At 53.1% G+C, this 57671-nt stretch carries 51 protein-coding genes (1 of these 51 only partly in view); 42 read left to right on the top strand and 9 right to left on the bottom strand.

Features of this window, described 5'->3' with window-relative positions; translation table 11 throughout:
• The 4 genes from araD1 to QEN58_RS16595 form a co-directional block, all read right to left on the bottom strand.
• Positions 1-707: the 5' portion of an AraD1 family protein gene (araD1, locus tag QEN58_RS16610; protein ID WP_280104703.1), read on the bottom strand. The gene continues 280 nt to the left of window position 1, outside the view; only the first 707 of its 987 coding nucleotides appear in the window; it begins with the start codon at positions 705-707; its stop codon lies beyond the left edge, outside the window.
• Positions 708-740: 33 nt separating this feature from the next.
• Positions 741-2042, bottom strand: coding sequence for a TRAP transporter large permease (locus QEN58_RS16605; protein WP_133733254.1), 1302 nt, complete (start codon positions 2040-2042; stop codon positions 741-743).
• Positions 2042-2647, bottom strand: coding sequence for a TRAP transporter small permease subunit (locus QEN58_RS16600; protein ID WP_273193891.1), 606 nt, complete (start codon positions 2645-2647; stop codon positions 2042-2044). The genes QEN58_RS16605 and QEN58_RS16600 overlap by 1 nt, the downstream gene beginning before the upstream one ends.
• Positions 2648-2730: 83 nt before the next feature.
• Positions 2731-3750: a TRAP transporter substrate-binding protein gene (locus QEN58_RS16595; protein ID WP_280104702.1), complete on the bottom strand. Its 1020-nt coding sequence runs from the start codon at positions 3748-3750 to the stop codon at positions 2731-2733.
• Positions 3751-3987: 237 nt separating this feature from the next.
• Between QEN58_RS16595 and QEN58_RS16590 the strand changes: the two genes are divergently transcribed.
• Positions 3988-5733 carry an IlvD/Edd family dehydratase gene (locus QEN58_RS16590; protein WP_280104701.1) on the top strand — a complete coding sequence of 582 codons (1746 nt, stop codon included), beginning with the start codon at positions 3988-3990 and terminating at the stop codon, positions 5731-5733.
• Between the two features lie 29 nt (positions 5734-5762).
• Here QEN58_RS16590 and QEN58_RS16585 read toward each other — a convergent pair whose 3' ends face one another.
• Positions 5763-6704, bottom strand: coding sequence for a LysR substrate-binding domain-containing protein (locus tag QEN58_RS16585; protein ID WP_280104700.1), 942 nt, complete (start codon positions 6702-6704; stop codon positions 5763-5765).
• 145 nt (positions 6705-6849) lie between these two features.
• Here QEN58_RS16585 and QEN58_RS16580 point away from each other — a divergent pair, with 145 nt between their 5' ends.
• From QEN58_RS16580 to QEN58_RS16555, 6 genes are all read left to right on the top strand, one after another.
• The gene (locus tag QEN58_RS16580; RefSeq protein WP_280104699.1) at positions 6850-8091 is read left to right on the top strand and encodes an aldose epimerase family protein; all 1242 of its coding nucleotides are present in this window, start codon (positions 6850-6852) and stop codon (positions 8089-8091) included.
• Between the two features lie 106 nt (positions 8092-8197).
• A complete protein-coding gene (locus QEN58_RS16575) occupies positions 8198-9193 on the top strand; it encodes an arabinose ABC transporter substrate-binding protein (protein WP_280104698.1) in 996 nt (331 codons plus the stop codon).
• 45 nt (positions 9194-9238) lie between these two features.
• On the top strand, positions 9239-10732 hold the full coding sequence (gene araG, locus QEN58_RS16570; RefSeq protein ID WP_280104697.1) for an L-arabinose ABC transporter ATP-binding protein AraG: 1494 nt from the start codon (positions 9239-9241) through the stop codon (positions 10730-10732).
• Positions 10733-10787: 55 nt separating this feature from the next.
• On the top strand, positions 10788-11804 hold the full coding sequence (gene araH / locus QEN58_RS16565; protein ID WP_133733729.1) for an L-arabinose ABC transporter permease AraH: 1017 nt from the start codon (positions 10788-10790) through the stop codon (positions 11802-11804).
• Positions 11805-11866: 62 nt separating this feature from the next.
• Positions 11867-13612 (top strand): IlvD/Edd family dehydratase, encoded by a 1746-nt coding sequence (locus QEN58_RS16560; RefSeq protein WP_280104696.1) that lies wholly within the window; start codon positions 11867-11869, stop codon positions 13610-13612.
• Between the two features lie 40 nt (positions 13613-13652).
• Entirely contained in the window at positions 13653-14429 is a 777-nt protein-coding gene (locus QEN58_RS16555; protein ID WP_280104695.1) for an SDR family oxidoreductase, read from the top strand.
• Between the two features lie 6 nt (positions 14430-14435).
• On the opposite strand, the gene QEN58_RS16550 is transcribed toward QEN58_RS16555, so the two are convergent.
• On the bottom strand, positions 14436-15647 hold the full coding sequence (locus tag QEN58_RS16550) for an ROK family protein (protein ID WP_280104694.1): 1212 nt from the start codon (positions 15645-15647) through the stop codon (positions 14436-14438).
• Positions 15648-15777: 130 nt separating this feature from the next.
• Here QEN58_RS16550 and QEN58_RS16545 point away from each other — a divergent pair, with 130 nt between their 5' ends.
• The 16 genes from QEN58_RS16545 (at position 15778) to QEN58_RS16470 (ending at position 30424) form a co-directional block, all read left to right on the top strand.
• Entirely contained in the window at positions 15778-17289 is a 1512-nt protein-coding gene (locus tag QEN58_RS16545; protein ID WP_280104693.1) for a sugar ABC transporter ATP-binding protein, read from the top strand.
• On the top strand, positions 17270-18307 hold the full coding sequence (locus QEN58_RS16540; protein WP_280104692.1) for an ABC transporter permease: 1038 nt from the start codon (positions 17270-17272) through the stop codon (positions 18305-18307). Before QEN58_RS16545 ends, QEN58_RS16540 begins: the two co-directional genes overlap by 20 nt.
• 56 nt (positions 18308-18363) lie before the next feature.
• On the top strand, positions 18364-19329 hold the full coding sequence (locus tag QEN58_RS16535; protein ID WP_280104691.1) for an ABC transporter substrate-binding protein: 966 nt from the start codon (positions 18364-18366) through the stop codon (positions 19327-19329).
• A 74-nt stretch (positions 19330-19403) separates the two neighbouring features.
• Positions 19404-20459, top strand: coding sequence for a sugar phosphate isomerase/epimerase family protein (locus QEN58_RS16530; protein WP_280104690.1), 1056 nt, complete (start codon positions 19404-19406; stop codon positions 20457-20459).
• A 27-nt stretch (positions 20460-20486) separates the two neighbouring features.
• Entirely contained in the window at positions 20487-21650 is a 1164-nt protein-coding gene (locus tag QEN58_RS16525; RefSeq protein WP_280104689.1) for a Gfo/Idh/MocA family protein, read from the top strand.
• Between the two features lie 42 nt (positions 21651-21692).
• The gene (locus QEN58_RS16520) at positions 21693-22463 is read left to right on the top strand and encodes an SDR family NAD(P)-dependent oxidoreductase (RefSeq protein ID WP_280104688.1); all 771 of its coding nucleotides are present in this window, start codon (positions 21693-21695) and stop codon (positions 22461-22463) included.
• Positions 22464-22683: 220 nt separating this feature from the next.
• Positions 22684-23058: a hypothetical protein gene (locus tag QEN58_RS16515; protein ID WP_280104687.1), complete on the top strand. Its 375-nt coding sequence runs from the start codon at positions 22684-22686 to the stop codon at positions 23056-23058.
• Positions 23059-23311: 253 nt separating this feature from the next.
• On the top strand, positions 23312-24436 hold the full coding sequence (locus QEN58_RS16510; protein ID WP_280104686.1) for a heparan-alpha-glucosaminide N-acetyltransferase domain-containing protein: 1125 nt from the start codon (positions 23312-23314) through the stop codon (positions 24434-24436).
• Positions 24437-24492: 56 nt separating this feature from the next.
• The gene (locus QEN58_RS16505) at positions 24493-25596 is read left to right on the top strand and encodes a serine hydrolase (RefSeq protein WP_280106955.1); all 1104 of its coding nucleotides are present in this window, start codon (positions 24493-24495) and stop codon (positions 25594-25596) included.
• Positions 25597-25645: 49 nt separating this feature from the next.
• Positions 25646-25924: a peptidylprolyl isomerase gene (locus tag QEN58_RS16500; RefSeq protein WP_280104685.1), complete on the top strand. Its 279-nt coding sequence runs from the start codon at positions 25646-25648 to the stop codon at positions 25922-25924.
• Between the two features lie 83 nt (positions 25925-26007).
• Complete coding sequence (locus QEN58_RS16495) at positions 26008-26943, top strand: ABC transporter ATP-binding protein (protein WP_280104684.1); 936 nt, start codon at positions 26008-26010, stop codon at positions 26941-26943.
• Complete coding sequence (locus tag QEN58_RS16490; protein WP_280104683.1) at positions 26940-27701, top strand: ABC transporter permease; 762 nt, start codon at positions 26940-26942, stop codon at positions 27699-27701. Before QEN58_RS16495 ends, QEN58_RS16490 begins: the two co-directional genes overlap by 4 nt.
• Before the next feature lie 34 nt (positions 27702-27735).
• Positions 27736-28749: a nucleoid-associated protein gene (locus QEN58_RS16485; RefSeq protein WP_280104682.1), complete on the top strand. Its 1014-nt coding sequence runs from the start codon at positions 27736-27738 to the stop codon at positions 28747-28749.
• Between the two features lie 36 nt (positions 28750-28785).
• Entirely contained in the window at positions 28786-29250 is a 465-nt protein-coding gene (locus tag QEN58_RS16480) for a tellurite resistance TerB family protein (protein ID WP_280104681.1), read from the top strand.
• Positions 29243-29836 (top strand): exopolysaccharide biosynthesis protein, encoded by a 594-nt coding sequence (locus tag QEN58_RS16475; protein WP_280104680.1) that lies wholly within the window; start codon positions 29243-29245, stop codon positions 29834-29836. Before QEN58_RS16480 ends, QEN58_RS16475 begins: the two co-directional genes overlap by 8 nt.
• Before the next feature lie 30 nt (positions 29837-29866).
• Complete coding sequence (locus QEN58_RS16470; RefSeq protein WP_280104679.1) at positions 29867-30424, top strand: YqhA family protein; 558 nt, start codon at positions 29867-29869, stop codon at positions 30422-30424.
• Between the two features lie 22 nt (positions 30425-30446).
• Here QEN58_RS16470 and QEN58_RS16465 read toward each other — a convergent pair whose 3' ends face one another.
• Both QEN58_RS16465 and QEN58_RS16460 read right to left on the bottom strand, forming a co-directional pair.
• Entirely contained in the window at positions 30447-31469 is a 1023-nt protein-coding gene (locus tag QEN58_RS16465; RefSeq protein WP_280104678.1) for a serine hydrolase domain-containing protein, read from the bottom strand.
• 434 nt (positions 31470-31903) lie between these two features.
• On the bottom strand, positions 31904-32245 hold the full coding sequence (locus QEN58_RS16460; RefSeq protein ID WP_280104677.1) for a hypothetical protein: 342 nt from the start codon (positions 32243-32245) through the stop codon (positions 31904-31906).
• A 172-nt stretch (positions 32246-32417) separates the two neighbouring features.
• Here QEN58_RS16460 and QEN58_RS16455 point away from each other — a divergent pair, with 172 nt between their 5' ends.
• The 17 genes from QEN58_RS16455 to cysQ all read left to right on the top strand — a co-directional run bounded on the left by QEN58_RS16455 (position 32418) and on the right by cysQ (position 53265).
• Positions 32418-33743, top strand: coding sequence for a UDP-glucose dehydrogenase family protein (locus tag QEN58_RS16455; protein WP_280104676.1), 1326 nt, complete (start codon positions 32418-32420; stop codon positions 33741-33743).
• Positions 33744-33973: 230 nt separating this feature from the next.
• On the top strand, positions 33974-35329 hold the full coding sequence (gene fliD, locus QEN58_RS16450; RefSeq protein WP_280104675.1) for a flagellar filament capping protein FliD: 1356 nt from the start codon (positions 33974-33976) through the stop codon (positions 35327-35329).
• A 159-nt stretch (positions 35330-35488) separates the two neighbouring features.
• On the top strand, positions 35489-36841 hold the full coding sequence (gene fliD / locus QEN58_RS16445; RefSeq protein ID WP_280104674.1) for a flagellar filament capping protein FliD: 1353 nt from the start codon (positions 35489-35491) through the stop codon (positions 36839-36841).
• A 137-nt stretch (positions 36842-36978) separates the two neighbouring features.
• Positions 36979-37821, top strand: a complete 843-nt coding sequence (locus tag QEN58_RS16440; protein ID WP_280104673.1) for a flagellin N-terminal helical domain-containing protein — start codon at positions 36979-36981, stop codon at positions 37819-37821.
• Positions 37822-38054: 233 nt separating this feature from the next.
• The gene (locus tag QEN58_RS16435) at positions 38055-42332 is read left to right on the top strand and encodes a glycosyltransferase (RefSeq protein WP_280104672.1); all 4278 of its coding nucleotides are present in this window, start codon (positions 38055-38057) and stop codon (positions 42330-42332) included.
• A complete protein-coding gene (rfbF, locus tag QEN58_RS16430) occupies positions 42329-43102 on the top strand; it encodes a glucose-1-phosphate cytidylyltransferase (protein WP_280104671.1) in 774 nt (257 codons plus the stop codon). The genes QEN58_RS16435 and rfbF overlap by 4 nt, the downstream gene beginning before the upstream one ends.
• Complete coding sequence (rfbG, locus tag QEN58_RS16425) at positions 43099-44175, top strand: CDP-glucose 4,6-dehydratase (RefSeq protein WP_280104670.1); 1077 nt, start codon at positions 43099-43101, stop codon at positions 44173-44175. The genes rfbF and rfbG overlap by 4 nt, the downstream gene beginning before the upstream one ends.
• Positions 44175-44726: a dTDP-4-dehydrorhamnose 3,5-epimerase gene (rfbC, locus tag QEN58_RS16420; RefSeq protein ID WP_280104669.1), complete on the top strand. Its 552-nt coding sequence runs from the start codon at positions 44175-44177 to the stop codon at positions 44724-44726. Before rfbG ends, rfbC begins: the two co-directional genes overlap by 1 nt.
• Positions 44723-45964, top strand: coding sequence for a methyltransferase domain-containing protein (locus QEN58_RS16415; protein ID WP_280104668.1), 1242 nt, complete (start codon positions 44723-44725; stop codon positions 45962-45964). The genes rfbC and QEN58_RS16415 overlap by 4 nt, the downstream gene beginning before the upstream one ends.
• The gene (locus tag QEN58_RS16410) at positions 45954-47102 is read left to right on the top strand and encodes a DegT/DnrJ/EryC1/StrS family aminotransferase (RefSeq protein WP_280104667.1); all 1149 of its coding nucleotides are present in this window, start codon (positions 45954-45956) and stop codon (positions 47100-47102) included. Before QEN58_RS16415 ends, QEN58_RS16410 begins: the two co-directional genes overlap by 11 nt.
• A gap of 2 nt (positions 47103-47104) precedes the next feature.
• A complete protein-coding gene (locus QEN58_RS16405) occupies positions 47105-47752 on the top strand; it encodes a GNAT family N-acetyltransferase (RefSeq protein WP_280104666.1) in 648 nt (215 codons plus the stop codon).
• Between the two features lie 128 nt (positions 47753-47880).
• A complete protein-coding gene (locus QEN58_RS16400; RefSeq protein WP_280104665.1) occupies positions 47881-48675 on the top strand; it encodes a cephalosporin hydroxylase family protein in 795 nt (264 codons plus the stop codon).
• Positions 48676-49327: 652 nt separating this feature from the next.
• Positions 49328-50008, top strand: a complete 681-nt coding sequence (locus QEN58_RS16395; protein ID WP_280104664.1) for a cell division protein ZipA C-terminal FtsZ-binding domain-containing protein — start codon at positions 49328-49330, stop codon at positions 50006-50008.
• Positions 50009-50172: 164 nt separating this feature from the next.
• Positions 50173-50943, top strand: a complete 771-nt coding sequence (locus QEN58_RS16390; RefSeq protein ID WP_280104663.1) for an amino acid ABC transporter substrate-binding protein — start codon at positions 50173-50175, stop codon at positions 50941-50943.
• A gap of 83 nt (positions 50944-51026) precedes the next feature.
• Complete coding sequence (locus tag QEN58_RS16385; protein ID WP_280104662.1) at positions 51027-51695, top strand: amino acid ABC transporter permease; 669 nt, start codon at positions 51027-51029, stop codon at positions 51693-51695.
• On the top strand, positions 51692-52447 hold the full coding sequence (locus QEN58_RS16380; protein WP_280104661.1) for an amino acid ABC transporter ATP-binding protein: 756 nt from the start codon (positions 51692-51694) through the stop codon (positions 52445-52447). Before QEN58_RS16385 ends, QEN58_RS16380 begins: the two co-directional genes overlap by 4 nt.
• Positions 52448-52476: 29 nt before the next feature.
• Entirely contained in the window at positions 52477-53265 is a 789-nt protein-coding gene (cysQ, locus tag QEN58_RS16375) for a 3'(2'),5'-bisphosphate nucleotidase CysQ (RefSeq protein WP_280104660.1), read from the top strand.
• Here cysQ and QEN58_RS16370 read toward each other — a convergent pair.
• Positions 53252-55126, bottom strand: coding sequence for a sensor domain-containing diguanylate cyclase (locus tag QEN58_RS16370; protein ID WP_280104659.1), 1875 nt, complete (start codon positions 55124-55126; stop codon positions 53252-53254). The genes cysQ and QEN58_RS16370 overlap by 14 nt on opposite strands.
• Positions 55127-55692: 566 nt before the next feature.
• Between QEN58_RS16370 and rpsT the strand changes: the two genes are divergently transcribed.
• Positions 55693-55959 carry a 30S ribosomal protein S20 gene (rpsT, locus tag QEN58_RS16365; protein WP_008959243.1) on the top strand — a complete coding sequence of 89 codons (267 nt, stop codon included), beginning with the start codon at positions 55693-55695 and terminating at the stop codon, positions 55957-55959.
• A gap of 122 nt (positions 55960-56081) precedes the next feature.
• Entirely contained in the window at positions 56082-57665 is a 1584-nt protein-coding gene (gene murJ, locus QEN58_RS16360) for a murein biosynthesis integral membrane protein MurJ (protein ID WP_280104658.1), read from the top strand.
• The last annotated feature ends 6 nt before the right edge of the window (positions 57666-57671 follow it).

Genomic DNA, 57671 nt, shown 5'->3' with positions numbered 1-57671 from the left:
CTGCGCTGGATACGGCTTGTGCCCTCTAAGTGCGCGGGCAGCTCGCCAATCAATAGCTCGGGCCCAAAGCTGCAGGCGCGCAGCTTGGAGTGGGCCAGCCATAGGTAGTTAAAGCGCTCGGTCACGTGGTCAGAAAACTCATTACCTAGAGCGTAGCCGACTCGCCAGGGTTGGCCATCATCGCCAATCACGTAGAGCCCGGCCAGCTCCGGCTCCTCGCCTGCATCCTCGGCAAAGGCAGGTGAGGGGATATCGGCTTCAGGCGCCACCACGCACTGGCCGTCACCCTTATAGAACCACTCCGGCTGCGCACCTAACTGGCCTGCGTCGGGTTTGCCGCCCTCCACGCCGAGCTTGAACATGCGCATGGAGTCGGTCATGTCTTCTTCAGCAGCTTGGGCTTTCGCGTGCATCGCCGAGCGCGTGTCGGCACTGCCCAGGTGGGTAAGGCCGGTGCCGGTGACCAGGCAGTGGGCCGGGTCAGTATGCGTTAATGGAGGCAACAGCTGCTTGGCATCGACCAGCGCTTGATAATCCAGGCGCGTGTCGGTCAGCGCTTCCGTCAGCATGTCGCTAAGCGGCTTACCGGCGCTAATGGCCCGGTTGGCCAGGGTGTAGGTATCGCAGTCGAGCAGTCTGACCTGCTCTTCACTCTCGACCAGAGCGGCGCGAACCTGGCCCTGGTGGTCACACTGAATCAGTCGCATGGTGGTCTCCTAATGAAGCCAGTTTTGTCGTTATCAGAGCGGCCAAATGGCCAGTTGCGGCCACATCAATAGCGCCGCGAGTATGCACAGCTGAATGGCCATAAAGGGCAGTACGGACAGGTAGATATCCTTCAGGCTGATATCCGGCGGTGCCACGCTTTTAAGGTAGAAGGCGGCGGGCCCGAAGGGCGGCGACAGGAACGATACCTGCATATTCACGGCGAAGAGAATGCCGAACCAGATCGGGTCGAAACCGAGCTGAATAACGATAGGCAGAAAGATGGGCAAGGCCAACATGGCGATCCCGATCCAGTCGAGGAACAGCCCGAGCACCAGCATGATCGCCATCATTACCAGTATGATCACAATCGGCGCGACGTCGAGCCCGAGAATCAGGCTCGAAACAAAGCGATTGCCGCCCATCAAGTTATAGACGCCCACCAGGGCGGCGGCACCGATGCCGATCCAGATGATCATGCCGCAGGTGTTCATTGTCTGCCCCAGGCTGTGGTGCAGCATGCCGGGAGAAAACTCGCCGCGCACAATGGTCGCCAGCAGTACGCCGAAGACACCCATGGCAGCTGCTTCGGTGACCGAGGCGATACCACCGTAGATAGTGCCCAGTACTAAAAAGGCAATCAGGCCGGGCAGCAGAATGGCTTTCACTGCCTCCAACTTACTGGCGAAAGGGTTATCCTCTGTGTCTTTATCCAACGGAGGGCCTAGCGCGGGATTCCTCAGGCAGCGCACCAGTACATAGGCAATGTAGGAGCCCATTAGAATGACTGCTGGGGTTACGGCCGCAGCAAACAGGTCTGCAATCGATACGCTGGCGATCAGGCCGTAGATAATCAGCACGATGGAGGGCGGCATCATGGTGCCCAAGGCGCCACCGGCACACACCACCCCGATGGATAGATGCTTGTCATATCCCAGGCGCAGCATTTGCGGCAGCGCCAGAATCCCCAGCAGCACGATTTCACCACCGATGATGCCCGAAAGGGCGGCCAGGAAGAACGCCACGACGATGGTCTGCACCGCCACGCCACCTGGCAGGCGACCGGCGAAGACGCGCATGGCGTTGAACAGGTCTTTGGCGATGCCGGAGCGATCCAGCAGTGATGCCATCAATACGAACATGGGCACCGCCACCAGCGAATACTCGGTGATAAACCCATAGACCCGGCTGGTGACCAGCGGCAGTGCCGCCTCGCCGAACCAGCCGAAGGTGAAGGCCATGGCCACCAAACCGGTGATAAACGCCAGCGGCAGACCGGTGACCAGCAGCGCGAAAATCGCCCCAACCATGAGGATCGTAGCGGTTGAAATATCCATCAGCGCGCCTCCTCGGTGCGGGGTTTCGCCTTCAGCGATTGCCAAAGATGCAGTGTGGCCTGCAGGGCCATCAACGTCAGGGCAAACAGAATCATGCCCTTGACCATGGCCGGAAAAGGGGGGTTCCAGGAGGTGCCGGAGCGCTCCAGCGACCATTCGCCAAGCGGATTATGCGACGCTCCCCAAAACATATGAAAAGCGGCGTAAGTCATTGTCAGGCAAAAAATAAGGGTGAGCAGATCGTTGAAACGATCCATCCAGCATTTCAAGCGGGGGCCAGCGCTGTCGTACAGCACCTTGACGCGAATATGGCTATTGCGCGCCATGGCCGCAGGGCCACCCAGTACAAAGATAACGGCGATCAGAAATACCACGGTTTCGTGAACCCAGGAGGTGGGGTTATTGAACCCGTAACGCATGAATACCTCGACGACGCTGATGCCCATCGCTACCAGCACCAACCAGGAAACAGCGCGGCCGCCCCGTGCCACCAGGCGGTCTAACGCATTACGTTCAGGTGCGATCTCCTCCACCGTTTCGAGGATCTCGGGAAGATCATGGGTGGGTGGGGAACGGTATTGATTGTCAGGTGTTTTTTGAGACATGGCGCGACTCTACGCGCATCGCTCGGGATACTTCCCGAGCGATGCGTTGGTTAGGTTAATGAAGCAGCGTTGAGAGCGGAGCGTTAAAGCAGATTGCGTGAGCGCAAAAAGGCGGTCGCGGAATCATAAACCTTCTGGGTCATTTCATTTTCACCCGCCCACTCTTGCCACTCCTGCTCAGCCGCGGTGCGGAATTTCTGACGCTCTTCTTCAGGTAAGTTGAAGGGGTGAACGTCTGGGTCATCCTGAAGCCGTTGCAGGGTCTCAATATCCTGCTCCTTGAGCCGGGCGATCAGGTCGTAGGCCATGCCATCAAAAGCGGTATTTAGGGTCGTCTGCAGTTCCTCGGGCAAGCCATCCCAGATGTCTTTGTTGATCGACACAGCGATCATGGGCATGGAGTGGAAGCCAGGATAGAGCGGGTAGGGGGCGAAAGCGTGCAGACCCATGGCGTCGTTATTCGAGAGCACCGTGGAGTCCGCGGCGTCAATCACGCCTTTTTCCAGGCCGGTGTACACCTCAGAACCCGGCAGGTTGACGGGCGTGGCGCCAATGCGCTCGAAGATGTTGTACACCATGCCTTGAGGGGCACGGATTTTTAGCCCTTCAAAGTCAGCGATGGATTCGATGGGCACCGTGGAGGGTACCGACTCCAACGGAAAGGTCGCTGCGCTGATCAAATGCGCGCCATAGGGTTCGACCAGTTCGTTGTAAAGCTCTTCACCGCCGCCGTATTTCATGTACTCCAGGAAATCGTAGGGGTTCTGCCAGGCACCGACAAGGTTGCCGAGCATGCCAAAAGCGGGGTCCTGGCCGGAGAAGTAGCTGGGATCCGTCATGTGGCCTTGAAGGATGCCGGCACTAACGGCGGTCAGCGTTTCGGTGGGGCCCACCACTGAATTAATCGGCATTACCTCGATCTCGACACGACCATCGGTCATTGCCGTGATTTTCTCAGCCCACTCCTGCTTGATCTTAAAGCTGGGTTCGCCCGAGGTTTCTGACGCCTGAAATTTCCATTCGTACTCGGCCGCCTGAGCCGTTGAAAGGCCTAACAGCAAGGCAGAGCCAGTGAGTAGAAGGCTGTATTTCGATTTGAGCATGGCACTATTCCTCAAGTTTTTGTTGTGAAGAGCGTGGTGGTTAAGGGGGTGATACAACGGGTCAATGACCCGTACGGGAGGTTAATGTTGAACATTAAGCGCAATTGTTCAACATATACTTTTGTATGGTCGACTAGATTTGCGAGGTAGTTTAGTGTCTTGCGCATTCGACACATGCTCTCGATGCCAACGCTCAGGTCGTCAGCCGTCACCGAACTAAAACAAGGAGTTAACCCCATGGACCAACGTCAACGCCCGCTGCGCAGTGCTGAATGGTTCGGCACCGCCGATAAGAACGGTTTTATGTACCGAAGTTGGATGAAAAACCAGGGGATTCCCGACCATGAGTTCCAGGGCAAGCCGATCATCGGTATCTGCAACACCTGGTCGGAGCTGACGCCCTGCAACGCCCACTTCCGCAAATTGGCGGAACACGTGAAGCAGGGCATCCTGGAGGCGGGCGGCTATCCGGTGGAGTTTCCGGTGTTTTCCAACGGCGAATCCAACCTGCGTCCCACGGCCATGTTCACCCGTAACCTGGCCAGCATGGACGTGGAAGAAGCCATTCGCGGCAACCCCATGGATGGCGTGGTACTGCTGGTGGGCTGCGACAAAACCACCCCGGCGCTGCTGATGGGCGCGGCAAGTTGCGATATCCCCACCATCGTGGTCACCGGTGGGCCGATGCTCAACGGTAAGCACAAAGGTAAGGATATTGGTTCTGGCACCGTGGTGTGGAAGCTCTCCGAGCAGGTCAAGGCCGGCGAGATTTCACTCCATGACTTTATGGCCGCCGAGGCGGGCATGTCCCGTTCTGCGGGCACCTGCAACACCATGGGCACCGCCTCAACTATGGCCTGCATGGCGGAATCCCTGGGCACCTCGCTGCCCCATAACGCCGCCATCCCTGCGGTGGACTCCCGCCGCTACGTGCTTGCCCATTTGTCGGGTAACCGCATTGTCGAGATGGTCAACGAAGATCTGCGGCTCTCCAAAATCCTCACCAAGGAAGCCTTCGACAACGCCATCCGTACCAACGCGGCGATTGGCGGCTCCACCAACGCGGTGATTCACCTCAAAGCGATTGCCGGGCGCATCGGCGTGGATCTGACGCTGGACGACTGGAGCCGGGTGGGGCGCGGCACGCCCACGGTGGTCGACCTGCAGCCCTCGGGGCGCTTTTTGATGGAGGAGTTCTACTACGCCGGTGGCCTGCCCGCGGTGCTCAAGCGCCTCGGCGAGGCCGACCGGCTCCCCTTCAAAGACGCGTTAACCGTCAACGGCAAAACCCTGTGGGAGAACGTGAAAGACGCGCCGCTCTACAACGACGACGTTATTCGCCCGCTGGACAACCCCCTCACCGCAGACGGTGGTATCTGCGTCGTGCGCGGCAACCTAGCCCCCAATGGCGCAGTGCTCAAGCCCTCGGCAGCCACGGCTGAGCTGATGCAGCACCGCGGTCGCGCGGTGGTATTTGAAGACTTCGACGACTACAAGGCTCGCATCAACGACCCAGACTTGGACGTGGAAGCCAACGACATTCTGGTCATGAAACACTGCGGCCCCCGCGGCTATCACGGCATGGCGGAGGTAGGCAATATGGGCCTGCCGCCCAAGATACTCGCCCAGGGGATTACCGATATGGTACGTATTTCGGATGCCCGTATGAGCGGCACGGCGTATGGCACCGTGGTACTGCACGTAGCGCCCGAAGCCGCCGCTGGCGGCCCGCTGGCGGCGGTACGCAACGGCGACTGGATCGAACTCGACTGCGCCAGCGGCCGACTGCACCTGGACATCAGCGATGAAGAACTGGCATCACGTTTAGCCGACAGTGACCCCACCGCCGCCTCAACGCTCATCGCCAGCCAGGGAGGCTACCGCCAGCTGTACATCGAGCGGGTGCTCCAGGCGGACGAAGGCTGCGACTTCGACTTTTTGGTCGGCTGTCGGGGTTCTGATGTGCCGCGTCACTCGCATTAATACGCTGAACTGAAGGCGCGCGACGTTAGCTAAGCCCCCTGGGCAATAATCTCGCGCAGGGTGCTCATTAGGGCGGCTGCACCGGGGGAGAGGCGTTGGTGGCGCAAACTCACCAGCCCATAGGGCTGAACGCTCAGCGTCTCGCTAAAGGGCAGCAGGTGAAAGCGCTGAGGCGGACAGAGCAAGTCGGCGGCTTCCCGCGTAGTTACCGTGATGGTGTTGGATTTGTCGACCAGCGCTAGCGACAGCAGCAAGTCTGCGGTATCGACAATCTGTCGGGGCGGCGCGACTTGGTGGTGCAGAAATAGGCTATCCACCCGCTGGCGCATCAACGCGCCGGTAGGCTGCAGCGACCAAGGGAAGCCCGCCATATCAGCAAGGCTCAGTGTTTGTTTATCGGCTAATGGATGCCCTTGGCGACACACAAAGCAGAGTTCTTCCTCGCCAATTTCTTCAAATACGAAGCGCTCGGCATCGATGCCTGCGGGAATGCGGGTAATCGCGAAATCCAGCTCGCCTTCGAGCAGACGCGGTACCAGCACCTTACTAACATCCACATCCACGCTGATCTTTAGCCCTGGCCGGTCGCGTTGTACCTGCTCAATGGCGCTGGTAAGCAGAGTGACCGCCGGGGCCATCACCGTACCGACCGCTACCGTGCCCGCATTCCCTTTGCCGAGTGCGTTCAACTCCTCACCGGTATGATGTAACGCTGAAAGCATGCTGTGGGCGTGACGAATCATAATCTCGCCGTACCAGTTAGGCGTTAGCCCGCGGGGGTGGCGATCAAACAGGCGAATACCCAGGTTGGCTTCCAGGTCGCTGAGTAGTTTTGAGGCAGCGGGTTGGCTCATATTGAGCTGAGTAGCCGCACGATGCAGGTTGCGCTGCTCATCCAGGGCTAAAAAAAGCTGAAAATGGCGCAACTTTAGTCGCACGTCTAAAAACCAGTTCTCGCCGAGAACGCCCATGGAATAAGCCCCGAGTTGTTACTGATACTTAGAAGTATATCGATAATAAGGTGTTTGTATATTGGTTGGTTATGCAAGACGTGGCTACTGTAATGACTGAATAGGCGTTCCAATAACAACAACGATCTCCATTAGGAGGAAAATCATGCCACTCATGAATACTCAGGTAGGCGCTCTGAGGCATAGCGCTGGATCAATGCTGCTGCTAAGCACCGGTATCGCCCTGCTGATGGTTAGCGCGGCTCAAGCACAAAGCGAAACGCAGACGACAATAGGAAATGGCGCCGAAAACGGCGTTGAGAAATCGGTGTTTGGTCACTTGCCTGATGGCCGTCAGGTCGATGTCTATCAATTTACCAACGCCAATGGTATCGAGCTGCGGGTGACCAACTATGGCGGCATTATCCTGTCGCTGAAAACCCCCAATGTTGCGGGCGAGTTTGACGACATAGCGTTGGGCTTCGACGCGCTGGATGTGTATCTCTCCGACGCGTACCGTCAGGCTAACCCCTACTTCGGGGCGATCATTGGGCGCTACGGCAACCGTATCGCGGGCGGCCAGTTCTCTCTTGATGGGAAAAGCTATTCACTGGCCACCAATGATGGCAGCAATCATCTTCACGGCGGCGATCAAGGGTTCGATAAAGTGCTGTGGCAAGCCGAACCATTTGAAAACGAAGCAGGCTCTGGTTTGGTATTGCGCTATACCAGCGAGGATGGCGAAGAGGGTTATCCCGGTAGGTTAGAGACCGAGGTGACCTATACGTTGACCGATAACGACGAGCTTATGGTCGATTACCAAGCCGTGACCGATAAGGCCACACCCATCAACCTCACCCAACATAGCTATTTCAATCTAAAGGGCGAAGGTAGTGACACCATTCTCGATCATCAGCTAATGATTAACGCCCCTGCCTTTACCCCAGTTAACGACACGCTGATCCCTACCGGCGAGATTCGTGCAGTAGATGGCACACCGTTCGACTTTACCCAGCCGACGCCTATCGGTGAACGAATTGAGCAGGACAATGAGCAGCTCTCTTTTGGCGGCGGTTATGACCACAACTTTGTGCTGGCCCGTGATAACGCAGCATCGGATGAACTGGTCTTGGCTGCCAAGGTGTGGGAGCCGCAGAGCGGACGCATGGTGGAAATCACTACCACCGAACCCGCGATCCAATTTTACTCGGGCAACTTTCTTAACGGCGACCTGACCGGTAAACAGGGTAAGGCCTACGGCCACCGCTCTGGCTTTGCGCTGGAAACCCAGCACTACCCTGATTCGCCCAATCAGGATGCGTTTCCCAGCACGATCCTAGAGCCCGATGATACTTACCTTTCTCGTACGGTATACCGTTTTTCCGCCCAGGAATCTTTTGATGAGTAACGCGCAGCGTTCGTTACTAGCAACCGGAGCAAGCAGCAATCCCCACAATTAAAAACAGCTCATTCACAGCGACGCAAAAATAATCAATAAAAGTAGGAGTAAGACCATGCAACTAACCAAAACATTTACTCGTTTAGCGCTCGGCAGCGCCATCATGCTGGCCTCGCTGGGGTCAGTACAGGCACAGGAAGACGAGGTGAAGATAGGCTTTATCGTTAAAAAACCAGAGCAGGCATGGTTTATTAACGAACAACAGGCCGCGACGGCAGTCGGCGAAGAGCTTGGTTTCGACGTGGTACGCCTAAGCGGCGAAGATGGCCAGGAAGTGCTCACCGCCATTGATAACCTCTATGCCCAGGGTGCTGAAGGCTTTGTAATCTGTCCGCCGGACGTGCGTCTGGGGCCCGCCATCATGAACCGTGCTAACCAGTACGATATGAAAGTAGTCACCGTAGATGATCAGTTCGTTAACTCGAGCGGTGAACCGATGGAAGGCGTACCGCACCTGGGCATGTCCGGTTATAAGATTGGTCAGCAGGTAGGCGATGCGATTGCCGCCGAAATAGAAGCGCGCGGCTGGAATCCTGAAGAGGTGGCCGCGCTACGCATCACCAATAACGAGCTACCCACCGCCGTTGAGCGTACTGATGGTGCCACCGCTGCGCTCCTTGACGCTGGCTTCCCTGAAGGCAATATCTTTGATGCGCCCCAGCAGAACAGCGATACCGCCAGCGCCTTTTCGGCCGCATCTCCGGTGCTCTCGCAGCGTGGCGATTATGAGCATTGGGTGATCTATGCCCTTAACGAGGAAAGTGTGCTGGGTGGCGTCCGGGCTACCGAGCAATACGGCCTGGCCCCAGAAGATGTGATCGGCGTCGGTATTAACGGCTCCGGTGCTGCCTTTGCGGAATTCTCACGTGATAACCCCACAGGCTTTCACGGTACCGTGGCTGTCAGCTCTACTATGCACGGAAGTCAGACCGCTGAAGATCTCTACCGCTGGATTAGCGAAGACAAACAACCGCCGACCAATACCGAAACCTCAGGTGTCTTGATGACACGTGAGAACTGGCAGGAAGTGCGCGAAGACCTGGGTCTATAAGAAAACGGCGTCTGTAACGATAAGTGACCGCGGGAGTATTGAAGCATGTCTGATGCTTATCTACGTTTCGACGCGATTAGCGTCGTCTTCCCTGGCGTGCGGGCGCTGGATGGTGTGAGCTTCGCGGCTCACACCGGCCAAGTGCATGCGCTAATGGGCGAGAACGGCGCGGGTAAATCCACTCTGCTCAAGGTGCTAAGTGGTGTTAATCGCGTGGCGGAAGGGGCGTTGTGGATCAACGGCCAGCGCCACGTGTTCAGTAACGCCCGTGAAGCGCTGCGAGAAGGGATCGCCATTATCTACCAGGAGTTAACGCTCTCGCCCAATATGTCGGTGGCCGAGAACCTGCTGCTGGGCCAACTGCCTACGCGGCGGGGCTTTGTTAACCGTCGCCAGTTGCGCGAAAAAGCGCTGGCGATTCTGGCCGACCTTGGTGAGGGGAATATCCACCCCTCGACCAAGGTCCGCGATCTCTCCATCGGCCAACAGCAAATGATTGAGATTGGCCGTGCGCTGCTGCGCGACGCCAAGATTATCGCCTTTGATGAACCTACCAGCAGCCTTTCCATTCAAGAGACCCGCCAGCTAAAGCGCATCGTCAAACGGCTGCGTGACGAGGGGCGGGTGGTGCTCTACGTGACGCACCGTATGGAAGAGGTGTTTGATATGTGCGATGCGGTGACGATCTTCCGCGATGGTCAGCATATTCGCACCCACGAGGATATGTCGGCTCTGAATCACGACCTCTTAGTGAGTGAGATGGTGGGCCGGGATATCAACGATGTTTACGGCTATCGCCCTCGCGAGCATGGCGACGTGATATTGAACGTCGAGGGCATTCAGGGGCGTGGCCTTAAGGCACCGGTAAGTTTCTCCGTTAAGCGCGGTGAAGTATTTGGGTTGTTTGGTCTAGTCGGCGCCGGACGCAGCGAGTTGCTGCGGCTGGTCTGCGGGGTCGAGTCTCCCAAAGCAGGTAGCGTGCAATTCAATGGCGAGGTGCGACGGTTTAAAAGCCCTCAAGATGCCATTCGTGCGGGGATTGCCATGTGCCCGGAGGATCGTAAATCCCAGGGTATTTTCCCGGTGGCCAGCGTCGCCGACAACCTCAATATCAGCTGTCGACGCTTTTTTAAACGCTGGGGAATGTTTCGCCACCCTGGTCGTGAGCGGCGTAATGCCGAGTCGTATATTCAGCAACTCAGCGTTAAAACGCCGAGCCCGCGAACGCCCATTGGTAAGCTCTCGGGCGGTAATCAGCAGAAGGTGATTCTGGCCCGTTGGCTGGCTGAAGAGATTGATCTGTTCGTGATGGACGAGCCGACCCGAGGCATCGACGTGGGCGCTCGGCGAGACATTTACTCGCTGCTCTACGACCTGGCCGAACAGGGCAAAAGCGTCGTGGTGATTTCCAGTGACCTCGCGGAAGTTAGCTCTATTTGCGACCGGATCGCGGTGATGCGCGACGGGGAATTAGTAGACGTGGTGCCGCGCGAGTCGGCCACCCCCGAACGCCTGTTGGGGCTGGCATTGCCCGCCTAAGTCGGCTTTTTTTCAGCACGCTCGCTCTTAAAAGAACACGCTCAGGACGATAATCATGACAACGAACGATGTAACCCAAAGCGATGGCCATAAAGCGCCCGCTCGCCCGGCGGGGCGCCAAGGGCTTATCAAGCCGCTACGTACACTGCTCGATACCTCGGGCATGATTGCGATTTTTTTGCTGTTGTTTATCGCGCTAGCGGTGCTCATCCCTGACTTCCTAACCGGCCGCAATATGGTCGGGTTGCTGCTGTCGGTGACCTTAATCGGCAGTTTAGCCGCCACCATGATGTTGGTATTGGCGCTGGGTGAGGTGGATCTTTCGGTGGCCTCCACGGTGGCCTTTGCAGGGGTGGTCGCCGCAACGGTGACCACCAGCACCGGTAGCGTGTTTATTGGCGTGATAGGGGGCATTGTGGCTGGGGGCGCGGTAGGTGCCTTTAACGGCCTGGTCATTGCCAAGTTCGGCATTAACTCGCTGATCGCAACGCTGGCAGCAATGGAGTTTGTGCGCGGGTTGGCTTACATCACCTCGGGTGGTGACGCCGTGATGATTACCGTGCCGGGCTTCTTCGATCTGGGCAGCGCCTCCTTTCTCGGTCTAACCCTGCCGGTATGGACGATGCTGGCCTGCTTTGTGATCTTTGGCGTAATACTCAATATGACTGCCTTCGGGCGCAATGTGCTGGCGACTGGCGGTAACTCCGAGGCCGCTGCGCTGGCGGGGGTCAACGTCCGCCGCCTCAAGATTATTGTCTTCGGTCTTCAGGGTGTGGTGGCTGGCATCGTAGGGGTGCTGCTGGCCTCGCGCATGGGTCTGGGGGATCCAAATACCTCCATGGGTCTGGAGTTGGCAGTAATCTCCGCCTGTGTACTGGGCGGGGTTGCGCTGTCGGGCGGTGTGGCGACGATCACCGGCGTGGTGGTCGGGGTGCTGATCATGGGCTGTGTGCAGAATGCCATGGGCCTGCTCAACGTGCCGACGTTTTACCAGTACCTAGTACGCGGTGGAATTCTACTGCTGGCCGTGATGTTTGACCGCTGGAAACACACTCGTCGTCAGCGGGCCTAACACCACATATCGATGCCTTTTTCCCATGAACTTTTTCACCGATTTTTTCCGGAGAGATCCCCATGTCTGATCGCAAGCCGCCCCTACGCTCCGCCCAATGGTTTGGCACCGCCGATAAAAACGGTTTTATGTACCGTAGTTGGATGAAAAACCAGGGCATCCCCGACCATGAGTTCCAGGGCAAGCCGATCATCGGTATCTGCAACACCTGGTCGGAGCTGACGCCCTGCAACGCCCACTTCCGCAAATTGGCGGAACACGTGAAGCAGGGCATCCTGGAGGCGGGCGGCTATCCGGTGGAGTTTCCGGTGTTTTCCAACGGCGAATCCAACCTGCGTCCCACGGCCATGTTCACCCGTAACCTGGCCAGCATGGACGTGGAAGAAGCCATTCGCGGCAACCCCATGGATGGTGTGGTACTGCTGGTGGGCTGCGATAAAACCACCCCGGCACTGCTGATGGGGGCGGCGAGCTGCGATATCCCCACCATCGTGGTGACTGGCGGGCCGATGCTCAACGGCAAGCACAAGGGCAAGGATATCGGCTCCGGTACCGTGGTGTGGAAGCTCTCCGAGCAGGTCAAGGCGGGTGAGATTTCACTGCACGACTTTATGGCCGCCGAGGCGGGCATGTCCCGTTCTGCGGGTACCTGCAACACCATGGGCACCGCCTCCACCATGGCCTGTATGGCCGAATCCCTGGGTACCTCGCTGCCCCACAATGCGGCGATTCCCGCGGTGGACTCCCGCCGCTACGTGCTGGCCCATTTATCGGGTAACCGGATTGTCGAGATGGTCAACGAAGACCTGCGGCTGTCCAAAATCCTCACGAAAGAAGCCTTCGACAACGCCATCCGCACCAACGCCGCCATCGGCGGCTCCACCAACGCGGTGATTCACCTCAAAGCGATTGCCGGGCGCATCGGCGTGGATCTGACGCTTGACGACTGGAGCCGGGTAGGGCGCGGCACCCCCACGGTGGTGGATCTTCAGCCCTCGGGGCGCTTTTTGATGGAAGAGTTTTACTATGCGGGCGGTCTACCGGCGGTGCTCAGGCGCCTGGGTGAAGCCGACCGGCTGCCCTTCAAGGACGCACTCACCGTCAACGGCAAAACACTTTGGGAGAACGTTCAGGACGCCCCACTGTACAACGATGAAGTCATTCGCCCGCTGGACAACCCCCTCACCGCAGACGGTGGTATATGCGTGGTGCGCGGCAATCTGGCCCCCAACGGTGCGGTGCTCAAGCCCTCGGCGGCAACCGCCGAGCTGATGCAGCACCGCGGTCGCGCGGTAGTGTTTGAAGACTTCGACGACTACAAAGCACGCATTAACGACCCGGACCTGGACGTGGAAGCCAACGACATCCTGGTCATGAAACACTGCGGCCCCCGCGGTTATCATGGCATGGCCGAGGTAGGCAACATGGGCCTGCCGCCCAAGATCCTCGCCCAGGGGATTACCGATATGGTGCGTATTTCCGATGCACGCATGAGCGGCACCGCCTACGGCACCGTGGTACTGCACGTCGCCCCCGAAGCCGCTGCTGGCGGCCCGCTAGCGGCGGTACGCAACGGCGACTGGATCGAACTCGACTGCGCCAGCGGCGGCCTGCATCTGGAAATCAGCGATGAAGAGCTTGCCTCGCGCCTGGCCGAAAGCGACCCCAACGCCGCCTCGACGCTGATCGCCAGCCAAGGTGGGTATCGCCAGCTGTATATTGAGCGTGTACTCCAGGCGGACGAAGGCTGCGACTTCGACTTCCTGGTCGGCTGCCGCGGGTCTGATGTGCCGCGGCACTCGCATTGATGTTTGACTGGCGAACTGAACGTACGCAAGAGGAAACACCATGACCGCCAGGCTGGCAGCCAAGCACATCCTAGTCACCGGGGCAGCTACGGGCATCGGACGTGCCATTGCCGAGGCCTGCGTACGAGAGGGTGCCACGGTCGCCTTGCTGGATCGGGAGGGTGATAGTGTCGAGAGGCTGGCGACGGAGCTGCGTAGTGAAGGGCATAACGTCCAGGCGCTGATTGCGGATATTGCTGACCGCGCAATGGTGGACGCCGCCGTAGCAAAAGCGCGGGAAAGGAACGGCCCCTTGACCACCTTGATCAATAACGCCGGGATGAATGTTTTCTACGAGCCACTCGCTATGCCGGACGAGGCCTGGCAGCAGTGCCTCGCGGTCGATCTTGAAGGCGCCTGGCACTGCAGTCGGGCAGTCCTGCCGGATCTTATTGAGCAGGGGGGCGGTGCCATTATCAACATTGCCTCCACCCACAGCTTCTCGATTATTCCCGGCTGTTTTCCCTATCCGGTGGCCAAGCACGGTTTGATTGGTTTAACCCGAGCACTCGGCATTGAATACGCTCCGCGCGGTGTGCGGGTCAATGCGATTGCGCCGGGCTATATCGCCACTCCGGCGGTGGAGGCGCATTGGCAGACGTTCGATGACCCCGCTGCGGCTAAAGCCCGCATCGAAGCGTTGCTGCCGCCAGGGCGGTTGGGGCAGCCCGAGGAAGTGGCCATGACGGCCGTCTTTCTGGCCTCGGATGAGGCGCCCTTTATTAACGCAAGCTGCTTGACCATTGATGGTGGGCGAAGTGTGGTTTATCACGACTGACACCCATTAATCGCTATCCAGCAGCGTTTGAGTATCGGTGGCGTGTAGCGCCAGGGCGATACCGCCCATGCAAGTCATGTCGCGCTCCCAGGCGCAGCTTTCGATGCGGGTGGTGCCCATCAGTTCGGCCACCAGGGCATCATTAATGGCGCTGTGCATGGCGGTCTGCATAACGTCAAAACCGCGTACGCCGGAACCGGTAATCAGGACTAGATCGGGGTTGAACAGCGCCAGCACATTGGCAATGCCGAAACCCAATGCCCGGCCAGCCTCGGCATAAATGCGCTGTACAGTCGGTTCGCCGTTTAATGCCAATTGGGTGAGCGCCTGCATCTGCTGCTCTGAAGGGTGGGCACTGTCGCCAGAGGGAAGTTCTAAATGGCTGGCGGCGGCGCGATAGAGCGCGTAGTCGCTGGCATAGGCTTCAATGCAGCCCCGTCGACCGCAGGCGCAAAGTGCGCCATCTGGGTGGTATTTGCTATGCCCAAACTCGGCCGCCGACCCATTGGCGCCGAGATAAGGCACGCCGTTAATCAACACCGACATGCCAATGCCGTAGCCCAGCATAATGACCACTAAATTGGGGCAGTCTGCATAGGCGGACTGTGCCGCTAAAACGCTGGCGATACAGTTGGCATCATTCTCCAGCAGCACGCTGCAGTGAAAACGCTCCGCTAATCGCGCCGAGACCGGTGCGTTACGGAAGCTTAACGCGGGTGACCAGATAACCGTACCGCTCTGCGAAGACACCACGCCCTGCACCGCCAAACAGATCCCCGCCAAGCGTTGAAAACCTTTCAGCTGTTGAGTGCAAACAGTGCTGATCTTGTCTTCCAGCAGTGCTGCCAGGTCGTCGGCGCTCATCGTCAAGGTGGGCACCACGTGGAGCTCGCTATGGCGAACCTGGCCCGCAAAATCCCCGACCACCAGTTGGATCTCATTGATCGATAGCTTGATGCACACCACACAGGCGGCATTAGGCTTGAGTTCAATCAAGGTTTTCGGTCGACCACGCCCGTTTGAACGGGGTGTTTCGGGCGGGCGCTCACTGATCAGCCCCTGCTGGAGCAGCTCGGAGCTAATCGAGGTGACGGTAGCGGAGCTAATGCCATTGAGTTTGCCTAGATCGGTGCGTGCCACCGGCCCTTGATCTCGCAGGGTGCGGATCACCGCCAGGGTGTTGCCGATGCGGCTAGTATCAGTCGATGAAAGAGCCATAGGGTCGTGCGACCTAAGTTGCATATGCAAGTATTTATTTTAGCACCTAAAGTAAATCAAGCATCAACCTAAAGCAATCGATGTGGATAAGCCTCCAACACAATAACAACAGACATTATCAGGTGGCCCCATGCTGTTATCAGCGCGCAAACTCTGCCGCTCGTTTGGTGAAAACCAAGTGTTATTCGACATTGATCTCGACCTGCAGGCGGGCAAAGTGCACGCCCTGCTGGGTGAGAACGGTGCCGGTAAATCGACCCTGGTAAAAATTCTGGCCGGATACCTTCGCCCCACCTCAGGCGAGGTTTTGGTGGGCGGCAGCCAACGGCACTATAGATCCAGCGGTGAGGCGGAATCCGACGGCGTGGTGATGATTCACCAGGAGCTGGCGTTGGCGGAACAGCTCAGCGTAGAGGAGAACATCTTCCTGGGCCGCGAGCTGCGCCGGGGGGTGTTTCTGGATCGGCGGGCCATGCGGGAACAAAGCCGGGCGGCGCTGGAGGAGCTTGAAACCCACGTCGATCCACGCGCCCGAGTGAAAGACTTAAGCACTTCTGATCAGCAGATGGTGGAAATCGCCAAGGCGATCACCCGCGACGTGCGCGTGCTGATTATGGACGAACCCACCGCGACCTTGACGGAAAATGAAGTAAAAGTGCTGTTCGCACTCATCGACCGCCTGCGCCAGCGTGGCGTGGCTATTCTGTATATCTCCCACAAACTGCGTGAAATTGAGCAGATCGCCGACCGCGTGACGGTGCTGCGTGACGGCCATTTGGTGGATAGCGGCCCCATGGCCGGGCGCAGCAAAGAGGAGTTGGCACGACTGATGGTGGGGCGCGAGATCACTGAAATGTACCCACCGCGTACGCATCTCCCCTCTGATGCGCCGGTGGTACTGGAAGCGCGGGATATGGTGGTGCCCGGCGCCGTTAAACAGGCCAGTTTTACTCTGCGCCAAGGGGAAGTGTTGGGATTTGGCGGCATCGTGGGCGCTGGCCGAACCGCGCTGATTGAAGCCGTGCTGGGGCTGCGCGGTAAAAGCGCCGGTCAGGTGCTGCGCAATGGCCAGCCGGTGGTATTGCGCCACCTGCGCGATGCCGTGCACCAGCGAATTGCTTATCTCACCGAGGATCGCAAGGGTAAAGGCTTGGTGCTCAATATGGATCTGCGCTCCAACGTTACGCTGCTCAATTTGCGCGCTCACTGCCATCCATTAATCGACCGCCGCCGTGAAGAGCAGGCCTTTCAACAGGCCATTGAGCGCTTTGATATCCGTCTGCGCACGGCAGTGCGCAACGCTGCCGAACTCTCCGGCGGTAATCAGCAAAAGCTGCTACTCGCCAAGGTGATGTCCATTGACCCTGAAATCGTGATTATCAACGAACCGACCCGGGGCATCGATGTAGGTACCAAGCACCAGATCTATCACTTTATCCATGAATTAACCGAGGCAGGCTGCTCGGTGATATTGATCTCCTCAGAAATGGGCGAGCTGATCGGCCTTTCTCACCGGGTAGCGGTCATGTGCGCCGGGGTGCTCACCGGGGTGCTGGAAGGCGAGCACATTAACGAACACGAAATCATGCAGTACGCATCCGGTATTAAGGGAGTAGAGGTCGATGAGCAGCGTCATGGCTAACAACAAAACGACTGACAAAGCAGCTAACAAAATGATTAAGCAGAAAGGCTTCGCCATAGACCTGAAAACCTGGGGGCCCTTTGTCGCACTGGCGGTGCTTGCGCTACTGGGCGTGCTGATTAATCCGGCTTTTTTGGGCCTGGATAACCTTTCTAACATGCTCACCCGCAGTGCCTTTATCGGCATTATTGCCATCGGCGCCACCTTCGTGATTACCGCCGGCGGGTTGGACCTTTCGGTCGGGGCGATGGCGGCCTTTATTGCCGGGGTGATGATTATTCTAATGAACAGCCTCGTCGAGCAGTTTGGCGCGGGGCTGACCACTGTGCTGTTCGGCGTGGGCGCCTCGCTGCTACTGGGGCTGTGCGCTGGCTTTATCAACGGCATGGTGACCACCAAAGGCAAAATTGAGGCGTTTATCGTCACCTTGGGCACCATGGGGATTTACCGTTCATTGGTAACGTACCTCGCCGATGGCGGCACCCTCACCCTGGACTGGGCAGTGCGCGATATCTACCGCCCGGTGTATTACGGCAGCTTTCTGGGTATCACTATCCCGGTCTGGGTGTTTCTGGCGGTCGCGATTATTGGCTACATCCTGCTCAACTTTACGCGCTTCGGGCGCTACTGCTTTGCCATCGGCTCCAATGAAAAAGTCGCCGAATACAGCGCTATCCACGTCGACCGCATCAAAACCATGACCTACATGCTACAGGGCGTGTGCGTGGCCTTGGCGACGATTATCTATGTGCCCCGGCTGGGCTCTGCATCGGGTGCTACCGGTGTTCTCTGGGAGTTAGAGGCGATTGCCGCGGTGATCATCGGCGGCACCATGTTGAAGGGTGGGCATGGGCGCATCTGGGGCACGGTAGTGGGCGCCATCATGCTTACCATGATTGGCAATATTCTCAACTTGACCGATGCCATTTCCAATTATCTCAACGGGACGGTGCAGGGGATCATCATCATTGTGGCGGTCTATCTGCAGCGTGCATCTTGGAGGAAGACAGGGCCATAAACTCACCAGCTATCAGCGCGCGACATAACAAGTACAAACACGAAAGGAGCATCACTATGCGAACTATCAAAACAGCAGTGAAGACCTGCGTCACTACTGCCGCACTCACTTCAGCAATAGCGCTCTCCGGCGCCGCCGTTGCCCAGGAGTACACCATCGGTGTCTCCATTCCTGCCGCCACCCATGGTTGGACGGGGGGCGTTAACTACCATGCCGAAGAGGCCAAAAAACGCCTTGAGGCGCTCTATCCCGATATCGAGATCACCATCTCTACCGCGGGCACGGCGGGAGAGCAGGCCAATGATCTCGAAGATTTGGTATCGCTGCGCAACATCGACGCGCTGGTGGTGCTGCCGTTTGAGTCTGGGCCGCTGACCGATCCGGTGCGCCGGGTTAAAGCGTCCGGGGTGTTCGTCACCGTGGTGGATCGAGGCCTGACGGAAGAGGGTATCCAGGATCTCTATGTGGCGGGTAATAACCATGAGTTAGGCCGTGTTTCCGGCGAGTACATCCGCGAGCGACTTGATGATCAGGGCGACATTGTGGTGCTGCGCGGTATTCCCACGGTGATCGACGATGAGCGGGTTCAAGGCTTCCAAGAGGCGATCGAGGGCTCCGAGGTCAATATCCTCGATATGCAGCACGCCAACTGGAACCGCGACGATGGGTTTGAAGTGATGCAGGACTACCTATCGCGCTTCGACAATATCGACGCTGTCTGGGCTCAGGATGACGATATCGCGCTAGGGGTCATTGAAGCAGTGCGCCAGGCGGATCGTGAAGACGAGCTGTTTATCGTCGGTGGTGCGGGCATGAAGGACATCATCAAGCGGGTCATGGACGGCGACGAACTGGTGCCGGTGGACGTGCTCTATCCGCCTGCCATGATTGCCACCGCCATGGATCTGACCGTACAGCACTTTGTCTCCAATGGTCCGGTTTTGGGCGAGTACATTTTGGGCTCACCGCTGATCACCCAGGAGAACGCCGAGCAGTACTACTTCCCTGACTCGCCGTTCTGATCTGATCAAAAGGCGCGGGTGAAGTCGCCCGCGCTCCTCTACTCACGACATTTAGATTTCACTGAGAGAGTCCTATGAAAACCATCAAAGGGCCAGCGCTCTTTCTCGCCCAGTTCGCCGGTGACGAAGCCCCCTTTAATAATCTCGACAGCATTGCCGCCTGGGCAGCGGGGCTGGGTTATCAGGGCGTACAGATTCCCAGTTGGGATGCGCGCCTGTTCGATCTCAAACGTGCTGCCGAGAGTCGCACCTACTGCGACGAGATCAAAGGCACCCTGGCCGAACACGGTCTGGCGCTGACAGAGCTCTCCACTCATCTTCAGGGCCAACTGGTCGCAGTACATCCCGCTTACGATGAGATGTTCGACGGCTTCGCGGTACCCGAAGTGCGCGGTAATCCCAAGGCGCGCCAGGAGTGGGCTGTCGAACAGCTAAAATTGGCCGCTCAGGCATCGCAAAACCTTGGTTTAACCGACCACGGCACCTTTTCCGGGTCCTTGGCGTGGCCGTTTATCTATCCCTGGCCCCAGCGTCCGGCGGGATTGGTCGAGACGGCGTTCGACGAGCTGGCGAATCGCTGGCGGCCGATTCTGGACGCCTTTGACGAGGCGGGTGTGAACCTCTGCTACGAGATTCATCCCGGTGAAGACCTCCACGACGGCATCACCTTTGAGATGTTCCTCGAACGGGTCGGCAACCACCCGCGCTGCCACATCCTTTACGACCCTAGCCACCTGATCCTGCAGCAGCTCGACTACCGCGGCTTTCTGGACGTGTATCGCGACCACATTCAGATGTTTCACGTTAAGGACGCCGAGTTTAACCCCAGCCCCAAGCAGGGCGTTTACTCCGGCTATCAGTCGTGGACGGAGCGCGCGGGCCGTTTCCGCTCCTTGGGTGATGGCCAAATCGACTTCAAGTCGATCTTCTCCTGGATGGCGGCCAACGACTACCAAGGCTGGGCGGTGCTGGAGTGGGAGTGCTGCTTGAAGCACCCGGAAGTCGGCGCTCGTGAAGGCGCAACATTTATTCGCGACCACATTATTGAGGTCACCGAGCGGGCGTTTGACGACTTTGCCAGCGGCGGGTCTGACGACGCTGCCAATCGGCGCATTTTAGGCCTTCATTAATGTAACCAAAGGGGAGGGCGATACGACATGAGTAATCAACACGACACGCCGCGTCGGCTGCGCCTGGGCATGGTCGGCGGTGGCCCGGGAGCATTTATCGGTGGGGTGCACCGCATTGCCGCCCGGCTGGATGACCACTACGAACTGGTTGCCGGGGCCTTTGCCTCTGACCCAGAACGCAGCCGGGCCGCCGCCGCAGAACTGCACGTCGCCGCTGATCGCGCTTACCCCGACTACCAAACCATGGCCGAAGGGGAGCGCAACCGGACGGATGGCATTGACGTGGTTGCCATTGTGACCCCCAACCATGTGCACTTCGATGTGGCGAGCACCTTTTTAGAAGCGGGTTTTCACGTCATCTGCGACAAGCCAATGACGATCACTCTGGAAGAGGCGCAAACCCTCGCCGAGCTGGTGGAACGGACGGGGCTGTTCTTCGGCTTAACCCATAACTACTCCGGCTACTCGCTGGTTCGCCAGGCGCGCGCGATGGTGGCCAACGGCGAGCTGGGTGATCTTCGCGTTGTCCAGGTGGAGTACCCGCAAGATTGGCTATCCACACGGCTGGAAGAGAGCGGCGTCAAGCAAGCCGAGTGGCGTACTGACCCCAAACGCAGCGGTCCGGCAGGTTGTTTGGGGGATATCGGCACTCACGCGTATCACCTGGCGCGCTATGTCACCGGGCTGCAGCTGGAATCCCTCTCCGCCGATATGCACACCTTTGTTGAAGGGCGTGCGTTGGATGACAACGTGCATATGTTACTGCGCTTTAAAGGTGGCGCACGGGGCATGCTGTGGTCGAGCCAGGTGGCGCCAGGCAATGAAAACGGCCTGCAGCTACGCGTTTATGGCAGTAAAGGTGGTCTGGCCTGGCGCCAGGAAACGCCCAATCAGCTAGTACATTCGCCACTTGGAGAGCCACCGCGGATCTTGACCCGCAACGGCCCCGGTCTGGGCGAAGCGGCCATGGTGGCTGCGCGCATCCCACCCGGGCACCCGGAAGGCTATCTCGAAGCCTTTGCCCAGCTCTATCGCGATTTCGCCGTGCAAATTCATGCTCATCAGCGTGGTGAGCGCGCCGAGGCGTTGGCGTTGCAAACACCGGGGGTAGCCGACGGTGTCGATGGCCTGACGTTTATTACCCGTGCGCTGGCCTCGTCCGCTGCCGGTGGGCAGTGGGTGGATATGTGAAGAGGCCGCCTAAGATAACAACAATATCAAGAGAGAGCCGCTATGAACCAGCACTTAGCGCGTTATGGGTGCCTTGAGCAGCGAGTGGTCTTTATTACCGGCGGCGGTAGCGGCATTGGCGCTTCGCTTACACGTGCCTTTCATCAGCAGGGCGCGCGGGTGGTGTTTGTCGATATTAACGACGAAGCAAGCGAATCGTTGGTCGCCGAGCTGAGCGCCGCCGCCGGGGAGCCGCCGCTTTACCACCACTGCGATATTCGCGATGTGGAGAGCCTGCAAAAGGTCATCGCCGATACTGGCCAAAACATAGGGCTGATTCATACCCTGATAAACAATGCCGCAAGCGATGATCGACACCGCTGGCAGGATGTCGATGTTGCCTATTGGGATGAGCGCATGTCGCTCAACCTGCGGCCGATGTTTTTTGCCGCCCAGGCGGCGGCTGAACAGATGATCCAGGCAGGCGGCGGCTCGATCATTAACTTCGGCTCGGTCAGCGTGCAGATGGCGCTGGGCGGCTTGCCCGCCTACGTCACCGCCAAGGCGGCGGTGCATGGCTTAACCCGTAGCTTGGCCAGGGATATGGGCGAGCACAATATTCGCGTCAATACGCTGGTGCCTGGGGCAGTGATGACCGAACGGCAGCTTGAAAAGTGGATTAGCCCCGAGGACGAAGCCACTATTCAACAACGTCAATGCTTAAAAATGCGCCTTGCGCCCCAACATATCGCCCCCGCCGCGCTGTTTTTAGCCAGTGTCGAAAGCCAGGCCATTACCGCCCAGGAGCTGGTGGTTGATGCTGGCTGGGCGTAGATAAAGTTGCAGTAAATGATGTGAAAGTGACTTGGCACTAGCGTAGGTGGCTGTGTATATGGTGCGTACAAGATGAAGGTGGAAGTTAGAATTTTGTCTGCAAATACTTGACTGCTACGCTTTTAGTTACTAGTGTAACTGTTGTATAGGAAGAGTAGCTGTTGTACAGGAATGATAGCCCGATGTTCATAATCGGGAATTAAGCTAAATAGGAGATAGCATGATGATGAAGAAGGATTCTTTCAAAAAGTTAGGTATCGTAGGTGTATCTTTTGCTTTGATGGCTAGCCCATTAGCTTTTGCAGATATGCATAATGAGGAAGAGCCGAAAACCGGCACTACGCAAGAGACTGATCTGAATGATGATCAAGGATCTATGACTTCCTCTGAAACAGGTGGTGAAGGTCATGAGGTCACCATTGGTGCTGGAGAAGACGAACCAAAAACAGGCACTACGCAAGAGACTGATTTGAACGAAGACCACGGTTCAATGAACTCCGCCACTGGTGATGTCGATGAAACTATCTCTGGTACTGGCGCAGAATCTGAGCCAGATGTTGGAACTACCGGACAGCCAGCAGCAGATGACAAATAAGACGTTATTATAGGTCTTAATAACTAGTCTCAAATGCCCCGCCCTAGCGGGGCATTTTGCGTTTGCGCCAAGCATTTTTCTGCCTTCAGAACGTTACCCGGCATACTATTTTTTGCTAGCGATCAAAGTTAGGCCATCACAGCCTAGGAGCTAGCAGTGGAAGCCAGTTGGGCTTTGAGTAGGTCTTGCCGCTATGGCGTAACGCATCGATTTGCGTGATGATTTGACCCTTGCACCCCACAAGGATGACTCAATGCCGCTGAAATGGACGCCCTTAAAGTGGACAGAAAAGCCCCAACTGCCCAAGGGCGAGGGCCGCATAGCAGCGATTGATCTAGCCCGTGGTATCGCAATAGGCTTGATGATTGTCAGCCACTCGGTCAGCGGATTAGTGGGTATTCGCAACGTGCCTGATTGGGGCATGGTGCCGATCCATTTTCTGACCAAATTTTCTTCTTCGCTGTTTATTCTGGTCTTTGGCATTGCGCTGGCGGTGGCGTTTCTTTCCTACACTCAAAGCGATGACTGGCCTAAGCGTCGGTTAAAGTTATGGCTACGCGCCGTAGAAGTATGGTTTTGGTATAAGGCGCTGCTGGTCATTGAAATGCTGCCCTTTTACCCGCCCAACGAAATCGTTGATGCCTTGCTCTATGGGCGGTTTGCCATTTGGGTCGAAATCTTAGGCTTCTACGCCATCGCGCTGCTTTGGGTGCCGCTGATGTTGCCACTATGGGCGCGGGCGCCGCTCTGGAGTCGACTTGCCATCATTGGCGCTTTAATCGCGCTAACTATTTGGCTGCAAAGCCTTACGTTTGGCGGCAACGATATTCTGAAGGCGCTGCTGGTCGATCATGAAGACCACTACACCTGGGGGCAAATTAGCCGTGCGCCGATGATTCTCGTCGGGCTGCTTATCGGCGAAGCGCTGCTGCGCTGCTACTTCGACTCCGCCAAACGGCGCCGCTTAGTGCTCACTCTGTTAAGCCTGGGTGCGCTGATGGTGGCGGGATTTTATGCATTGGCATTTGCCAGCGGCGATGTACCTGCGGCGATGCTAGCGGTGGCCAATAATGTCGGCAAACACCCGCCAGGGCTTGGATTTATGCTGTTTAGCGTGGGCGGTGCGCTGATGCTGTTAGCCCTTGCGTTAGCCGGTGGCGCCAAAGCCGCGAAGGCACTTTTGCCGCTGACGATGGTCGGTTCAGATGCCCTTAAAGCGTTTATTTTCCATATTGTGATGATTTTCTTAGTGCTGCGCTTTTTGTGGGAAGGCGAGGGGATGTACACCTATCCACAGGCACTGGGCGTAGGTGGCCTGTTGATACTTGGCGCCGCGGCGTGGATTTGGGTGACCCGCTGGATGGCGAACCATCGTTAAAAGCAATCAATAACTGCTGGAGTGACCAATTGCGACACTGGATACAACGTGGACTAATGGCAGTAGCGCTGCTGGTTGCGCTCCCGATTTACGCAGATGGGTACAATACAAATTGGTACTATGAGGTCGATAAAAAGAGCGCTTGGCAGGGTGATTTAACCGCTCGCTTGAAGGCCATTGAAGGTGTCTTTGAGGGTCAACTGGGCGTTTATGTACAAAACCTCGCCAGTGGCGAAGCGTTTTCATGGCGTGCACATGACCCTTGGTATTTAGCCTCGCTGATTAAAATACCGGTGGCGGCACAGGTACTCGCAGAGCGTCAGGCGGGCACGCTAACACTGGATGATCGGTTAACGCTGGCGCGCAGTGACTTTGTCGATGGCGCGGGCCCTACTAATTGGCACGACCCCGGCACACCTATCTCGATTCGTTACTTGATGGAACAGATGATTACCGTCAGCGATAACACCGCCACCGATATGCTGATTGACCGTGTGGGGCTGGCGGACGTTAACGCGCGCGCCCGTACCATGATCGCCGCAAGCGGCGGTAACCCCGATGAGCTCGGCCCTATCTCAAAGTTGGTCAGCGTACGCCAAGGGGTCTACGGCGAACTCCATCCTGACGCACGAGAACTTGGCGGAATGGATTTTATCGCCCTGCGACAGCACTCGGTGAGCCAGCGCGGGCAGGCGTTAGCGCGCGTGTTAGGCGTTAGCACTGATACTTTCGCTCAGCCTGATTACGACCATGCGTTTGATGCTTACGAAGCCACCGGTGAAAACGTGGGCATCCTAAGCGCCTTTGGCGACCTGCTTGCCAGCCTGCACCCTGCTCGACAAGCAGGTGCCATGGAAGATTTAAATGACGAGCTGCGGCAAACACTGTTGGCGCTGATGCTGCGAACCCGTTCCGGCAAACAGCGTCTTCAGGCGGGTATGGGGAGCGGCATAAGCTTCGCCCACAAAACCGGCACGCAGCAGCGGCGTAGCTGCGATGCCGGTATAGCCGAGCGCACTAACGCGGATATGGCACCAGAAGGCCCTTGGGTGATTGTCACCTGTACTCGCGGGCCAGAGGCGGTAAGCGCTCACGAACGCGCCTTGGCCCGTGTGGGCGAAGCATTGCGTTATAGCGGAGCCCTGGGTAAGGCGTGGTAAACTACCGCCCCGAATGACCCCTTAGAACATCATTAGTTAGGAGTAACCTATGACACGCGCCAGCGCCCGCCACATTTTGGTCAGTAGTGAAGAGCAGTGCCTAGCACTCAAAGAAGAGATTCAAAATGGCCGCGACTTTGCCGAAGTCGCTAAAGAGCACTCCAGTTGCCCCTCCAGCCGTCAAGGTGGCGATCTCGGTAGTTTTGGCCCCGGTCAAATGGTGCCCGAGTTCGATAAAGTCGTCTTTAACGATGAAGTCGGTCAGGTACACGGCCCGGTGAAAACACAGTTTGGCTACCACCTGCTGGAAGTTACCGAACGCACTTAATTTCTCCTATCCAAACGCTCTTAATTGCGCCTAAAAGGCCGTCAAGCGTCGCGGTCATTTGACCGCGGCGTGAGGAGTACGCCTTGAACGATCCGATTATTACGATTAACGGCCTGAACAAAACCTACGAGGGTGGCTTTCAGGCGTTAACCCATATCGACTTAACCATCCAGCGCGGCGAGATATTTGCCCTGCTTGGCCCCAATGGGGCAGGCAAAACCACGCTGATTAGTGTGGTTTGCGGATTGGTTAATCCCACCGCTGGTCATGTGTTGGTAGACGGTTTCGATAATATTACCCACTACCGCCAAGCCCGCGAGCGCATTGGACTAGTGCCTCAAGAGCTGACCAACGAAGCGTTTGAAACCGTCTGGAACACCGTCAGTTTCAGCCGTGGCCTGTTTGGCAAAGCGCCCAATCCTGCACATATCGAAAAGGTGCTCAAGTCGCTGGCGCTTTGGGATAAGCGCAACAACCGGCTCATGACGCTCTCTGGCGGTATGAAACGCCGTGTGCTAATCGCCAAAGCGCTCTCCCACGAACCGCGCATACTGTTTCTGGATGAGCCCACCGCTGGGGTCGACGTTGAGCTGCGCCGGGATATGTGGGAAGTCGTGCGCCAGCTACGCGATAACGGCGTGACGATTATTTTGACTACCCACTACATCGAAGAAGCCGAAGAGATGGCCGACCGTATCGGCGTGATCAATCGCGGTGAGCTGGTGCTGGTGGAAGAGAAAGCCGCGTTAATGAGCAAGCTGGGCAGTAAACAGCTAACCCTGAACCTGCATAGCCCGCTGATAGGGGTACCTGCAAACCTGCAGCGCTTTGAGCTAAGCCTAGCTGCTGAAGGGTATGAGCTGATCTATACCTACGACGGTAGCCAGGAAGAGGATGGTCACGCCATTTCAGAGCTTTTGACTGCGCTTGAGCGAGAGGGCGTCACCTTTAAAGATCTGAACACTCGGCAAAGCTCGCTTGAAGATATTTTCGTTGATTTGGTTAAGGAGCGAGCATGAACCTGCATCCCGTTCGCGCTATTTATATGGCGGAAATGGCGCGTACGCGCCGCACGCTACTGCAAAGCATTGTCTCGCCGGTCATTTCAACGTCGCTTTACTTCGTCGTCTTTGGTGCCGCGATTGGCTCGCGAATCAGTGAGGTCAACGGGGTTAGCTACGGCGCCTTTATTGTGCCGGGGCTGATTATGCTAATGCTGCTCACCCAGAGCGTCTCAAACGCCTCTTTCGGCATCTTCTTTCCAAAATTTTCCGGCAGTATTTACGAGCTGCTGTCGGCACCTATCTCGCATTTAGAGATTGTGATCGGCTACGTGGGGGCGGCGGCCTCGAAATCGATTCTGCTGGGGCTGATTATTTTGGCTACCTCGGGCTTTTTTGTACCGTTGGAAATCGCCCATCCATTCTGGATGCTAACGTTCCTAGTGCTAACCGCCGTCACCTTTAGCCTGCTGGGCTTCATCATCGGCATTTGGGCTGATGGCTTTGACCGGCTTCAGCTGGTGCCGTTGTTAGTGATTACACCGCTGACCTTTTTGGGCGGCAGCTTCTACTCCATCGATATGCTGCCGCCGTTCTGGCAAACCGTTACGCTGGCCAACCCCGTTGTGTACCTAGTGAGCGGCTTTCGCTGGAGTTTTTACGGTATCAGCGATGTAAGCCTTGCCGCCAGTGTGGGCATGATTGCCCTCTTTCTTGTAGCTTGCCTGGTCGCCATTGGTTGGATTTTCCGAACCGGTTATCGCCTTAAGCCCTGACTCTTTTTTAAACCCTGGAAGCTAGTAGACCTTTATGCCACTACTGCAAAGTATTGTGCACCGCCTCGATCCGACGCTTGACGGTGAGCGCCTAACCCTAACCGCTGCACCCCCATCAGAACAGGCTGCGCCCAGTGACGACTCGGTGATGGCGGGCCTGGTGGGCGCGCTCAATGACACCTACAACACCAAGCCGAAAGGCTGGGGGCGCTTTGCCCAAGAGGGCGAGCAGGCAGGGCCGCTTGCCATGTGGCTGCGCGACTATTTGGCGGGTGATAAAAGCTTTGCCGAGCTTTCTGTTGCGCTGGCCGAACGGCTGGCCAAGCAGCTTCAAGAGCAGCTGTCAGTGAGTGGTTACTTAGTGATCAGCCATCAGCGCCAGGGCGATACCGAAACGCTGCTGTTTGCCTTGGTGCACCAGCGCGAAGGGATTGGCATTAACGATGACCATCACGCCGTACCCGCTGCCCAGCTCAATACCAGCCAGCTTACTCTTGCGGCACGCATCAACCTTACCCAGTGGCAGAGCGATGCGCCAAATGCGCAATACGTTTCGTTCCTCAAAGATCGCGGCGGCAAAAAACTCGCCGAGGGCTTGGTTGCCTTGCTGGGTATGGAAGAGGGCGTCGATGCCCCGGCCGAAACCCGCACGCTGCTAAAAGCGTTTAGCGACTACGTTGAGAAAGAGGATTACGACGACGAGGTGAGTCGTGAAAAGACCGACACGCTGGTGGACTACGCCAACGAACAGCTGCGCCGCGGCGAGCCAATGACGCTGGAAGAGCTTTCGGGATTGGTGGACGAACAGCAGCCGAAAGCGTTTTACGACCATATACGCAACGCCGATTACGGGCTCTCGCCGGAGATCCCCCCTGATAAGCGCACCTTGAGCCAGTTCCGTCGCTTTACCGGCCGAGCGGGGGGCGTCTCGATTAGTTTTGATTCCCACCTGTTGGGCTCAAGCATTGAGTACGACGCCGCCCAGGATCGCTTGATTATCAAGCAGGTGCCCAAACAGTTAAAAGAGCAGCTTACCAAGAAGGATTGAGGTAAGAACGACGCTGCATCTACCTAGGAGTCCCCCATGCTGAATGCCATTAGTGATTTCTTCCAGCGCACCCTGGCGCAACCCGAGCAGCGCGAAAATCAAACGCTCACGTTGGAGCTGGCCACTGCCGCGCTGCTGTGTGAAATCGTTCGCGCCGACTACGAAAACACCGACGAAGAGCTTGCCGCGCTGCGCCTTATGCTTACCGAGCGCTATCGTCTAAGCGCAAGCGATGTGGACGAGTTAATGGCGCTGGCGCAAGCCGAAGTAGATGATGCCGTCGATCACTACCAGTTTGTTAGCTTGATCAAAGAGCACTATAACTACGACCAGCGCTGTGAGCTGGTCGCGCAGATGTGGCAACTGGCGTGGGCCGACGGCAACGTTGACCCATTAGAAGAACACCGTATTCGTCGTTTAGCGGACTTACTGCATGTTAGCCATAGCGATTTTATCCGTACCAAACTGCACGTAGAGGAGCGCAATAAGCCCGATGCATAACCGTAACGAAGACTCGAATTTAATGGATCTAATCAGCTCAATTGAGCATATGGAGCAGGATGCTTCACGGGTTAGCGTTGACGATGTTGTTCATGCTGTGGGACGGCGCTCGTTTGGGCCGCTGCTACTGGTTGCCGGGCTGATTACGCTCACCCCGATTGTTGGTGATATACCCGGCATGCCGACCTTAATGGCCGCATTGGTGCTGCTGGTTTCCGTACAGCTGCTGGCGGGGAGTGAAGCGTTTTGGTTGCCAGGCTGGCTGCTAAAGCGTTCGATTTCCCAGCAAAAGTTCGATAAAGGCATTCAACTGATGAAAAAGCCGGCCCGCTGGATAGATGGGCTATTGCGGGTACGGCTACCTTGGCTGACGGGCTACATCGGCATTCGTGTGACCGCCTTGGTGTGTTTATTGATCGCCCTGGCGATGCCGCCAATGGAGTTTATTCCTTTTTCGGCCAACGGGGCGGGGCTTGCGCTTACGCTGCTAGGGTTAGGTTTGGTTGCCCGTGATGGTATTGCGCTGCTGCTGGGGTTCGCGCTGTTCGGCGCCACTTGCGCCTTCATCACGATGAGCCTGATATAACAAAACCTGATATAAAAAAGGAGTATCGCCATGACTGATCCGGTTTCAACGCCGCCTAAGCCCCCAGAAAGCCAGAATCACTGGGAGCGGCGCATTGAAACGGCGCTTTGGAATTCGCGCTTTCTGGTTATGCTGGCGGTTGTGCCCAGCTTATTGGGTTCCTTGATGCTGTTTATCGTCGGCACCGTGGATATTTTTAAGGTAGTCGCCGATGTGATGGGATATTACCTACTGGGCGGCACTCAGGATATTCATGAAAGTCTGGTGCCCGATATCATTATTGCGGTGGATATCTATTTGATTGCCATCGTACTGCTGATTTTCGGCTTAGGTGTTTATCGGCTGTTTGTCTCCCGCATTGATCAAGCCGAAGCGAGTAATCTACGCCACCCCTTTAATGTCGCCTCATTAGACCAACTGAAAGATAAAATCGCCCGGGTGGTGATTTTGGCGGTGATTATCGAGTTTTTCCGCGCCGTGGTGGATATCCGTTTTGCTACGCCCCTGGAAGCTATCTACTTAGCGCTTTCAGTCCTGGCACTGGCAGCTGCGCTTTACCTGATGAGCCTAGGCCACAAAGGCGAGTAAGCGCACCCGTGACTTGTCTGTGCTACGCATCATTTTCAACTAACAAGCCTTCTACCAGCCTGTTCAACTGTTGCTGGAACTGCCCACCTGGCGAGGGTGGGGTGGGGTCTGAGGTGATCACTATGGTCATCTCCCTCTCTGGAATAACGAACAGCGCCTGGCCGCCGTAGCCACGCCCATAGTAAACATCTTCGCCTGCCAACTGGGTAATAAACCAACCGTAGCCGTATCCATCACCTGTCCAGCGCGATGTGCCACGCGGCTGCCACGAATCCTCTACCCAGCCCTCGGGCAGAACCCGCTGCTCGTCTCCTGCTTCATTAACTGCGATGCCATCATTACGATACAGTTCGCCCACCTCAATCAATGCCCGTGGCGAAAGCTGCATATCATTGCCACCAAAATAGATGCCTTGCGGGTCGCGTAGCCAGGGGCGAATGGTGATATTGAGCGGATCACCTAATAAACGCTGGGCAAGGGCGTGAGTAGTCTCGCCGCTGGCGTGGGTGAGTGCAGCGGAAAGCAGGTGGCTGGTGCCGGTGGAGTAGAGCATTCGGCCTCCCGGCTCGTCCACGAAAGGGCGTGTCATCGCATCGTTCACCCAGTTGGCGCTGGCCACCCAGGCGCCGTAGTTGCTGCCCGAAGTGCGCTCTAGTCCCGCCTGCAGGGCGAGCAAATGGGCAACGGTAATATCCCCAACCTGCGGATCAATACCGCTAGGGAGATGCTCGCCAAACAGCTCCACCATGGGTTGATCAGGTGACTCAATAATGCCCGCCTCAATCGCCGCGCCGGTAATGGCAGACAGCACCGTTTTGGACAGCGACTTAATGTTCGCAGGTGAGGCCACTCCCGGCCCACCCTGGTGAAGTTCGTGGATAATCTCACCGTCGTAGGCCACCACCACGCTGTGTACGCGTTCAAGCTGGCCGGTTTGCTGGTCTAGCGTCTGGAGCGCGTTTCTAGAAGGCTCATTAGCGGCTGCATAGGTGGTGGCTAACAACGAAGTAACAACAAATGAAACAAGCAAAGTAGTCGTACGCATCGCAACACCTTCGGTATAAGTGGCAAAGGTTCGAGGTTTAGAGGCCAAAGAGGTTCCACAACACAAGCCTAGTCACTTTCTATCAGGGAAATGCAACGACATTACGCAAAAGCAGAAAAAGCCTGCTAGGATGGGGGTGTTGGCTCATGGGTAAGCAAGCCTTTGATTTCCCTAAAACGCAATAAGCAAGGAGTGCCCTATGCGTAATATTATCTACATTATTGGTCTTATCGTGGTTGTGCTGTTCATTCTATCAATGCTCGGTCTGCGCTAAGCGACACAAAATTAGGTCTAATTGAGCTAGGCATGAAAAAATCAGTCTAAACAAATAAACCTAAGCAAAAAAAACCGCCCGAAGCTTTCGCTTGCGGGCGGTTTTTTTTGAGCCACTTTTATAAGCTCTTCTGATCAGCAATACTTGGCAGTAACAGATGTTAAGCGCAGTCAGCGGCGCCTTGGCCAAACATATCAAACATTATTTCACGGCCAAGGCGAGTCAAAACGAAGCGACCATGCTCATTGAAGGTTGCTGCTTCACTGGCTTCCATCACCTGTTGGCAGGTTGCCCAGGTGGGCGCTGCAGAACTAAGCGCTGATATCTCACGGTGGGCTAGACCGCGCTGGGGAAGGGTAATGGTTTCTAACACATGACCGTGATCGTAGAGCAGCTCAGCGGCAATTGATAAACACTGGCGAAGGCTACGTTGAACGTTCGCAGTGGTCGAAGGCCCATGGGGCGTTTTTAAAGGGCGTTCTGTTGTCAGCTCGGGAGGCATCGTATGTTCTCCTGCGGTCAGCACCAAATCGGGCTTGTTGCAGCGCATTATAAACCAAGGAGAGCATTAGACCAAGGTCTATAGTTGAGTGTGTGCCTCCCACTTTCGAACTCATCAACGCTAAGCCAATGTGCTACGCTCCCCGTCACGTATTTTAGCGAGTCAATAAGTCATGCAGATCAGTGTATTCGGAACCGGTTATGTCGGTCTTGTCGCAGGCGCTTGTTTAGCCGATGTTGGCCATCAAGTAACCTGTATGGATGTTAACGCAGAGCGCATTGATCAGCTTAATGGCGGAGAAGTGCCGATTTTTGAGCCTGGGCTAAGCACCATTGTGGCCCATAACGTAGCGGCAGGGCGTTTACGTTTTACCACCGATGCTGCGCAAGCGATAGCAGATGGCGAACTGCTGTTTATCGCCGTGGGAACTCCGCCCGATGAAGATGGCAGTGCCGACCTACGCTATGTGTTAGAGGTGGCGCGCACTATCGGCCAGCATATGGATAGCTACAAGCTGGTGATTGATAAGTCGACCGTGCCGGTGGGCACCGCCGAAAAAGTCCACGCCGCTATCAGCGATGTGCTCGAAAAGCGCGGTGTATCTCTCGCGTTCGACGTGTGTTCGAACCCAGAGTTTATGAAGGAAGGGGCGGCGATTGAAGACTTTACCCGTGGCGCGCGCATAATCGTCGGCACGGAAAGCGAACGTGTAAAAGCGCATATGCAAGAGTGCTACGCCCCCTACAATCGCAACCACGAAAAACTGATGTTTATGAGCGTGCGTGCTGCCGAGTTAACCAAATACGCCGCCAACGCCATGCTCGCTACCAAAATAAGCTTCATGAATGAGATCGCCAATCTTGCCGAACGACTCGATGTGGACATTGAAGATGTTCGCCGGGGAATTGGCAGCGACCCACGCATTGGCTACCACTTTATCTACCCTGGCTGTGGCTATGGCGGCTCGTGCTTCCCCAAAGACGTCCAAGCGTTGGAGCGTGCGGCTCGCCAGTTAGGCTATACGCCGGAACTGCTTAGCGCCGTCGAAGCGGTTAATTTGCGCCAAAAGCAGACCCTGTTCACAAAACTGCAAGATAGTTTAGGCAATCTAAGCGGTAAAACCATTGCCGTATGGGGCTTAGCCTTTAAACCCAGCACGGACGATATGCGCGAAGCGCCAAGCCGCACTTTAATGGAAGCACTCTGGCAAGCGGGGGCTAAGGTGCAAGCCTTTGATCCCGAAGCCATGGCGGAGTGTCGTCGCATTTATGGCGAGCGGGATGAACTAATGCTGGCGGGCGACCGAATTCAGGCTGTGAAAGGCGCCGATGCTCTGGTTATCTGTACCGAGTGGAAGGAGTTCCGCAGTGTCGATTTCACTTGGTTAGCTGACCAACTGGCTGAAAAAGTAGTTATCGATGGGCGTAATTTATACACGCCCAGTGCCGCTGAAGAGGCCGGATTGCGTTACATAGGGGTGGGACGAAAAAGTAATTAGAACGTAGCTTTACTGACAATACCTTATTAACGCTTTATACATGTATTACGGACAGTTACTTGCAATTACGTCTTAATACGAAAAAAACAGCTAAATATTCAAGTTATAGTTCACTTAGTCGTTATATTGAGGTAATTGTATTAGAAATAGTGTTACGCATCGCTCCATGAATAAGCAGTAATAGAAAGCATCAGGCGTAGCCAACACGTATTTAAAAAGGCATTGGTTTTATGGCTTCCATTTCATCACTTGGTATTGGTTCTGGTCTAGACCTCAACGGATTGTTGGATCAGTTGAAAGACGCTGAGAGCGCTAAACTTGAGCCGATTGCACAACAGATCCAGTCCGAAAATGCGCAAATATCTGCCTACGGTCAGTTGCAAAGCGCGCTTTCCCAATTTCAGAGTTCTGCTGAAGCTCTCAACAAAACATCTTCATTTGAGAGCCTGACAACCAACGTCGAGGGCAGAGCTGTTGGCGCTGTAAGTAGCAATGAAGCCCAGCCAGGCCAGTATGAAGTTCAGGTTGACCGTTTAGCTACAGCAAGTAGTTTGGTGACTGAGCGCCTGGAAACAGCAGTGGAAAGTATAGTGTCGGGCGAACAGTCTTTGGATTTTACTATCGCTGATGGAAACCTGACGACTATTACTGTCCCTGATGGCAGCTCTCTTGAAGACATGCGAGACGCCATCAATGAGCAGAGTGATGGTCGTCTTAATGCCTCAATTATCAATGACGGTGAAGGCTATCGTCTTGCTGTAAATGCTACCGATACGGGTGCAGACGCGAGTATCGAAAGCACCAATTTTTCAAACATTCTAGCGGGTGATGTACAAACCTCCGACATACAGGTAGTTCAAGCGGGCCAGGACGCTGAATTTAACGTCAATGGAATCGATATCGTTAGCCCCACCAACCAAGTTGAGGGCGCTATTCAAGGCGTTACTTTAAATTTAACTGAAGCTGGTGCGACGAGCACTGTGAGTGTTGAACAGGATAACGAGGCTATGCGTGAGAAGGTCACTGCATTTGTTGACGACTTCAACACCCTCAAAGATACTATTACCAGTTTAACGGCCTACGACCCAGAGACGGGGCAGGCGGGTGGGTTGAACGCTGATGCGACGACTCGGGCTGTTGAAAGGGAACTGCGTCAAACCATCAGCAGTGTTGTCGGTGCGGATGGCTTTAATGTTTTATCTGATATAGGTATCTCGCTTCAAGTGGATGGCAAGCTAGCCATTGATGAAGATAAGTTAGATAGCATTGTTGCTAATCAGCCAGATAAAATCGCGGGTTTTTTTGCAGGGAATAGCGAAGAGGGCGGCATGGCCGGTCAAATTAACGCGTCACTTGAGAGCCTTGTCGGGTCAGGTGGTCGTCTTGAAAGCGCTATTAGCTCATCTGAAAGGCGCGTAGATTCGTTAGAAGACCGTTTCATTACGACTGAAAGCCGTATTGAACAAACCGTAGAGCGTTATCGAACGCAGTTTCAAGCAATGGACGGTATGGTGGCACAAATGAATCAAACCAGCGCCTACTTAACCCAGCAGTTTGCAACGCTGGGGCAACAAAATCAAAGTTAAATAGATAAAAGACTAAATTAGTTGCATATGAAACGCCTGGCCCAATGTGCTGGGCATTTTTTTGTAACAGCCTAAAAAGGCATAGCCGCTAAAGTTTTCCCCTCCGCAGCCGATAATTCTCATAGATACCTTTATCTACTACTTATAAGGAACTGAGTCATGGCTTCGATAACTGCACTTGGTGTGGGCTCTGGTCTGGATCTCTCGGGCTTGGTGGATCAGCTTAAAGCGGCCGAACGCCAAAAGCTTGTACCTATTCTAGAGCAGCAAAGTGCTCAGAAAACCAAAATATCTGCTTATGGGCGCCTAGAATCAGCGATGGATAGGGTGCAAGCCTCTATTGCTGCGCTGAATGAGGCCTCTACGTTTAAGCAGCAAAAAAGCACCGTGACGGGCGATGGCGTATTGGCGACCGCAGGCGAAACCGCGAATGCCGGGCGCTATGAAGTGACCGTTACCCAATTGGCACGCGCAGGCAGCGCTGCTTCTAATAGCGTGGCGCTAGACCAAGAACTAACAGCAGCCGATGCAACGCTGACGCTTAACTTCGGTGCTGGCGCTACGCAAACAAGCTACGACGTTGCTATTTCAGCAGGTAGCACACTGGCTGATGTTCGTGACCAAATCAACGCGGATAAAGAGGCTGGTGTCACTGCTTCTATCGTAAATGATGGCACCGGGTACCGCTTAGCGCTGAGCTCAAAAGAGACGGGCCAAGATGCTTCACTGGAGAGTTTCTCAGGCTTGGCATCGCTGACCATGGATGCAGCCACCCAACGTTCAGGTCAAGACGCCGAGCTGAATGTCAATGGCATTGCTATCACCAGTAAAACCAACCGCGTTGAAGAGGCCATCCAAGGCGTAACGCTTGACCTCACGGCGGTGTCTGGTGATCCCGTTACGCTGTTGATTGAGCGTGATGAAGGGGCGCTGAGAGAGGCGATTGATAATTTTGTAAGCAACTACAACGAAATGAAATCCACCGTTGATCGAATGACGGCATACAACGGTGAAGGCGAAACATCAGGCGAATTAGTGGGCGACCGAACTGTTCGTACGATTGAAGACCGCCTGCGCCGGGATATAACAGACACCCTCGGCACCGGCGATCTTTCACGTCTTTCACAACTGGGCATCGCCATTGATGAAAAGGGGCGATTAAAGGTCGATGAGGATAAGTTGGACGATGCAGTCGCCAACAACCCCGAGGGGCTATCTGCCTTCTTTGCGGGCGAAACCGAAGAAGGTGGCTTTGCAGGGCGCTTAAACGCCACGCTTGAAGCCATCACTGCAGAAGATGGCATTATTCAAAGCTCGGTGAATAGTGCGGAGCAGCGAGTTGACAGCCTGGATGTGCGTAAGCTGCGTATGGAAGCAAGTATTGAGCGAAGCACTGAGCGTTACCGCAAGCAGTTTGGGCAACTGGATGGCTTGATCGCGCAAATGAACTCTATGAGTAGCTACCTCTCCCAGCAGTTCAGCGTGCTGAGTAATATGCAGAATAATAATTAAAATGCTTTACAGTAATTTACATAAAAAAGAGTAATTTTTTCTAAAGAAATCGGTGGGCCTGCCGTTAATTATAATAACGGCGACGCAAGCGCCGCTAAGCAGGCCACATGGCCAGTTAAATTTCGAGGAGCACTCACATGTCTGTAATCAACACTAACATTACTGCCCTGATTGGCCAGAACAACCTGTCCAACTCACAGGCCATGCTAGCTAAAGCGCAAGAGCGTCTATCATCTGGCCTGCGCATTAACAGCGCGTCAGACGATGCTGCTGGCCAAGCCATTGCCAACAAAATGACTGCCCAGATCAAAGGCATGGATCAAGCTAGTCGTAACGCTAGCGACGGTATCTCTTTGGTTCAGACCATGGAAGGTGGTCTTGATCAAATCAACGACAACCTGCAGCGTATTCGTGAGCTAGCGGTTCAGGGCGCAAACGACACCAACACTGCAGAAGACCGCGCAGCCATTACTACCGAAATCAACGAGCGTATCGAAGAAATCGACCGTGTGGCTAACAGCACAAACTTTAATGGTACTAGCCTGCTCGCCAGCGGCGGCGGTGCCGATTTAAATATCCAGGTCGGCGCCAATACTACAGCCAATGATACTATTGCTGTCAGTGTTTTTGATGCGACTTCCGCCAACCTTGCTGTAAGTGGTGCAGCTGCCGCCGTATCGGGTGCAGGCGGTACTAACGCCAACTTCAAAGCTTTGATTACCGCGGTTGATACTGCAACTGAAACGTTGGATACACAACGCGCGACACTGGGTGCTACCCTTAACCGTTTTGATTCGGTAATCGATAACTTAGCGACGACATCAACTAACCTTTCTGAAGCCCGTTCGCGTATCGAAGATGCCGATTACGCGGTGGAAGTATCTAATATGACGCGTGCCAATATTCTCCAGCAGGCCGGTACTTCCATGCTGGCACAGGCTAATCAGACGCCACAGTCTGTACTGTCTCTGTTGGGCTAATAGCTTAGCCGCTAAGCTTCACATGAAAGTAACGACGGGGCCAACTGGCCCCGTTTTTTCGTTAAGTGTTTCGTTAAGTGTTTCGTTAAAAATCAGTTTCTTAAGCATGTTCCAGCCTCTTGTCGTGCCTGATTGCGAGAACACCTACTTAAATACCTGCGCATTCGCGCCTTTGATTGTCGCACAAGCACAGTAAGCTAGGAATATTGCCATTTTTCCCTGCGAGCCGCTTCATGGTTAAGAACACCTCCTCATCTGCTACTCAAAAGCGCAAACCCCGTTTGCTTTGGGCCAATCCTTTTTGCCTATTGGATACCTCTAGCGGTGCCAGCATGACCGTGCGGCAAATGTTACTGCAACTAGTATCTCGTGGTTATGAGGTTCAAGTGCTAGGGGCGACGGTATTTGATAACCCTAAGGGGATGGGGCGACTCAAGGAACAATTCCCAGACCTGAACGCTCACCGGCATCAATTGATTGAAGCCGAAGACGGCCCGCTAACCCACCAATTGGTAGTTAGCTACAGCCACAACCGTAATCATTTTACGACGCATGAAGAGGGGCTTTGGTACAACCAGTATCTCTATATGCTGGATTCGTTTAAGCCGGATGTGGTGTGGTTCTACGGAGGTCAAACGCTTGACTTGCTAATTGCCAATGAGGCACGTGACCGCGGTATTCCTGTTGCCTTCTATTTGGCGAACGGCAACTATAAAGCATCAAACTGGTGCCGTGATGTGGATTTGATACTCACTGACAGCCAGGCCACTGCGGATATGTACCGTAAGGAGGTGGGCTTTTTCTCAAAGCCTGTGGGCAAGTTCATCGCCCCGGAAAGCTTTGTCGCGGAGCACCATGAGCGTAAGCACCTGTTGTTTGTGAATCCTAGTTGGCAAAAAGGGGCTAGTGTTTTTGTCCAACTGGCAGAAAAGCTGGAACGAGAAAGGCCCGATATTAAACTTGAAGTGGTGGAGGCACGAGCCGACTGGCCAGCCGTGCTGCGGGAAACCACCCGAAAAATGGGGGAACTGCGCGGTGCTTTAAGCAATGTTGTAGTGACACCCAATACCAACGATATGCGCGGCCCTTACAGTCGGGCCCGCTTGGTGGTGGCGCCTAGCCTATGGTGGGAAAGTTCCGGGCGCATGCTGGCTGAGGCTATGCTAAACGGTATTCCGGCGCTGATTACTAACCGTGGCGGCATGCCAGAAATGGTCGGCAATGCCGGTATGACCTTCGAATTCCCCGACGCCTGCTATGTAGAGCCCTACCAGCAGTTACTCAGCGAAGATGAGCTTCAGCCACTAGTGGATGCTGTTATCAGCTTGTTTGATGACGAAGCGCTTTATCAAAGCTACGTAGATCGCGCTTGGCAGGTAGGCAAAGAGAAGCACCATCTTGACCGTGCCACTGAACGGCTACTTACTGCATTGACGCCTTTAGTACGCCAACACGCAGGCAACAAAGATTTTGCCATTATCCAAAAGAAACACCACCGCCAGAGTTTAGCCTGCAAGTTAAGCAACAAACCTGAGTTCAAGGTCGATAACTCTCTACAGCAGTTGATCAGCGCTAAATCAGGAGCTAAGCAGGGCAACGAGCCACAATCTAACCGTTTGTGGCTTACCGATGATTTTACCTGGCACATTAAAGGTAAAATCATGGTGCTCGACAACCGAGCCAGCCTTATCAAAAGCGGCCTGGCAGATCAGATGGCTGCTACCAAAGCCTTTGGCATTGTTGCGTTTGACCCTGCCAGCGAAATAAAAGACACCAAGCAGTACGAAGGCAGCGACTATATTCAGTTATTCCAGCATGCCCTGCTCGGCGATGGTAAGGCGGCAACGCTGCACGCCTGTGTCGCTCCGGAAATGACCAGCACATTGACACCCCTATCGGCCGAAAAACTTCCTAAACGCCACCATCTGGGTGCAAAGCCTTTGGCAGAAATACCCATTAATACCGTGGCGCTGGACAGTATTGATGGTTTGGGGAATCTGGACTGGTTGATTCTCGACGAGCTAAGCGATGCGATGGCTGTGCTGGAACATGGTAAAAAGTCGCTTACAGACACGCTGCTGATTCAGGCACGTGTTGCCTTCCAGCTTACTCATGAAAAACAGCCCAACTTGGCAGAGCTACAGCATTGGGCCAGTCGCAATGGTTTCCGCTTCTACCGCTTCCATAACATTAGTCATTATAGCCATTTGCCAGAAAAGCTAAGCGCCCAAACAGCCTGTGCCACCGAGCAGGAAAGCGGCGATGTGCTCTTCCTTCCTAGTCACGAGCGCATGGCTATTCTGAGTGAGCAAGAAAGGACGAAGTTAGCCTTTATTCTTAGTGCAGGCTTTGCAGCCCATGATATGGCGTTTGATCTAATGGCTGATGTTAATCAGGAAAAAGCACTAGAATTTCTTGAAGGCCAGGGGTTATTGCCAAAGGCTCCAACCCCGCTAGTAACGCAAAATAGGGGGGGTAAAGATTTTCAAGCGGCTCATTTCAAGCAAACAGATGTATCAGTAACGTCTACTTTTATACATGCAGCCGAGAACACTCCACCGCTTGAGTCAAAACAACATATTGATCTAGAACTTTTGAAAAAACAGCTTTCGGATGTATTAAATCATTTAGCTGTTTTTGATTTGACTCAAGATTACGCCGTTGAAGTAGTCGAGCTTGCGAAAAAATTACGTTGGGTTAATGATGACGCTTTTTTACAGAAGGCAATAGTTAGAGTAAATGGAGAGTTTTCGAAAAAGAAAGATAGTATACCTCTTTTTTACTTGCTAACTAATGTCTTGCTGAATAGCCATGCTGAAATTACTGATAGTAAAGACTTGCATTTGTTAGAAAAAAAGCTTGAATATATTAATTGGGTGGATAAAGCCGCTTTGTATTCATTTTGGTTGGAAAGTATTCAAGATGAAAGATTGCCTTCAAGCAATAAAAAAATAACAGTAGTGATTATATGTAATAAGTATAAAAAAGAAACGTATGAAAATATTGTTGAGTTGAGGCACCAGTGTGGCCTGGACGGAGAAATTGTTTTCGTTAATAACGGGGATAAGGGGAATGATGCTCGCAGCCTGGCTGCACTTGTTGATGTATATGTTGAGCTTAAAGGTAATTCAGGCGCGTACCTAGCTCGCAATGTTGGATCTGTTTTTGCACATGGAGATATTTTAATTTTTGTAGATGATGATGGCTTGCCGGAGAAGGGAATGCTTTCCGCTCATGCTGACATACACAAGCAGTATACGCTGGATTCGGTCAGAGGAAGTTATTTACCAAAAAATCCAAATGAAACACCCCCAAGTCATTATCACTTAGGTGATAAGCCTTTAGTTGCACTCAATTGCCTTGAAGGTAACTGCTCTTATAGGCGGGATTTGTTCTTCAAGATGCAAGGGTGGGGGGATTATATTTTATTTGGGCATGGAGGAGCAGAGTTATACGTACGATTGATTTCAAATGGGAGTGATCAGTCCAAGCATATTTATATTCCGGGCTGCATTTTACGTCACGATTATTATCGTGGCGAAAAACATGCTAGAAATAAAAGAAAAAAACAGGCTGAATCCGCTTATGTTTTATCAGCTCATAATTGTTCTATAAATCCCATGGTTTCTGCATTTTTAAGCCAAACAAAAGAGCGTAGTGAAAAGCTTAAAGTGGAATATAAAAAGAAACTCTGTGTTGGCGTGCCTGTATATAATGAGGCGAATTATATAAGAAAGACCATTCAGTCTTTGAAAAAACAAGACTATCAAGACGTCATTTTTATGATTTCAGATAATGCTTCATCAGATGGCAGCTTTGATATTATAAAAAAAGAAGTGAATGGGGATGCTCGATTCGTGCTTGTGCAACACAATAAAAACATTGGAGCTTCTTCAAATTTTGAATATCTTTATAGGAACAGCAACTCTGATTATTTTATGTGGTTAGGTGGTCACGACTATTTGAGTGATGGTTATATAAGGAATGCTGTAAAATTTTTGGATGAAAACATTGATTTTTCAATGGTTTTTGGGATGCCGTATGGTGTGTTGGAGAATTCTAATGAATGTGTGTTGTTAAGAGAAGGTGTTTATAGTTTTTCAGAAAGTCTTTCAGAAAAAAGATATTTGTCATCAATAGGTGTCCTTTCAAATTGTACTATTGCTCATTCAATGTTTAGAAGGGAGTGCCTAAATGATTTTGAGTTTAGGAAAACTATTTCCCCTGATCAAGTTATGATCAGTAGGCTTCTATGGTGCGGTAAGTTGCATTATATGAACGATGAAAAATATTTCAGAAGATATTTTAATAATAGGGCAGAAAGTCAATCTGAACGAATTCTTGGTCAGCAAGGTACTTTGGAGAGGAAAGATTTTTTCAAGTATTATGTTGACGACTTAATGGCCCTGTATGTAAATGAGGGTAAAGAGCTTTCTTTTTCATATAAAGATATGAAAAATATAGTTTTAGATAAGCTTTGTAAAAAATATGGGAGTCATGGTTTTTTATGAAATGTGTCATATTAGCTGGCGGGCTGGGTACCCGGATTTCAGAAGAAACCCATTTAAAGCCAAAGCCGATGCTTGAAATCGGAGGCAAGCCGATACTCTGGCATATAATGAAGATTTATTCTTTTTATGGGGTAAATGATTTTATTATTTGTTGTGGATACAAAGGTTATGTTATTAAAGAATACTTTGCCAATTACTTTTTGCATATGTCTGATGTGACATTTGATATGTCAAGCAATACGATGCAGGTGCATGAAAAGCATGCGGAGCCATGGCGGGTCACATTAGTTGATACGGGGGAGGAGACTCTGACCGGTGGGCGTCTCAAAAGGGTCGCCAAATATGTACGCGATGAGCCATCTTTTTGTTTTACCTACGGTGATGGAGTGGCCGATATAGATATCGGCGCGCAACTTGCTTTTCATCAGCAGCATGGAAAGCTCGCTACTGTATCTGCAGTACAACCTCCAGGTCGTTATGGGGCACTGCTTCGTGACGGAACTGCTGTAAGTGGTTTCCAGGAAAAGCCCCCTGGCGATGGTGCGTGGATTAATGGTGGCTTTTTTGTCCTAAACCCGCAAGTTCTGAACTTTATTAATGGAGACCAAAGCTCATGGGAGGGACAGCCATTGGAGACCATAGCCAATAATGGACAGTTAGAAGCTTTTGAGCATCTTGGATTCTGGCAACCAATGGATACTCTTCGAGAAAAAAACTATCTAGAGCATCTTTGGGATACAGGCAAAGCTCCCTGGAAGTGTTGGGAATGAAGCAGTTTGATGATATGTACCGTGGCAAGCGTGTTTTGATAACTGGGCATACCGGCTTCAAGGGGAGCTGGCTTACCCTCTGGCTGCATGAGTTGGGAGCCGAAGTTATTGGACTAGCCCTCTCCCCTGAGAATCAGCCCAATCACTGGGATCTACTACAGTTGTCTATCGATGATCATCGTGCCGACATACGTGATCGGGATGCAATTCGTCGGGTGATTCGTGACTCTCAGCCAGAGATGATTTTCCACTTGGCTGCTCAGCCGCTGGTCAGGCGCTCCTACTGCGACCCGCTAGAGACATGGTCCACTAATGTCATGGGCACCGCTAACCTCTTAGAGGCTTGTCGAGAGCAAACCAGTGTGCGCGCCATTGTCTCCGTCACCACAGACAAGTGCTATGAGAACAAGGAGTGGCCTTGGGGGTATCGAGAGATCGACTCTTTGGGTGGCCACGACCCCTACAGTGCTTCCAAGGCAGGCTCAGAGTTGGTGGCTGCAAGCTATCGAAGCGCATTCTTTACATCCGATTCGGCTCCCCTTCTGGCAACCGCAAGAGCAGGCAATGTTATTGGTGGTGGCGATTGGTCGGAAGATCGCCTCATACCTGACCTGATTAGAGCACTCCAAGAAGGGAAATCGCTGGAAATACGCTCACCAGCAGCCACTCGTCCATGGCAGCATGTGCTGGAGTCATTGAGTGGTTATCTGATGCTTGGTCAGAGGCTTTTCTCTGGTGATACCCGTTTTGCTGAAGCTTGGAATTTCGGCCCTGAGCCAGAAGGTAACCGCTCGGTTTCAGAAGTGCTCGAAAGGCTATCCCTGGTTTGGAACAATATAGTTTGGCATAAAACTGAACAGCCTCAGCCTCACGAAGCCAACTTGCTTTATCTCGATAGCGCTAAGGCTCGACAAAAGCTGCACTGGCAGTCGGTTTGGAATCTTGAGGCCACCCTTGCACAAACGGCTACTTGGTATCGTGCCTGGTTGGAAGCAGGGGAAACCATTAGCCGCCAACAACTGCGTGATTATGTTGAGGATGCTGCTAAAGCTAATCACGAGTGGGTTAGCTGATGAATATATGCCCCTCTCCCATCGCTGGTTTGTTGGTGGTTGAAACCATACCCTATGCTGACGTACGTGGTGTGTTCTCGCGCTTATTCTGTGATAAGGAGTTGGCTCCTTTGATCAGCTCACGCCAAATCGTACAGGTCAACCACTCACGCACAGCAACTGTGGGCGCCATCCGTGGGCTGCACTTTCAGCATCCGCCCCATGCCGAAATGAAGCTAGTACGATGTCTGAAAGGGCGAGTGTGGGATGTTGCTGTGGATTTACGGCAACACTCACCTACTTTCCTACATTGGCATGCTGAAGAGCTGACACCGGAAAATGCTCTGATGATGGCCATCCCTGAAGGATTTGGGCATGGTTTTCAGGTCTTGGAGCCTGATAGCGAGCTGCTCTATCTACACACGGCCCACTACACACCTGAAGCGGAAGAGGGACTTAGGTACGATGACCCGCATCTCGGGATAAAGTGGCCCCACACAGTGACCGAACTTTCTGAACGTGATGCCAAACACTCACTGATTGACGCTAACTTTCAGGGAATCTCCCTATGAACTGCCGCCATTGTGGAGCACTGCTGACCCACACTTTTGTTGATCTGGGTTTTGCGCCACCTTCCAATGCTTATCTTACTGCCGCCGACCTTACGAAGCCGGAGAAATACTACCCATTAAAGGTCAAGGTTTGCGACCACTGCTGGCTGGTGCAGACAGAGGATTATGCTCAAGCAGATGAACTATTCAGCCCTGATTATGCCTACTTTTCCAGTACTTCTAGCGGCTGGTTGGCCCACGCTGAGCAGTATGTTGAACAGGTGTCCAGTGAGCTGAAACTTAATCCTGACAGCTTGGTTATCGAAGTAGCTTCTAATGATGGGTATTTGCTAAAAAACTTTGTTGCGATGGGAATCCCATGCCTTGGTATTGAGCCAACCGATAGCACCGCTATGGAAGCGGAAACGAAAGGCATTCCCGTTATACGTGAGTTCTTTGGTGAGGCCTTGGGAAAGAAGCTAGCTCGTGAAGACAGAAAAGCAGATCTAATTGTCGGTAACAATGTTTACGCCCACGTGCCGGATATTAACGACTTTACTCGTGGTCTCAAGGAGGTACTTAAGTCAGATGGCACGATTACTCTAGAGTTTCCCCACCTGATGCGCTTGCTTGAGAATTGCCAGTTCGACACTATCTACCATGAACACTTTTCTTATTTATCGCTCTCCGCTGTGCTTCGTATTTTTCAGTCTGTAGGCCTGCGTATTTGGCAAGTTGAAGAACTCAATACACATGGAGGAAGTTTGCGTATATATGGCTGTCATAATGAGGATGGTAGGACAGATCATGCGTCAGTTGCGACAATGCTGCAGGTGGAGCTAAACCATGGCTTGCAACAGCTGGATACTTATCTCGCCTTTCAGTCTCGCGCAAATAAAATAAAGGATGACTTGTTATATTTTCTTATCCAGAAAAAGCGTGCAGGAAAAAAAGTTGCTGCTTATGGAGCAGCCGCTAAAGGTAATACTTTGCTTAACTACGCTGGTGTAAAGCCAGACTTACTTCCCTTCGTTTGTGACGCTTCGGCAGCCAAGCAAGGCAAGTTTATGCCAGGTAGCCATATACCTATCTTGTCGCCAGATCAACTTGCGAATAAACAGTTAGACTATTTGCTGATCTTGCCCTGGAATATTGCAGAGGAAGTGTGGCAGCAAAATAGCGCTATTCAAGAAAAAGGGACGGAATTTGTTATTCCCGTTCCAGAACTTCGTATATTTGAGAAGATAAATGAAAAATAAAATCGAACCACAAATACCGGTTTTCAAACCCCTTATTGAACAGAGCGAAATCGCCGCTGCGGTTGAATCTTTGGAGTTAGGTTGGCTTGGCATGGGGAGTTATGTAAAAGATTTCGAAGCTGCCTTAACTCGAGTCTGTGATTTTGCCCCAGATGAAGATCGTCATGTTGTTGCTGTCAGTACTGGACATGCAGCACTTCATCTGTCTTTGTTGATGATAGGGGTGGGAGCTGATGATGAAGTCATTACACCGTCATTTAATAATGCAGCTGATTTTCAGGCAATTCGGGCCTGCGGAGCAGAGCCAGTTTTTGTTGACATAAAAGAAGATACACTTTGTATCGATGTTGACAAGGTGGAGAGCCTGATAACAGATAAAACTAAATGTATTATCTGTATGGATTATGATATTTTTCTTTGCGATCATGATGCATTGCGAATAATATCAAAAAAACACAACATACCAATTCTTCATGATGCGGCACACTCTTTTGGCTCATATTATAAGGGGCGACCAACGGGAAATCAGCATGAATATACTATGTTCAGTTTTGATCCTGTTAAGACAGTAACTTGCATTGATGGTGGTGCTATCGTAGTTGAAGGAACAGAAAATATAAAGCGACTACAAGCAATGCGTTTGATTGGGATGACTCAGCCTGCTGAGCAAATGTATAAAAATTCAAGAGCATGGACATATGATATTGAAGAGCTAGGTTTCAGGTACCATATGGCTAACCTTCATGCTGCAATAGGACTTTCGCAAATCTCGAAGCTTGATAAAATCCGAAGTACTCGACAGGTAGCATGTGAAAAATATTATAATAAACTCTCTTCAATTACGTGGCTAGAAGCTCCTAAAGGCGACTTTGAGGAAGTTAGTCCTTTTCTTTATTATATTAGAGTGCTTAATGGAAGACGTGATGAGCTTCGAGAACATATGAGATCACAGGGAGTTGATACGGGTATTCACTGGCAGGCAGGTCATAACTTCACATATTTTAATAATTGCCGCAGAGGAGATTTGTATGTAACTGAAAAAATTGTCGATCAAGTTTTGTCGCTGCCCCTCCATAGCTACATGAGCGATGAGGATCAGAGTCGAATTATACAATCTATAGAATCTTTTCAAGGTTGATAATGGAATATCGAGATATCTTTCAAGCGCTTAAAGGGGTTGGTGATATGAACTTGTCTTCCCTGGCGTTACCTGTAGCTGAAACAGGCTTCGCGTTATATCCCATCAACTGCAATCCTGCTCACGTTGACAAAATTGTCGTTAATATGCTTACGGAGGCTCGAAACAGGAGTCGTGATTCATTTCTTACGTATTTTGAAGCTACTTCTGAACGGACATTTCAGTGGATTACAAGTAATGTTGCCAACGACAGTACAAGAATCTTGTTTGCATTAAGAGAGATTGGAAAAAGAGAGCTTTATGGCTATATGGGACTAGCCTATGGTGATGCTAGCGGAGCCCGTATCGAAGGAGATGCGATTGTTCGTTTTAGCGATACCAATCGACCTGGCTTGATGCGTAAGGCATTTCTTAGTTTGGTTGAATGGGTAATAACCGATATAGGTATCAAGGAGGTATGGGTTAGAGTTAGATCAAGCAATCCGGCGGTTAACTTTTATAATCAGTGTGGGTTTTCAGTAGAGTTTGAAATGCCATTGTATGAAATAAACGGGTCTATGGGTGTACTTGAAGAGCTTAGTGAAGTTCCTCTGAAAGACGATGCCGTTATGTCAGCCGATTCACTTTTTCATATGAAGTATCAGCGTTAATTTTGAGATGGAAATTTTTTGGAGCTAATTTTCTGGAAGATTTATAATTAATTTTACACTGGGCTTTCTTGAATTGCTTTGCCATTAAAGTTTGAGTTAAACTTTTGTTATAATTTATGGAGATGAATATGGAAAATCGTGATGATAACCCATTTGCACAGTTTTTAAGAGAAAGTCATGATTCAGTAAGCAGCTACTCTTCTGAAGCTGAGTGGAATCGCCAATCAAACCAATGGCTAGCGAAGGCTTTTGACAAGCGATACATGTACAACTTTCAATGGATGGGTCGGCCGATTATTCAAACGCCAGTTGACATTGTCGCTATTCAGGAACTGATCTGGCAAATAAAGCCGGATTTGATTATTGAAACAGGCATCGCCCATGGAGGTTCGCTGATGCTAAGTGCATCGCTGCTAGCGATGTTGGATATGAGCGAAGCTATCGAAACAGGTGCAACGATTGATCCCAAGCAGTCTAAACGCAAAGTGCTGGGAATCGATATCGATATTCGCGCGCACAATAGGGAGGCTATTGAAGCCCACCCCATGGCATCACGTATTGAAATGATTCAAGGCTCCAGTATTGCACCTGACGTGGTTGAGAAGGTCCAACAAATAGCCAAAGAATATGAGTGCGTGTTGGTTTGTCTGGACTCTAATCACACTCACGAGCATGTGCTAGCCGAGTTGGAGGCTTATGCACCCCTGACCAGTGTTGGAAGCTACTGTGTAGTATTCGACACTGTCGTAGAAGATATGCCAGCTGATATGTTTCCTGATCGCCCCTGGGGGCCTGGTGACAACCCCAAAACGGCTGTTTGGGAATACGTAAAAAAGCATAGTGAATTTGAAATTGACAAGCATATTCAAGATAAGCTTTTAATAACAGTTGCTCCAGATGGATATCTAAAGAGAAATAGTTAAAGAGTTTTTATTATAAAGCACTTGCTTTTGTTCTGCCCGTTTTATATCACGGCCTATGCTTTCCATAGCGTAGATCCCGTTTTGGGCATTTTTTACCTTTTTTAGCAATAAAAAGGGGCAGCAAAAGCAGTGCCGAGGGAGTGAGTTACAAAGATGAAAGAGATATATGGCAGTTCCTGCTCATAGGTTTTATAGGCTTCTTGCTTAGTCAGTTAATAGCTTAATTGATTTAAGGTATTGACATGTGCGCCTCTTTAATTGAGTCGTGGTGTCTGTGCAAAATAATATATGCTTTTTTATTGATTAGCGGCGAACACAACATGAGCGCTATAAATCAGGAAAGCATCTATAAAGTCAATAGTTGATTAATGTTGCTGTAACGAACTTTTCATCCTGATCTATACAAATCAAGGTCATGTAGAAACATCAACAATCGTTTCGAACCTGCCATTACACCTCGAGCCAGGAGCAAGCGACCTGGGAGTCGCTGTACCACGATTTCTTCATGTCGCTCTCCGTTTGCCTCATTGTAGGCCGGAGAACTCTAATGACGCATACACCGATTTTAGGGGATGTTTACAGTTACGCAGAATACTCATAACCGTCGTGAGTGCTCACTTCGCACGTTCCTCATTGGATAGGAAGCCAATCCATGGATTCGTATAAACTGGCGATAACTTTAGCCATCGCTGCGGGTTGGTTGAGTTTTAACGGCCTTGTCGTTTGCATGTATTTCCTACTAAGCGGCAGAGGCGTGCTGGAAGGGGGGATGTGGCGAGGCGGAGAGTGGCTAAGGATAGGGCAGCAATTAGTGCCAGCCGATGAGAGAGCCGAATTGCCAACTCAGCCTTCTACTATTGTAAAGCAGGTGAGCACCCCCTCTACGTTACCCGAGCAGAACGATAGCGTAGAGGAGGTGGCACCTGCAGCGGCTGAAGAGAGTGCTCATGTACTGTTTGTGATGTTTGAACAGCCCGACACCGCGCTCAATAAGAAGCTTCAAGTGAGTCTACAAAAATGGGATGCCCACTACGATGCTACGCTTCAGGTTTACAGCGTGCCAGGCGTTACTCCTCAAAATCCATTGTGTGTCGCCAATGCCTACCCGCCTGGAGTGATGCCCTCCCCGGATACCTTCCAACAAGCAGAGCATTTGATCGGTGGTGTAAGTATCATTTTCAAAAAGCCTCAGCGCAGGCGAGGGTTTGATAAGGTGCAGTTGGAAAAGCTTGTTACGTTTTCTCAAGAGCTGGCAGCGCTAGGCGGCAGCGTACTAGATGCAAAGCGCCAAATAGCCACCCCCAAAACGTTCCAAACTATCAGACAAATGTAGCCACACAACAGAGCGCAAAATATATTCTTTAATGGAATAAAAAATGTCTTTAATATTCTTTTATATGCTTTTGCCTTGCAGGTAAAATAGCAGCCATCAATGCCACATAAATTTTTTGCGGCTATTCGGATCGTCGGGATATCGACTAACGAGGAAACAGAATTATGCCACTACCACGCAAGCTTAATATCACCCTGGCCGCGCTTTCACTAAGCGTAGCAAGCGGGTTGTTCGCCGCGACCGCCCAAGCCGATACCCTCCGAGTGGGTATGTCCGGTGGTTACTTCCCCTTTACCTTCGTTGAACAGGATGAGCTAAAGGGCTTTGAAGTCGATGTGATGAATGCCGTGGGTGAGATCACCGGTGATGAGATCGAATTCATTACCGCGAGCTTCTCTGGCCTGGCGGGGATGCTGGAGTCTGGGCGTATCGATACCATTGCTAACCAGATTACGATTACCCCTGAGCGCGAAGCCAAGTATGCCTTCACCGAGCCTTACGTGTATGACGGCGCGCAAGTCGTGGTGCGGGCAGGCAATGACACCATTGAAGGCGTTGAAGATTTATCTGGCAAAAGCGTGGCGGTGAACCTGGGCTCCAACTACGAACAGCTGCTGCGTGAACAACCGAACGCCGATGAAATCGATATTCGCACCTATGAATCCAACATTGAGCAGGATGTGGCACTGGGCCGGGTAGAAGCCTTTGTGATGGATCGTGTAAGCGCGACGCAAGTCATTAAAGAGAAAGGCCTGCCGTTAGAGCTAGCCGGTCAGCCGTTCTCTACCATTGAGAACGCGCTACCGTTTCGTGATGACGAGGCGGGTCGTGAGCAGCGTGATCGCGTTGGTGCAGCCCTTGCCGAGCTGCGTGAAAATGGCGATTTACGTGAGATATCGGAAAAGTGGTTCAATACTGATATCACCCAGCCGTAACGTTTAGGCTACCCTGATTTAACGCGGCCGTGGCATTGCCACGGCCGTTTGCTTATAAGCGGTCTAACCTATGTTTAATTATTATGCTTAATCTCGAATATATGTGGGATTTGTTGCCGGTTCTGCTGCGATATCTGCCCCTCACGCTTCAAATGGCGACGATCGCCATGTTCTTTGCGCTGATACTGGCGTGTCTGCTGGCGGTGGTTCGTGTATCAAAAGTGCCGGTATTAAATGGCTTTTCACTACTTTTTATCTCGTTTTTCCGCGGCACGCCGCTGCTGGTTCAGCTGTTTCTTTTTTATTACGGCCTGCCACAGTTAATAAACTCTTTGATCGCTATTACTGGCGTCACTGCCGCAGTGATGGGGCTGACGTTACACTTTTCTGCCTATATGGCCGAGTCCATTCGCGCTGCCATTGTGGGGATTGACCGCAGCCAGAGCGAAGCCGGACTCTCCATTGGTATGACCCAGTCGCAGTTAATGCGACGTATCATATTGCCCCAGGCAACCCGCGTGGCAACGCCTACTCTGATGAATTACTTCATTGATATGATTAAAGCGACCTCGTTGGCCTTTACGCTGGGGGTCACCGAGCTAATGGGGGCCACGCAAAAAGAGGCCGCGGGAAGCTTCCTTTATTTGGAGGCATTCTTGTTGGTAGCGCTTATTTATTGGGCGGTGGTGGAGGTGCTCTCCTGGGGGCAGCGTCGGTTAGAAATTTACCTGAATAAGGCCTACCAACGATGATTTCGCTGCAAGGCATTACCAAGCGTTTTGGAGCCCATACGGTATTTCGAGATATTGATTTGAGTCTTTCTCAAGGCGAGATCATTGTCATCATTGGGCCCTCCGGTACGGGTAAGTCCACGCTGTTGCGCTGTATTAACTTTCTTGAAAAGCCAGATGCCGGGCGCTTACAGGTGGGCGACCTGAGTGTGGATACCCAGCGGGCCAGCCGGGCAGATATTCTGGCGCTGCGTCGGCGTACTGCGTTTGTGTTTCAGAATTACGGCCTGTTCGCCAATAAAACCGCGCTGGAGAATATCAGCGAAGGTATGATCGTGGTGGATAAACTACCGAAAGCTAAGGCCCATGCACGGGCAAGGGAAATACTCGAGCGCATCGGTCTGGCAGATAAAGCGGATGCTTACCCGGCTTCGCTCTCCGGCGGCCAGCAGCAGCGGGTGGGTATTGGCCGCGCGATGGCAGCCAATGCCGATGTAATTCTATTTGATGAGCCCACTTCATCCCTTGACCCACAGTGGGTGGAAGAGGTCTTGAGCCTGATGAAGCAATTGGCGGTAGAGCGCCAGACGATGATCGTCGTCACCCACGAGATGCAGTTCGCCCGGGAAGTCGCGGATCGAGTGGTATTTATGGACGAAGGCGGTATCGTCGAGCAAGCTCCTCCGGAGGAGCTGTTCACCGCGCCCAAAGACGAGCGAACGCGCCACTTCTTGCGCAAAATTCTCGCGCCCACTGGGCAGGCTGTGCCTTAAGGGCTAACGCCTGAATATCTGAGGTTAATATGCCCACCATTACCAAGGCATTACTAAAAAGTGTTGAGCAGTTAGCCTGGGAGGCGGGCGAGGCGATCATGCAGATATATCGTCGAGGCTTCTCCGTTGAATTTAAAGCCGATAAAAGCCCGCTTACTGAGGCCGATAAAGCAGCCCATGAGGTGATTGCCGATGGCTTGCAGATGTTTACCCCTGATGTGCCGATACTCTCCGAAGAGGATACCCAGAGCTTTAAAGGCGCCAATGCGCATGGCTTTTATTGGCTGGTCGACCCGCTGGATGGAACCAAGGAGTTCATCAAGCGTAATGATGAGTTCACCGTCAATATTGCTCTGATTGAAAAGGGCCGGCCGGTGCTCGGTGTGGTGGTGGCGCCTGCCTTGAAGCTTACCTATCTTGCCGCCAAGCGTTTAGGCGCTTTCAAAGTCGATGGTGATGGGCAGTGGCAGCCGATCATGGCGTCATTGCCTCCGGTAGCAGGGCAGCCGTGGCGCGTGCTGGGAAGCCGCTCCCACGCGAATTTGCGTTTGTCGGCATGGCTTGGTGAATTGGGCAAGCATGAGATTCGGCCGATGGGCAGTTCGCTTAAAGCGTGTTTTATCGCAGAAGGGAATGCCGATGTATACCCGCGGTTTGGGCCAACCAGTTTGTGGGACACAGGTGCTGCACAGGTCGTTGTAGAGCAGGCTGGCGGTCGCATCGTGACGTTGGACAATCACCCGCTTAGTTACGCAACCCCCGAGCAAGTACTCAATCCCGATTTTGTGGTGTGGGGCAGGTCGCCTAGCCCGCGTTAACGACTACCTGGTTACGGCCGTTTTCTTTAGCCTGGTATAAGCCTATGTCGGCGCGTTTTAGGGCAGCCTTTAGCGTCTTTTCGTTGCTTAAAATAGCCGTTACTCCGAGTGATGCGGTCAGCCACAGCACTTTTTCTGAGTGGTCTTCTGATACGTTAATAGAAGTAGCCGCCGCCGTGCTCCGTATCCGCTCGGCTACCTGTTCAGCGTGTGAAAGCGAGGTGTTGGGAAGCAAAAGAGCGAACTCTTCTCCACCTACTCTACATAGCAAGTCTTCCTGGCGAAGTAAATCAGCCACTATTTTCGTGAAGCTTGTTAGTACGTCATCACCCACGTCATGGCCATATATATCGTTAATCTGCTTAAAGTGATCAATATCAATGGCGATGAGCGCGATGGGGTGATTCTGCCTGCGCGCCCGTGATATCTCGGCAGTCGCTTGGGTCTGTAAATAACGCCGGTTGAATACCCCGGTTAATGGATCGGTCATTGCTTGGGCGCGCAGCTTCTCTTCAAGCTGTTTGCGCTCGGTAAGATCAAACACGGTAGCTCGCGAATGCACAAATTGGCCATTGCGATAGAAGGCAGATGCCTGAATCATGACATGGCGCTGCTCGCCGTTTCGCGTTAATAGGCTGCACTCTGCGCTACCGGATTGATTGTTTTTCACTTTTTGAAAAGCTTTTTCAAACTGATCGCGCGTTTCTGGCGTGATCAGCTCTCTATAATCAAGTTGTCCGATAATTTCCTGGGCAGAGTAGCCCAGCCAAGCAAGCTCGGTGCGGTTCATTTTGATCACCCGCCCTGTGGTATCCAGAGAGTGGTAGCCGCAAGGGGCGTTTTCGTACAGGTCACTTACTTCATAGGCATGGCGTTGAGCTGCCTTACGTAACTGGCGTTGACGCTGGCTACTGAACGCCCAAAATATGCCAAAGGCGACAGCGACTCCGTAGGTTAATAACAGAAACCAGAGCACGGTCGTCTCTTCTTCAATTAGCGAGCGCCAAGTAGGGAGTGGTAGTGTCACACCCAGTTTCCAGGGATGGTAGCTGTTTTCACTGAAAATACTCCCCGCCAAGCTGCGGTAGCGCTGGGTGCGTATATCTTCAGTTTGAAAACGTAATAGATGGTTATCTACCGTGGTGTGGCCGGCATTGCGCTGCTGCAGAGCTTGCCAATAGAGGGGTGAAAGCGAGCTGAAATCGCTACCAAAGCTTGTCGTATTTAGGGGCGGGATGCCTTCATCTAGCAGCCACCGGCCTTGGGCGTCGATTAAAAGCGTATTGGCACTTTGGTCAAGCAGCATCGCTTGGCGTAGAGCGATTATGAGGTAGTCCCAATTAAGGCTTAAAAGTACGACGCCACGGCGTTCGCCCGCCGCATCAAAAACGGGTGTGGAAACATTGACCACCGGGATAATGTCTTTACCCAATAGCTCGAACTGTAAGTTACGACCCGGTGGCGAGATATACAGGTCACGCGGTAGCAGTGAGGATGCTTCTTCGAAATAGTCGGTAAAGGCATGATGATTGCCCCCCACGCGAGGCCCTGTTTCACTACTTTTGGGTGCGCGTAGTACTTCTCTTCCTTGGTTATCAATCAGGACTAACTTGGTGTAGCGCGGGTTGTGGCTGATCAGCGTGTTTAAAAAATTTGAAAGTTGCGATAGGTCGCTCAGTGAATAGGCCTGATCCGCTCGTGGTGGCCTGTCTTGCGCTGCCAGGTACCACCGTAATGCGGGCATCTCAGCAATCGCTAGCGCGTAGTTTAGGCTCTCATTAATATCGCGGGTTAGCGTCTCTTGACCGGCTTTTAACAAAGCGTCGGCTTCGTCCCGCAGGCTGTCTAGCCTCGATTCCATATGTACATGAAGCACAGGCAACAGCGTTGTCGATACTAAGATTAATGGTATGCAAACGGCTAATAGTAGGCGAGTGTGTAAACGTCGCAGTGACACTGAAATGTTTCCTCTCCAGAGGTTGGCTGCTTCGCAAAGATAGCCTGTTATTGTTTTATGGAAATAAGGCAAATCACAGTGGCCATACTGGGTGTTATGCCCATTTTTGATGGATGGTGTGAGATTTTGTGGTAAGTGCTTCAATACTGCAAATGGCACCGGCTTCGAGAGCAAGAAACCTTGCCACAGATCTCATTAACAGACTGTCCACAACTGCTAGCAAGCACGCCTAGCGCGTGATAGACTACGCCATCCTCTCAGACAAGACCCGTGGGCGGGCAGCTTAATTCAACTGTCCGTTACATGTTTTGGTAGGGGAATTACCTGCCAAATCAACTGGTTGTTATAGGCCAGTGGTTATAGAAGTGTCATGTTGCGGAAGCGTCGCGCTGTGACAGCGCAGCCGACGAACACATATTTAATTTCGTTGCCGTTTTATCGGCAACCTTTATTCTCCAAGGAGATACCCTGTGGCGAACAGCAAGCAAGCTCGCAAGCGCGCCCGCCAGGCCGAGAACCGTCGCGTCCTGAAATCCAGCCAGCGTAGCATGGTCCGCACCTACATCAAGCGTGTAGTGAAAGCGATCAGCACCGGCGACCACGCCAAGGCAATGGAAGAGTTCAAGGCAATGCAGCCGGTCGTTGACCGTATTGCAGACAAAGACGTGCTGTCTAAGAAGAAAGCAGCTCGCCTGAAGAGCCGTTTGAACAAGCGTATTAAAGCACTGGCGGCGTAAGCCGGCAGGCGCCATAAAAAACCGGCTGCGGCCGGTTTTTTTGTGTCTGGATGATTTTTCTAGATGCTTTTTTCTGGATAGTTTTTCTGGATAGTTTTTCTAGACGGTTTTCTGGATAACTTATGACGGCGAAGAAAGCACCCAACACTTCTCTAAACACCGCATTCGTCCGCCGCGGGCTAATGCGCTCGGGTCTTGTGGTCAGTGCCATGACGATGCTGTCGAGGGTAATGGGGCTGGCGCGCGATGTGGTTATCGCTACCTTGTTGGGGGCAGGGGATGGCGCCGATGCGTTTTTCGTGGCCTTTAAGATCCCTAATTTTCTGCGCCGTCTGTTTGCTGAAGGGGCTTTCAATCAAGCCTTTGTGCCGGTGCTTTCAGAGTACTCTACCCAGCGTAGCCGGGAGGAGATACGCGCGCTGCTGAATGCCACTGCCGGTAGCTTAACGGCGGTGTTGGCGCTGATTACCGCCGTGGCCATGCTCTGCGCGCCGTGGTTGATTTGGGTGTTTGCCCCCGGTTTTGGCAGTGATCCGGAAAAGCTCTCGCTGACCGCGGATATGCTGCGCTTAACGTTCCCCTATTTATTGCTGATCTCGCTCACCGCGTTTTCCGGTAGCGTACTGAATACCTGGGACCGCTTTGCGGTACCTGCATTTACCCCGGTGCTCCTTAACCTTTCGCTGATCGGGGCGGCGCTATTTTTAATGCCGCTTATGGAAGAGCCCGCCATGGCGCTGGCCTGGGGAGTGCTAATCGCCGGGGCGGCACAGTTGGTTTTTCAGGTGCCGTTCTTGCTGCGGTTGGGGCTGATGCCTACCCCCTGGCCTAATTTTGCCCACGAGGGCGTTCGACGCATACTGAAACTCATGGGGCCTGCGCTGTTTGGGGTGTCGGTATCGCAAATTAACCTGCTGTTGGATACCGTTTTGGCGTCATTGCTGGCGGCGGGGAGCGTGTCGTGGCTCTATTACTCGGACCGTTTGGTGGAACTGCCGCTGGGTGTGTTTGGGGTGGCCATTGGGACGGTGATTTTACCGGCGCTGTCTAAACGCCATGCTGATCAGTCCAAGGAGCACTTTGCGGCGATGCTTGATTGGGCTATCCGCATTGTATTGCTGTTAGGCTTACCTGCGGCGTTGGCGCTGGCAGTGCTGGCCGAGCCGCTGTTGATCACGCTGTTCCATTACGGTGCGATGACTGACAACGATATTCAGATGGCGGCGATGAGCCTACGTGCTTACGCCTTTGGCTTGGTGGCCTTTATGCTGATCAAGGTATTAGCACCGGGCTTTTTTGCCCGTCAGGACACCAAAACACCGGTGAAGGTAGGCATTATCGCCATGGTCGCTAATATGGTGTTTAACTTACTGCTGATTTGGCCGCTGGCTCATGCCGGATTGGCATTAGCCACAGCGCTTTCTGCTTTCTTAAACGCGGGCCTGCTGGGCTACTTACTGCATAAGCAGGGCGTGCTGGTCTTTCAGCCGGGTTGGAAGCGCTATTCGGTGCAGCTACTCGGTGGCAGCGGACTAATGTGCGCGGCCCTCTATTTTATGGCCCCCGACTGGCAGGCTTGGCTCACGTTTGGCCTTTGGCAACGGATAAGCTGGGTCACTGGCTTAGTGGTACTGGGCGGCTCGCTGTACTTCGCGTGGCTGGCTGCACTGGGTTTGCGCGTTCGCCATTTTAAAATGCACTCATAACACTGC

The sequence above is a fragment of the Halomonas alkaliantarctica genome (assembly GCF_029854215.1).
Classification (GTDB): Bacteria; Pseudomonadota; Gammaproteobacteria; order Pseudomonadales; family Halomonadaceae; genus Vreelandella; species Vreelandella alkaliantarctica_A.
Note: the sequence above shows the minus strand (reverse complement) of the source record. Positions and strands in the feature narration are given on the sequence as shown.

Excerpts from the sequence above, each read along its gene's own strand:
- QEN58_RS16380 (WP_280104661.1), top strand. The coding sequence starts at position 51,692 with ATGATTTCGCTGCAAGGCATTACCAAGCGTTTTGGAGCCCATACGGTA.
- QEN58_RS16475 (WP_280104680.1), top strand. The coding sequence starts at position 29,243 with ATGCATAACCGTAACGAAGACTCGAATTTAATGGATCTAATCAGCTCA.
- QEN58_RS16525 (WP_280104689.1), top strand. The coding sequence starts at position 20,487 with ATGAGTAATCAACACGACACGCCGCGTCGGCTGCGCCTGGGCATGGTC.
- QEN58_RS16515 (WP_280104687.1), top strand. The coding sequence starts at position 22,684 with ATGATGATGAAGAAGGATTCTTTCAAAAAGTTAGGTATCGTAGGTGTA.
- QEN58_RS16595 (WP_280104702.1), bottom strand. The coding sequence starts at position 3,750 with ATGCTCAAATCGAAATACAGCCTTCTACTCACTGGCTCTGCCTTGCTG.
- murJ (WP_280104658.1), top strand. The coding sequence starts at position 56,082 with ATGACGGCGAAGAAAGCACCCAACACTTCTCTAAACACCGCATTCGTC.
- araG (WP_280104697.1), top strand. The coding sequence starts at position 9,239 with ATGTCTGATGCTTATCTACGTTTCGACGCGATTAGCGTCGTCTTCCCT.
- rfbG (WP_280104670.1), top strand. The coding sequence starts at position 43,099 with ATGAAGCAGTTTGATGATATGTACCGTGGCAAGCGTGTTTTGATAACT.
- QEN58_RS16405 (WP_280104666.1), top strand. The coding sequence starts at position 47,105 with ATGGAATATCGAGATATCTTTCAAGCGCTTAAAGGGGTTGGTGATATG.
- QEN58_RS16415 (WP_280104668.1), top strand. The coding sequence starts at position 44,723 with ATGAACTGCCGCCATTGTGGAGCACTGCTGACCCACACTTTTGTTGAT.
- QEN58_RS16390 (WP_280104663.1), top strand. The coding sequence starts at position 50,173 with ATGCCACTACCACGCAAGCTTAATATCACCCTGGCCGCGCTTTCACTA.
- QEN58_RS16580 (WP_280104699.1), top strand. The coding sequence starts at position 6,850 with ATGCCACTCATGAATACTCAGGTAGGCGCTCTGAGGCATAGCGCTGGA.
- rfbF (WP_280104671.1), top strand. The coding sequence starts at position 42,329 with ATGAAATGTGTCATATTAGCTGGCGGGCTGGGTACCCGGATTTCAGAA.
- QEN58_RS16500 (WP_280104685.1), top strand. The coding sequence starts at position 25,646 with ATGACACGCGCCAGCGCCCGCCACATTTTGGTCAGTAGTGAAGAGCAG.
- QEN58_RS16555 (WP_280104695.1), top strand. The coding sequence starts at position 13,653 with ATGACCGCCAGGCTGGCAGCCAAGCACATCCTAGTCACCGGGGCAGCT.
- QEN58_RS16410 (WP_280104667.1), top strand. The coding sequence starts at position 45,954 with ATGAAAAATAAAATCGAACCACAAATACCGGTTTTCAAACCCCTTATT.
- QEN58_RS16435 (WP_280104672.1), top strand. The coding sequence starts at position 38,055 with ATGGTTAAGAACACCTCCTCATCTGCTACTCAAAAGCGCAAACCCCGT.
- QEN58_RS16440 (WP_280104673.1), top strand. The coding sequence starts at position 36,979 with ATGTCTGTAATCAACACTAACATTACTGCCCTGATTGGCCAGAACAAC.
- araH (WP_133733729.1), top strand. The coding sequence starts at position 10,788 with ATGACAACGAACGATGTAACCCAAAGCGATGGCCATAAAGCGCCCGCT.
- QEN58_RS16560 (WP_280104696.1), top strand. The coding sequence starts at position 11,867 with ATGTCTGATCGCAAGCCGCCCCTACGCTCCGCCCAATGGTTTGGCACC.
- QEN58_RS16520 (WP_280104688.1), top strand. The coding sequence starts at position 21,693 with ATGAACCAGCACTTAGCGCGTTATGGGTGCCTTGAGCAGCGAGTGGTC.
- QEN58_RS16490 (WP_280104683.1), top strand. The coding sequence starts at position 26,940 with ATGAACCTGCATCCCGTTCGCGCTATTTATATGGCGGAAATGGCGCGT.
- QEN58_RS16575 (WP_280104698.1), top strand. The coding sequence starts at position 8,198 with ATGCAACTAACCAAAACATTTACTCGTTTAGCGCTCGGCAGCGCCATC.
- QEN58_RS16400 (WP_280104665.1), top strand. The coding sequence starts at position 47,881 with ATGGAAAATCGTGATGATAACCCATTTGCACAGTTTTTAAGAGAAAGT.
- QEN58_RS16485 (WP_280104682.1), top strand. The coding sequence starts at position 27,736 with ATGCCACTACTGCAAAGTATTGTGCACCGCCTCGATCCGACGCTTGAC.
- QEN58_RS16605 (WP_133733254.1), bottom strand. The coding sequence starts at position 2,042 with ATGGATATTTCAACCGCTACGATCCTCATGGTTGGGGCGATTTTCGCG.
- QEN58_RS16370 (WP_280104659.1), bottom strand. The coding sequence starts at position 55,126 with ATGGAATCGAGGCTAGACAGCCTGCGGGACGAAGCCGACGCTTTGTTA.
- QEN58_RS16395 (WP_280104664.1), top strand. The coding sequence starts at position 49,328 with ATGGATTCGTATAAACTGGCGATAACTTTAGCCATCGCTGCGGGTTGG.
- fliD (WP_280104674.1), top strand. The coding sequence starts at position 35,489 with ATGGCTTCGATAACTGCACTTGGTGTGGGCTCTGGTCTGGATCTCTCG.
- fliD (WP_280104675.1), top strand. The coding sequence starts at position 33,974 with ATGGCTTCCATTTCATCACTTGGTATTGGTTCTGGTCTAGACCTCAAC.
- QEN58_RS16455 (WP_280104676.1), top strand. The coding sequence starts at position 32,418 with ATGCAGATCAGTGTATTCGGAACCGGTTATGTCGGTCTTGTCGCAGGC.
- QEN58_RS16510 (WP_280104686.1), top strand. The coding sequence starts at position 23,312 with ATGCCGCTGAAATGGACGCCCTTAAAGTGGACAGAAAAGCCCCAACTG.
- QEN58_RS16540 (WP_280104692.1), top strand. The coding sequence starts at position 17,270 with ATGAGCAGCGTCATGGCTAACAACAAAACGACTGACAAAGCAGCTAAC.
- QEN58_RS16590 (WP_280104701.1), top strand. The coding sequence starts at position 3,988 with ATGGACCAACGTCAACGCCCGCTGCGCAGTGCTGAATGGTTCGGCACC.
- QEN58_RS16465 (WP_280104678.1), bottom strand. The coding sequence starts at position 31,469 with ATGCGTACGACTACTTTGCTTGTTTCATTTGTTGTTACTTCGTTGTTA.
- QEN58_RS16470 (WP_280104679.1), top strand. The coding sequence starts at position 29,867 with ATGACTGATCCGGTTTCAACGCCGCCTAAGCCCCCAGAAAGCCAGAAT.
- QEN58_RS16480 (WP_280104681.1), top strand. The coding sequence starts at position 28,786 with ATGCTGAATGCCATTAGTGATTTCTTCCAGCGCACCCTGGCGCAACCC.
- QEN58_RS16530 (WP_280104690.1), top strand. The coding sequence starts at position 19,404 with ATGAAAACCATCAAAGGGCCAGCGCTCTTTCTCGCCCAGTTCGCCGGT.
- QEN58_RS16505 (WP_280106955.1), top strand. The coding sequence starts at position 24,493 with ATGGCAGTAGCGCTGCTGGTTGCGCTCCCGATTTACGCAGATGGGTAC.
- QEN58_RS16460 (WP_280104677.1), bottom strand. The coding sequence starts at position 32,245 with ATGCCTCCCGAGCTGACAACAGAACGCCCTTTAAAAACGCCCCATGGG.
- QEN58_RS16385 (WP_280104662.1), top strand. The coding sequence starts at position 51,027 with ATGCTTAATCTCGAATATATGTGGGATTTGTTGCCGGTTCTGCTGCGA.
- QEN58_RS16585 (WP_280104700.1), bottom strand. The coding sequence starts at position 6,704 with ATGGGCGTTCTCGGCGAGAACTGGTTTTTAGACGTGCGACTAAAGTTG.
- QEN58_RS16545 (WP_280104693.1), top strand. The coding sequence starts at position 15,778 with ATGCTGTTATCAGCGCGCAAACTCTGCCGCTCGTTTGGTGAAAACCAA.
- QEN58_RS16550 (WP_280104694.1), bottom strand. The coding sequence starts at position 15,647 with ATGGCTCTTTCATCGACTGATACTAGCCGCATCGGCAACACCCTGGCG.
- rfbC (WP_280104669.1), top strand. The coding sequence starts at position 44,175 with ATGAATATATGCCCCTCTCCCATCGCTGGTTTGTTGGTGGTTGAAACC.
- cysQ (WP_280104660.1), top strand. The coding sequence starts at position 52,477 with ATGCCCACCATTACCAAGGCATTACTAAAAAGTGTTGAGCAGTTAGCC.
- QEN58_RS16600 (WP_273193891.1), bottom strand. The coding sequence starts at position 2,647 with ATGTCTCAAAAAACACCTGACAATCAATACCGTTCCCCACCCACCCAT.
- QEN58_RS16535 (WP_280104691.1), top strand. The coding sequence starts at position 18,364 with ATGCGAACTATCAAAACAGCAGTGAAGACCTGCGTCACTACTGCCGCA.